53 protein-coding genes and 1 riboswitch are annotated in these 55013 nt (G+C 72.9%); of the genes, 23 read left to right on the forward strand and 30 right to left on the reverse strand.

The genetic code is table 11. The features are described from left to right. Nucleotides 1–120 precede the first annotated feature (120 nt). Together fabI and fabG are read right to left on the reverse strand one after the other, a co-directional pair. Nucleotides 121–891, reverse strand: a complete 771-nt coding sequence (fabI, locus tag ACZ6Y1_RS32305; RefSeq protein WP_469638202.1) for an enoyl-ACP reductase FabI — start codon at nucleotides 889–891, stop codon at nucleotides 121–123. Nucleotides 892–896: 5 nt separating this feature from the next. Then, nucleotides 897–1616 (reverse strand): 3-oxoacyl-[acyl-carrier-protein] reductase, encoded by a 720-nt coding sequence (gene fabG / locus ACZ6Y1_RS32310; RefSeq protein WP_469638205.1) that lies wholly within the window; start codon nucleotides 1614–1616, stop codon nucleotides 897–899. Between the two features lie 145 nt (nucleotides 1617–1761). Between fabG and ACZ6Y1_RS32315 the strand changes: the two genes are divergently transcribed. The 3 genes from ACZ6Y1_RS32315 (at nucleotide 1762) to tyrS (ending at nucleotide 6059) form a co-directional block, all read left to right on the forward strand. Continuing rightward, nucleotides 1762–3324: a TldD/PmbA family protein gene (locus tag ACZ6Y1_RS32315; RefSeq protein WP_469638208.1), complete on the forward strand. Its 1563-nt coding sequence runs from the start codon at nucleotides 1762–1764 to the stop codon at nucleotides 3322–3324. Then, a complete protein-coding gene (locus ACZ6Y1_RS32320) occupies nucleotides 3321–4724 on the forward strand; it encodes a metallopeptidase TldD-related protein (RefSeq protein ID WP_469638211.1) in 1404 nt (467 codons plus the stop codon). The genes ACZ6Y1_RS32315 and ACZ6Y1_RS32320 overlap by 4 nt, the downstream gene beginning before the upstream one ends. A gap of 66 nt (nucleotides 4725–4790) precedes the next feature. Then, nucleotides 4791–6059, forward strand: a complete 1269-nt coding sequence (gene tyrS / locus ACZ6Y1_RS32325) for a tyrosine--tRNA ligase (RefSeq protein WP_469638215.1) — start codon at nucleotides 4791–4793, stop codon at nucleotides 6057–6059. An 89-nt stretch (nucleotides 6060–6148) separates the two neighbouring features. Here the strand turns inward: tyrS and ACZ6Y1_RS32330 are convergent, their stop codons facing one another. Further along, entirely contained in the window at nucleotides 6149–6427 is a 279-nt protein-coding gene (locus ACZ6Y1_RS32330; protein WP_469638218.1) for a GlsB/YeaQ/YmgE family stress response membrane protein, read from the reverse strand. Between the two features lie 251 nt (nucleotides 6428–6678). Between ACZ6Y1_RS32330 and ACZ6Y1_RS32335 the strand changes: the two genes are divergently transcribed. Together ACZ6Y1_RS32335 and ACZ6Y1_RS32340 are read left to right on the forward strand one after the other, a co-directional pair. Next, nucleotides 6679–6957 (forward strand): DUF3099 domain-containing protein, encoded by a 279-nt coding sequence (locus tag ACZ6Y1_RS32335; RefSeq protein ID WP_469638491.1) that lies wholly within the window; start codon nucleotides 6679–6681, stop codon nucleotides 6955–6957. A 136-nt stretch (nucleotides 6958–7093) separates the two neighbouring features. Next, nucleotides 7094–7342, forward strand: a complete 249-nt coding sequence (locus ACZ6Y1_RS32340; RefSeq protein ID WP_469638221.1) for a hypothetical protein — start codon at nucleotides 7094–7096, stop codon at nucleotides 7340–7342. Nucleotides 7343–7377: 35 nt separating this feature from the next. Here ACZ6Y1_RS32340 and moaA read toward each other — a convergent pair whose 3' ends face one another. The 3 genes from moaA to ACZ6Y1_RS32355 form a co-directional block, all read right to left on the reverse strand. Next, a complete protein-coding gene (gene moaA, locus ACZ6Y1_RS32345; protein WP_469638224.1) occupies nucleotides 7378–8367 on the reverse strand; it encodes a GTP 3',8-cyclase MoaA in 990 nt (329 codons plus the stop codon). A 178-nt stretch (nucleotides 8368–8545) separates the two neighbouring features. Further along, a complete protein-coding gene (locus ACZ6Y1_RS32350) occupies nucleotides 8546–10174 on the reverse strand; it encodes a solute symporter family protein (RefSeq protein WP_469638227.1) in 1629 nt (542 codons plus the stop codon). Next, nucleotides 10171–10536, reverse strand: a complete 366-nt coding sequence (locus tag ACZ6Y1_RS32355; protein ID WP_469638230.1) for a DUF485 domain-containing protein — start codon at nucleotides 10534–10536, stop codon at nucleotides 10171–10173. Before ACZ6Y1_RS32355 ends, ACZ6Y1_RS32350 begins: the two co-directional genes overlap by 4 nt. 257 nt (nucleotides 10537–10793) lie before the next feature. On the opposite strand from ACZ6Y1_RS32355, the gene ACZ6Y1_RS32360 reads away from it, so the two are divergent. Next, nucleotides 10794–12338 carry a S8 family serine peptidase gene (locus ACZ6Y1_RS32360; RefSeq protein WP_469638234.1) on the forward strand — a complete coding sequence of 515 codons (1545 nt, stop codon included), beginning with the start codon at nucleotides 10794–10796 and terminating at the stop codon, nucleotides 12336–12338. A 78-nt stretch (nucleotides 12339–12416) separates the two neighbouring features. Here the strand turns inward: ACZ6Y1_RS32360 and ACZ6Y1_RS32365 are convergent, their stop codons facing one another. The 7 genes from ACZ6Y1_RS32365 to ACZ6Y1_RS32395 form a co-directional block, all read right to left on the reverse strand. Continuing rightward, complete coding sequence (locus tag ACZ6Y1_RS32365; RefSeq protein WP_469638237.1) at nucleotides 12417–13460, reverse strand: zinc-dependent alcohol dehydrogenase family protein; 1044 nt, start codon at nucleotides 13458–13460, stop codon at nucleotides 12417–12419. 52 nt (nucleotides 13461–13512) lie between these two features. Further along, on the reverse strand, nucleotides 13513–14199 hold the full coding sequence (locus tag ACZ6Y1_RS32370; protein WP_469638240.1) for a lysoplasmalogenase: 687 nt from the start codon (nucleotides 14197–14199) through the stop codon (nucleotides 13513–13515). Further along, nucleotides 14196–15134, reverse strand: coding sequence for a sterol desaturase family protein (locus ACZ6Y1_RS32375; protein ID WP_469638243.1), 939 nt, complete (start codon nucleotides 15132–15134; stop codon nucleotides 14196–14198). The genes ACZ6Y1_RS32370 and ACZ6Y1_RS32375 overlap by 4 nt, the downstream gene beginning before the upstream one ends. Before the next feature lie 195 nt (nucleotides 15135–15329). Continuing rightward, complete coding sequence (locus ACZ6Y1_RS32380; protein ID WP_469638246.1) at nucleotides 15330–16553, reverse strand: amidohydrolase family protein; 1224 nt, start codon at nucleotides 16551–16553, stop codon at nucleotides 15330–15332. Next, nucleotides 16550–17842, reverse strand: coding sequence for an amidohydrolase family protein (locus tag ACZ6Y1_RS32385; RefSeq protein WP_469638249.1), 1293 nt, complete (start codon nucleotides 17840–17842; stop codon nucleotides 16550–16552). Before ACZ6Y1_RS32385 ends, ACZ6Y1_RS32380 begins: the two co-directional genes overlap by 4 nt. A 12-nt stretch (nucleotides 17843–17854) precedes the next feature. Continuing rightward, nucleotides 17855–18739 carry an SDR family NAD(P)-dependent oxidoreductase gene (locus ACZ6Y1_RS32390; protein ID WP_469638253.1) on the reverse strand — a complete coding sequence of 295 codons (885 nt, stop codon included), beginning with the start codon at nucleotides 18737–18739 and terminating at the stop codon, nucleotides 17855–17857. Nucleotide 18740: 1 nt separating this feature from the next. Next, a complete protein-coding gene (locus ACZ6Y1_RS32395; RefSeq protein ID WP_469638256.1) occupies nucleotides 18741–19550 on the reverse strand; it encodes an acetoacetate decarboxylase family protein in 810 nt (269 codons plus the stop codon). A 143-nt stretch (nucleotides 19551–19693) separates the two neighbouring features. Between ACZ6Y1_RS32395 and ACZ6Y1_RS32400 the strand changes: the two genes are divergently transcribed. The 6 genes from ACZ6Y1_RS32400 (at nucleotide 19694) to ACZ6Y1_RS32425 (ending at nucleotide 26132) form a co-directional block, all read left to right on the forward strand. Next, on the forward strand, nucleotides 19694–20317 hold the full coding sequence (locus ACZ6Y1_RS32400) for a TetR/AcrR family transcriptional regulator (RefSeq protein WP_469638258.1): 624 nt from the start codon (nucleotides 19694–19696) through the stop codon (nucleotides 20315–20317). A gap of 142 nt (nucleotides 20318–20459) precedes the next feature. Next, nucleotides 20460–23138 carry an MXAN_6230/SCO0854 family RING domain-containing protein gene (locus tag ACZ6Y1_RS32405; protein WP_469638261.1) on the forward strand — a complete coding sequence of 893 codons (2679 nt, stop codon included), beginning with the start codon at nucleotides 20460–20462 and terminating at the stop codon, nucleotides 23136–23138. Beyond that, nucleotides 23135–24124 carry a DEDDh family exonuclease gene (locus tag ACZ6Y1_RS32410; protein WP_469638264.1) on the forward strand — a complete coding sequence of 330 codons (990 nt, stop codon included), beginning with the start codon at nucleotides 23135–23137 and terminating at the stop codon, nucleotides 24122–24124. The genes ACZ6Y1_RS32405 and ACZ6Y1_RS32410 overlap by 4 nt, the downstream gene beginning before the upstream one ends. Before the next feature lie 124 nt (nucleotides 24125–24248). Further along, nucleotides 24249–24482 carry a hypothetical protein gene (locus tag ACZ6Y1_RS32415; RefSeq protein WP_215139859.1) on the forward strand — a complete coding sequence of 78 codons (234 nt, stop codon included), beginning with the start codon at nucleotides 24249–24251 and terminating at the stop codon, nucleotides 24480–24482. A gap of 93 nt (nucleotides 24483–24575) precedes the next feature. Further along, nucleotides 24576–25367, forward strand: a complete 792-nt coding sequence (locus ACZ6Y1_RS32420) for an SURF1 family cytochrome oxidase biogenesis protein (RefSeq protein ID WP_469638267.1) — start codon at nucleotides 24576–24578, stop codon at nucleotides 25365–25367. A 9-nt stretch (nucleotides 25368–25376) separates the two neighbouring features. Then, nucleotides 25377–26132 (forward strand): SDR family oxidoreductase, encoded by a 756-nt coding sequence (locus ACZ6Y1_RS32425; RefSeq protein ID WP_469638270.1) that lies wholly within the window; start codon nucleotides 25377–25379, stop codon nucleotides 26130–26132. 31 nt (nucleotides 26133–26163) lie between these two features. Here ACZ6Y1_RS32425 and amaP read toward each other — a convergent pair whose 3' ends face one another. From amaP to ACZ6Y1_RS32465, 8 genes are all read right to left on the reverse strand, one after another. Continuing rightward, nucleotides 26164–26721, reverse strand: a complete 558-nt coding sequence (gene amaP, locus ACZ6Y1_RS32430) for an alkaline shock response membrane anchor protein AmaP (RefSeq protein ID WP_469638273.1) — start codon at nucleotides 26719–26721, stop codon at nucleotides 26164–26166. Nucleotides 26722–26728: 7 nt separating this feature from the next. Further along, nucleotides 26729–27271, reverse strand: coding sequence for a DUF6286 domain-containing protein (locus ACZ6Y1_RS32435; RefSeq protein WP_469638276.1), 543 nt, complete (start codon nucleotides 27269–27271; stop codon nucleotides 26729–26731). After that, on the reverse strand, nucleotides 27268–27669 hold the full coding sequence (locus ACZ6Y1_RS32440) for a hypothetical protein (protein ID WP_469638279.1): 402 nt from the start codon (nucleotides 27667–27669) through the stop codon (nucleotides 27268–27270). Before ACZ6Y1_RS32440 ends, ACZ6Y1_RS32435 begins: the two co-directional genes overlap by 4 nt. 7 nt (nucleotides 27670–27676) lie before the next feature. Continuing rightward, nucleotides 27677–27862 (reverse strand): hypothetical protein, encoded by a 186-nt coding sequence (locus ACZ6Y1_RS32445; protein WP_469638282.1) that lies wholly within the window; start codon nucleotides 27860–27862, stop codon nucleotides 27677–27679. A 15-nt stretch (nucleotides 27863–27877) separates the two neighbouring features. Next, the gene (locus ACZ6Y1_RS32450) at nucleotides 27878–28309 is read right to left on the reverse strand and encodes an Asp23/Gls24 family envelope stress response protein (protein ID WP_469638285.1); all 432 of its coding nucleotides are present in this window, start codon (nucleotides 28307–28309) and stop codon (nucleotides 27878–27880) included. 154 nt (nucleotides 28310–28463) lie between these two features. Beyond that, the gene (locus tag ACZ6Y1_RS32455; protein WP_469638288.1) at nucleotides 28464–29243 is read right to left on the reverse strand and encodes an enoyl-CoA hydratase/isomerase family protein; all 780 of its coding nucleotides are present in this window, start codon (nucleotides 29241–29243) and stop codon (nucleotides 28464–28466) included. Nucleotides 29244–29417: 174 nt separating this feature from the next. Beyond that, nucleotides 29418–29639, reverse strand: a complete 222-nt coding sequence (locus ACZ6Y1_RS32460; RefSeq protein WP_030010789.1) for a helix-turn-helix domain-containing protein — start codon at nucleotides 29637–29639, stop codon at nucleotides 29418–29420. 371 nt (nucleotides 29640–30010) lie between these two features. After that, nucleotides 30011–31609, reverse strand: a complete 1599-nt coding sequence (locus ACZ6Y1_RS32465; RefSeq protein WP_469638291.1) for an ABC-F family ATP-binding cassette domain-containing protein — start codon at nucleotides 31607–31609, stop codon at nucleotides 30011–30013. A 251-nt stretch (nucleotides 31610–31860) separates the two neighbouring features. Between ACZ6Y1_RS32465 and ypfJ the strand changes: the two genes are divergently transcribed. Further along, on the forward strand, nucleotides 31861–32751 hold the full coding sequence (ypfJ, locus tag ACZ6Y1_RS32470) for a KPN_02809 family neutral zinc metallopeptidase (protein WP_469638296.1): 891 nt from the start codon (nucleotides 31861–31863) through the stop codon (nucleotides 32749–32751). 63 nt (nucleotides 32752–32814) lie between these two features. Next, nucleotides 32815–33210, forward strand: coding sequence for a VOC family protein (locus tag ACZ6Y1_RS32475; RefSeq protein ID WP_469638299.1), 396 nt, complete (start codon nucleotides 32815–32817; stop codon nucleotides 33208–33210). Nucleotides 33211–33242: 32 nt separating this feature from the next. Here the strand turns inward: ACZ6Y1_RS32475 and ACZ6Y1_RS32480 are convergent, their stop codons facing one another. After that, nucleotides 33243–34646, reverse strand: a complete 1404-nt coding sequence (locus tag ACZ6Y1_RS32480; protein WP_469638302.1) for a hypothetical protein — start codon at nucleotides 34644–34646, stop codon at nucleotides 33243–33245. A gap of 117 nt (nucleotides 34647–34763) precedes the next feature. Continuing rightward, on the reverse strand, nucleotides 34764–35894 hold the full coding sequence (locus ACZ6Y1_RS32485) for an alpha/beta hydrolase (protein ID WP_469638305.1): 1131 nt from the start codon (nucleotides 35892–35894) through the stop codon (nucleotides 34764–34766). A 323-nt stretch (nucleotides 35895–36217) separates the two neighbouring features. On the opposite strand from ACZ6Y1_RS32485, the gene ACZ6Y1_RS32490 reads away from it, so the two are divergent. From ACZ6Y1_RS32490 to ACZ6Y1_RS32520, 7 genes are all read left to right on the forward strand, one after another. Beyond that, nucleotides 36218–37486: an inorganic phosphate transporter gene (locus tag ACZ6Y1_RS32490; protein WP_469638308.1), complete on the forward strand. Its 1269-nt coding sequence runs from the start codon at nucleotides 36218–36220 to the stop codon at nucleotides 37484–37486. A gap of 28 nt (nucleotides 37487–37514) precedes the next feature. After that, nucleotides 37515–37736, forward strand: coding sequence for a hypothetical protein (locus ACZ6Y1_RS32495; RefSeq protein WP_469638311.1), 222 nt, complete (start codon nucleotides 37515–37517; stop codon nucleotides 37734–37736). 139 nt (nucleotides 37737–37875) lie between these two features. After that, nucleotides 37876–37958, forward strand: a riboswitch (cobalamin riboswitch). A 58-nt stretch (nucleotides 37959–38016) separates the two neighbouring features. Further along, nucleotides 38017–39003 carry a cobalamin biosynthesis protein gene (locus tag ACZ6Y1_RS32500; RefSeq protein WP_469638314.1) on the forward strand — a complete coding sequence of 329 codons (987 nt, stop codon included), beginning with the start codon at nucleotides 38017–38019 and terminating at the stop codon, nucleotides 39001–39003. Beyond that, complete coding sequence (locus ACZ6Y1_RS32505; protein WP_469638317.1) at nucleotides 39000–40520, forward strand: cobyric acid synthase; 1521 nt, start codon at nucleotides 39000–39002, stop codon at nucleotides 40518–40520. The genes ACZ6Y1_RS32500 and ACZ6Y1_RS32505 overlap by 4 nt, the downstream gene beginning before the upstream one ends. Before the next feature lie 277 nt (nucleotides 40521–40797). Beyond that, complete coding sequence (locus tag ACZ6Y1_RS32510; protein ID WP_469638320.1) at nucleotides 40798–42918, forward strand: putative cobaltochelatase; 2121 nt, start codon at nucleotides 40798–40800, stop codon at nucleotides 42916–42918. Next, on the forward strand, nucleotides 42918–43517 hold the full coding sequence (cobO, locus tag ACZ6Y1_RS32515; RefSeq protein ID WP_469638323.1) for a cob(I)yrinic acid a,c-diamide adenosyltransferase: 600 nt from the start codon (nucleotides 42918–42920) through the stop codon (nucleotides 43515–43517). Before ACZ6Y1_RS32510 ends, cobO begins: the two co-directional genes overlap by 1 nt. Beyond that, nucleotides 43511–44923 (forward strand): cobyrinate a,c-diamide synthase, encoded by a 1413-nt coding sequence (locus tag ACZ6Y1_RS32520; RefSeq protein ID WP_469638326.1) that lies wholly within the window; start codon nucleotides 43511–43513, stop codon nucleotides 44921–44923. The genes cobO and ACZ6Y1_RS32520 overlap by 7 nt, the downstream gene beginning before the upstream one ends. 2 nt (nucleotides 44924–44925) lie before the next feature. Here the strand turns inward: ACZ6Y1_RS32520 and ACZ6Y1_RS32525 are convergent, their stop codons facing one another. Next, nucleotides 44926–45657: a ZIP family metal transporter gene (locus ACZ6Y1_RS32525; protein WP_469638329.1), complete on the reverse strand. Its 732-nt coding sequence runs from the start codon at nucleotides 45655–45657 to the stop codon at nucleotides 44926–44928. Nucleotides 45658–45719: 62 nt separating this feature from the next. Here ACZ6Y1_RS32525 and cobC point away from each other — a divergent pair, with 62 nt between their 5' ends. Continuing rightward, entirely contained in the window at nucleotides 45720–47171 is a 1452-nt protein-coding gene (gene cobC / locus ACZ6Y1_RS32530) for an Rv2231c family pyridoxal phosphate-dependent protein CobC (protein ID WP_469638332.1), read from the forward strand. A gap of 527 nt (nucleotides 47172–47698) precedes the next feature. On the opposite strand, the gene ACZ6Y1_RS32535 is transcribed toward cobC, so the two are convergent. Both ACZ6Y1_RS32535 and ACZ6Y1_RS32540 read right to left on the reverse strand, forming a co-directional pair. After that, nucleotides 47699–48586, reverse strand: a complete 888-nt coding sequence (locus ACZ6Y1_RS32535; RefSeq protein WP_469638335.1) for an SCO1860 family LAETG-anchored protein — start codon at nucleotides 48584–48586, stop codon at nucleotides 47699–47701. Between the two features lie 263 nt (nucleotides 48587–48849). After that, nucleotides 48850–49935, reverse strand: a complete 1086-nt coding sequence (locus ACZ6Y1_RS32540; RefSeq protein ID WP_469638338.1) for an amidohydrolase family protein — start codon at nucleotides 49933–49935, stop codon at nucleotides 48850–48852. Between the two features lie 86 nt (nucleotides 49936–50021). On the opposite strand from ACZ6Y1_RS32540, the gene ACZ6Y1_RS32545 reads away from it, so the two are divergent. Next, nucleotides 50022–51107 carry a pyridoxal-phosphate-dependent aminotransferase family protein gene (locus ACZ6Y1_RS32545; RefSeq protein ID WP_469638341.1) on the forward strand — a complete coding sequence of 362 codons (1086 nt, stop codon included), beginning with the start codon at nucleotides 50022–50024 and terminating at the stop codon, nucleotides 51105–51107. Between the two features lie 3 nt (nucleotides 51108–51110). Here ACZ6Y1_RS32545 and ACZ6Y1_RS32550 read toward each other — a convergent pair whose 3' ends face one another. From ACZ6Y1_RS32550 to ACZ6Y1_RS32565, 4 genes are all read right to left on the reverse strand, one after another. Then, a complete protein-coding gene (locus ACZ6Y1_RS32550; protein WP_469638344.1) occupies nucleotides 51111–52166 on the reverse strand; it encodes an aminotransferase class V-fold PLP-dependent enzyme in 1056 nt (351 codons plus the stop codon). 70 nt (nucleotides 52167–52236) lie between these two features. Continuing rightward, nucleotides 52237–52944, reverse strand: a complete 708-nt coding sequence (locus ACZ6Y1_RS32555) for a DsbA family oxidoreductase (protein WP_469638346.1) — start codon at nucleotides 52942–52944, stop codon at nucleotides 52237–52239. Between the two features lie 57 nt (nucleotides 52945–53001). Further along, the gene (locus tag ACZ6Y1_RS32560; RefSeq protein ID WP_469638350.1) at nucleotides 53002–53490 is read right to left on the reverse strand and encodes a GNAT family N-acetyltransferase; all 489 of its coding nucleotides are present in this window, start codon (nucleotides 53488–53490) and stop codon (nucleotides 53002–53004) included. Nucleotides 53491–53560: 70 nt separating this feature from the next. After that, complete coding sequence (locus tag ACZ6Y1_RS32565; protein ID WP_469638353.1) at nucleotides 53561–55009, reverse strand: peptidoglycan D,D-transpeptidase FtsI family protein; 1449 nt, start codon at nucleotides 55007–55009, stop codon at nucleotides 53561–53563. Nucleotides 55010–55013 lie beyond the last annotated feature (4 nt).

A 55013-nucleotide genomic window follows, 5' to 3' on the forward strand; every position in this document is an offset into this window, starting at 1 on the left:
CCCCCCCCCCCCCCCCCCCCCCCCCCCCCCCCCCCCCCCCCCCCCCCCCCCCCCCCCCCCCCCCCCCCCCCCCCCCCCCCCCCCCCCCCCCCCCCGCCGCCGTACGTGCGCGGGAGCCGGTCAGGCACCCATGGCGTGCAGACCGCCGTCCACGTGGACGATCTCGCCGGTGGTCTTCGGGAACCAGTCCGACAGCAGGGCCACGACGCCGCGGCCGGTGGGCTCCGGGTCGGTCATGTCCCACTCCAGCATGGAGCGGTGGTTCCAGGTGTCCGCCAGCTCGCCGAAGCCGGGGATCGACTTGGCGGCCATCGAGCCGAGGGGGCCGGCCGAGATCAGGTTGCAGCGGATGTTCTCCTTGCCCAGGTCGCGGGCGAGGTAGCGGCTGGTGGCCTCCAGCGCGGCCTTGGCCGGGCCCATCCAGTCGTACTGCGGCCAGGCGAACTGCGCGTCGAAGGTGAGGCCGACGACGGCCGCGCCCTCCGCCGGGAACAGCGGCTTGCAGGCCATGGTCAGCGACTTCAGCGAGAACGCCGAGACGTGCATGGCGGTCGCGACCGACTCGAACGGGGTGTTGAGGAAGTTGCCGCCGAGGGCGTCCTGCGGGGCGAAGCCGATCGAGTGGACGACGCCGTCGAGGCCGCCGAGCTCCTCGCGGACCAGGCCTTCGAGGCGGGCCAGGTGCTCCTCGTTGGTGACGTCGAGCTCGATCACCTTGACGGGCTTGGGCAGCTTCTTGGCGATGCGCTCGGTCAGCGACGGGCGCGGCCAGGCGGTGAGGATGACCTCGGCGCCCTGCTCCTGGGCCAGCTTGGCGGCGTGGAAGGCGATGGACGACTCCATCAGCACCCCGGTGATGAGGATGCGCTTGCCGTCGAGAATTCCGCTCATGGTGATCAGTGACCCATGCCCAATCCGCCGTCAACGGGAATGACGGCTCCGGTGATGTACGAGGCGGCGTCGGACGCCAGGAAGCTCACGGCCGCGGCGATCTCCTCGGGCTGCGCGTAGCGGCCGAGCGGCACCTGGCCCACGATGCCCGCGCGCTGCTCGTCGGTGAGCACCTTCGTCATGTCGGTGTCCACGAAACCGGGGGCGACCACGTTGAAGGTGATGTTGCGCGAGCCCAGCTCACGGGCGAGCGAGCGGGCGAATCCGACGAGGGCGGCCTTGGAGGCCGCGTAGTTGGCCTGGCCGGCCGAGCCGAGGAGCCCGACGACCGAGGAGATCAGGACGACGCGGCCCTTCTTGGCCCGCAGCATGCCCCGGTTCGCGCGCTTGACCACCCGGAAGGTACCGGTGAGGTTGGTGTCGACGACCGCCGTGAAGTCCTCCTCGGACATGCGCATCAGCAGCGTGTCCTTGGTGATCCCGGCGTTGGCCACGAGCACCTCGACCGCGCCGTGCGCGTCCTCGATCTGCTTGTAGGCCTGCTCCACCTGCTCGGAGTCGGTGATGTCGCAGCGGACCGCCAGGACGCCGAGCGCGGTGAGCGCCTCCGGCGGCTCACCCGACCGGTACGTGATCGCGACCTTGTCTCCGGCCTCCGCGAAGGCTCGGGCGATGGCGAGGCCAATGCCCCGGTTACCTCCGGTGACGAGAACCGAGCGGCTCAACGGATCACCCTTTCGATAGCGGTCTGAATACCGAAAACCTATAGGTCCCATCCCCGGTACGGAGAATCGACCTCCGACAGGGCCTTGCGACGGGCTCTGTCGAGTCCCTACAGAAAGATGTAGGCACACGCGCCTCGATCGCGACATGATCGGGGCGACCGGCCCCGACCCCGGGAGGACTTCCGTGCCCCATTCCATCGACGCGGCCTTCACCGCGCTGCCCCTGCGGGCGCTCGCCGACGCGGCGCTCGCGCGGGCCCGTGCGCTGGGCTCCGAGCACGCCGACTTCCGGCTGGAGCGGATCCGCAGCGCCTCCTGGCGCCTGCGGGACGCCAAACCCTCCGGCGGGTCCGACACCACGGACCTCGGGTACGCGGTCCGTGTGGTGCACGGGGGCAGCTGGGGGTTCGCCTCCGGCGTGGACCTGACGATGGACGGCGCCGCCAAGGTGGCCTCGCAGGCCGTGGCCATGGCGAAGCTGTCGGCGCAGGTGATCAAGGCCGCCGGTTCCGACGAACGGGTGGAGCTCGCCGAGGAGCCCGTGCACGCGGAGCGGACCTGGATCTCCGCCTACGACGTGAACCCCTTCGAGGTGCCGGACGCGGAGAAGGCGGCGCTGCTCGCCGACTGGAGCTCGCGGCTGCTGGCGGCCGAGGGCGTCGCGCACGTGGACGCCTCGCTGCTCGCCGTGCACGAGAACAAGTTCTACGCCGACACCGCGGGCACCGTGACCACGCAGCAGCGCGTGCGGATCCACCCGCAGCTCACGGCGGTCGCCGTCAACGGCTCCACCGGCGAGTTCGACTCGATGCGCACCATCGCCCCGCCCGCCGGCCGCGGCTGGGAGTACCTGACGGGGACCGGCTGGGACTGGAACGCCGAGCTGGAGGAGATCCCCGGCCTGCTCGCCGAGAAGATGCGGGCGCCGAGCGTGCAGGCCGGGCGCTACGACCTGGTCGTGGACCCGTCCAACCTGTGGCTCACCATCCACGAGTCCATCGGCCACGCCACCGAGCTCGACCGGGCGCTGGGCTACGAGGCCGCGTACGCCGGGACCTCGTTCGCCACCTTCGACCAGCTGGGCAAGCTCAAGTACGGCTCCCCGATCATGAACGTGACCGGCGACCGCACCGCCGAGCACGGTCTGGCCACCATCGGCTTCGACGACGAGGGCGTCGAGGCGCAGAGCTGGGACCTGGTCAAGGACGGCACCCTGGTCGGCTACCAGCTGGACCGCCGCATCGCGAAGCTGACCGGGCTCGGCCGCTCCAACGGCTGCGCCTACGCCGACTCGCCCGGGCACGTGCCGGTGCAGCGGATGGCGAACGTGTCGCTGCAGCCGGATCCGGGCGGGCTGTCCACCGAGGACCTGATCGGCGGGGTGGAGCGCGGGATCTACGTGGTCGGCGACCGCTCCTGGTCGATCGACATGCAGCGCTACAACTTCCAGTTCACCGGCCAGCGGTTCTTCCGCATCGAGAACGGCCGCCTGGCCGGGCAGCTGCGCGATGTCGCGTACCAGGCCACGACCACCGACTTCTGGGGCTCGATGGAGAAGGTCGGCGGCCCGCAGACCTACGTCCTGGGCGGCGCCTTCAACTGCGGCAAGGCCCAGCCGGGGCAGGTCGCGGCGGTCTCGCACGGCTGCCCGTCCGCGCTGTTCCGCGACGTGAACATCTTGAACACCACGCAGGAGGCCGGCCGATGAGCACCCTTTCGAACGGACGCAGCAAGCCCCACGAGATCGTCGAGCGGGCCCTGGAGCTGTCCACCGCCGACGGCTGCGTCGTGATCGCCGACGAGGAGTCGACCGCGAACCTGCGCTGGGCGGGCAACGCGCTGACCACGAACGGCGTCACCCGCGGCCGGACGCTGACCGTCATCGCCACGGTCGACGGCAAGGAGGGCACGGCCTCGGGGGTCGTCTCGCGCTCCGCCGTCACGGCCGCGGACCTGGAGCCGCTGGTGCGGGCCGCCGAGGCCGCGGCCCGCGGGGCCGGGGCCGCCGAGGACGCGCAGCCGCTGGTGACCGGGACCCCGGCCTCGCCGGACTTCACCGACGCCCCGGCCGAGACCTCCTCCGCGGTGTTCGCCGACTTCGCCCCGGCCCTCGGCGAGGCCTTCGCCCGGGCCCGTGCGGGCGGCCGGGAGCTGTACGGCTTCGCCAACCACGAGTTGGTCTCCACGTACGTCGGCACCTCGACGGGCCTGCGGCTGCGCCACGACCAGCCCAAGGGGACCCTGGAGCTCAACGCGAAGTCTCCGGACCGGCAGCGTTCCGCCTGGGCCGGACGCGCCACCCGGGACTTCAAGGACGTGGACCCGACCGCGCTCGACGCGGAGCTCGCCGTCCGGCTGGGCTGGGCGGAGCGGAGGATCGACCTGCCGGCCGGGCGGTACGAGACGCTGCTGCCGCCCACGGCCGTGGCCGACCTGCTGATCTACCAGATGTGGTCGGCGGCGGCCCGGGACGCGGCCGAGGGGCGTACGGTCTTCTCCAAGCCCGGCGGCGGCACCCGGGTCGGCGAAAGGCTGTCCGAGCTGCCGCTGACCCTGCGCAGCGACCCGAACGCGCCCGGACTGGAGTCCGCGCCGTTCGTGATCGCGCACAGCTCCGGGGACGACGCGTCGGTCTTCGACAACGGCCTGCCGGTCCCGGCGACCGAGTGGATCCGCGACGGCGAGCTGACCCGGCTGACCACGACCCGGCACACCGCCGCACTGACCGGTCTGCCGCTCTCCCCCGCGTTCGGGAACCTCATCCTGGACGGGGGCGGGGAGAAGTCCCTGGACGAGATGGTGGCCTCCACCGAGCGGGGTCTGCTGCTGACCTGCCTCTGGTACATCCGCGAGGTCGACCCGGCCACCCTGCTGCTCACGGGGCTGACCCGGGACGGCGTCTACCTGGTGGAGAACGGGCAGGTCGTCGGTGAGGTCAACAACTTCCGGTTCAACGAGTCCCCGGTCGACCTGCTGTCGCGGGCGACGGAGGCCGGGCGGACCGAGAAGACCCTTCCGCGCGAGTGGGGCGACTGGTTCACGAGGGCCTCGATGCCGCCCGTCCGCATCCCGGACTTCAACATGAGTTCGGTGAGCAAGGGCGTCTGACCGGCCTAGACTGATCTCTTGCAACTAAGTGTTGCAACATCCATCCTCCGAAGGAGTCGAGAGATCGTGACGGACATCGTCGACGAACTGAAGTGGCGCGGGCTGTTCGCCCAGTCCACCGACGAAGAAGCGCTGCGCAAGGCGTTCGCGGACGGTCCCGTCACCTTCTATTGCGGCTACGACCCGACCGCGGCCTCGCTGCACGTGGGACACCTGGTCCAGGTGCTCACGATGCGCCGGCTCCAGCTGGCCGGCAACCGGCCGCTGGCGCTGGTCGGCGGGGCCACCGGGCAGATCGGTGACCCGCGTCCGACGGCGGAGCGAACCCTGAACGACCCCACGGTCATCGCGGAGTGGGTCAACCGGCTGCGTTCGCAGATCGAGCCGTTCCTGTCCTTCGAGGGCGAGAACGCCGCGGTCATGGTGAACAACCTGGACTGGACGGCGGGCATGTCCGCCATCGAGTTCCTGCGGGACATCGGCAAGCACTTCCGCGTCAACAAGATGCTGACCAAGGACTCGGTCGCCAAGCGGCTGGAGTCCGACCAGGGCATCAGCTACACGGAGTTCAGCTACCAGCTGCTCCAGGGCATGGACTTCCTGGAGCTGTACCGGCGCCACGGCTGCACCCTCCAGCAGGGCGGCTCCGACCAGTGGGGCAACCTGACGGCCGGCCTCGACCTGATCCACCGGGTCGAGCCGGAGGCGCACGTGCACGCGCTGGCGACCCCGCTCATGGTCAAGGCGGACGGCACCAAGTTCGGCAAGACCGAGGGCGGCGCCGTCTGGCTCGACCCGGAGCTGACCACGCCGTACGCGTTCTACCAGTTCTGGCTGAACGTGGACGACCGGGACATCTCCACCTACATGCGGATCCTGTCCTTCCAGAGCCGTGAGGAGTTGGAGGCGCTGGAGGCGCAGACCGCCGAGCGGCCGCAGGCGCGTGCCGCGCAGCGGGCGCTGGCCGAGGAGCTGACGACGCTGGTGCACGGCGCCGACCAGTGCGCCGCGGTGATCGCCGCGTCGAAGGCGCTGTTCGGTCAGGGCGAGCTGGCGGAGCTGGACGAGGCCACGCTGGCTGCGGCCCTGTCCGAGCTGCCGCGCGCCACGGTGGCGGAGCCGGGCCTGGTCGTCGACCTGCTCGCGGAGACGGGTCTGGTCGCGAGCAAGTCGGCTGGCCGCCGGACCGTGAAGGAGGGCGGCGCCTACGTGAACAACGTGAAGGTCACCGCCGAGGACGCGGTCCCCGCCGAGGAGGACCTGCTCCACGGGCGCTGGCTGGTGCTGCGCCGCGGCAAGAAGAACCTGGCCGCGGTCGAGGTCACCGGCGCCTGAGGGCTGCCGCGGGCCTGCGCGCGGGACACGGCGGAGGGCCGGTGCGGACGAACAGTCCGCACCGGCCCTCCGCCGCGTTCGGGACGCGCTCAGGTCGTCTGCCGCCTGCCGCCCCGGATCGACTTGTAGCCCATCTCACCCAACCCGACGATGAGGACGGCTCCCGCGAGCTGCAGCAGGTGGCGGGTCCAGTCGATGCCCTTGGTGTCGGCCACGCCGATCCAGGTGGCGACGGCGTTGCCCAGGACCGAGCCGATGATGCCGAAGAGGGTGGTGAGCCAGAGGGGCTGGTGCTGCTTGCCCGGCAGGATGGCCTTGGCAATCAGGCCCAGCACGAAACCGACGATGATCGCCCACAACCAAGACATGTCCAGCCTCCTCCTGGCGCAGTGTGCGCACGTGGGCCCAGTCTCGACCCGTACGGCTCAGCTCGCATTTCGGGCGGACCCGTTCGGGCGAGCCCGTGGGGCACCCCCTCTCCTCGCTCCCGCGGGCGCGGCGTACCGTGGGATGCGTCCGGACCGGGGACGTCCGGCGGCTGAACGGGTGGTGGAGCGTGACACGCACGAAGCGGCAGAAGCGGAACGGGACCGAGGTCTTCCGGATCACCGGGGCGCGGATGGCCCTCGCGGAGGACGTACGCGGCCGCCAGCGCAGATACGTCATCTCGATGGCGATCAGGACGCTGTCGGTCATCGCGACCGTGCTCTTGTGGAACGTGCAGCGCCCCGTGGCGATCGTGACGCTCGTCGCGGGTGCCCTGCTCCCCTACGTCGCGGTGGTCATCGCCAACGCGGGGCGCGAGTCGACGCCCTCGCTGCCGTCGAACTTCATCCCGAGTCCGGTGCGGCCCGCGCTGGACGCGGGGAACCTCAGGAAAAGCTCAGATCAATCATGAAGTTCCGGTGCACCGCACCGGGTCCTGCGTGACATACTGCTCACGCGCTCCGCATCCCCCGTCGGAGCGACGGACCGACGCCGGGCAGCTCCCCCCGTGGCTGCTCGGCGTCGCCTTTCCGTTCTAGGGTTGGGCCGTGACTTCCTCTGACTTCTCCGGCCCCGAAGAGACCCCCACCTGCTCCGCCAAGGGCTGCCGCGACGCCGCCGTATGGGTCCTGGCGTGGAACAACCCGAAGCTGCACACGCCGGAGCGGCGCAAGACCTGGCTCGCGTGCGAGGAGCACCGTGAACACCTCTCCCAGTTCCTGGGGGTCCGCGGTTTCCTCAAGGACGTCGTGAAGCTCGACGAGTGGGTGCAGCCGGAGGGCTCGGAGCGCCTCTAGGGGGTGCCCTTCGGATCGGGCCCCGGCGGGGCGGGTCAGCCGCCGATCGCCGACATCGGGCGCTCGGGCTGCGAGAAGGTCGGGAGGTCGAGGCCGGACCCGGCCTTCTTCCCCCACATCGCGACCTTCCAGAGCCGGGCGATCTCCTCGTCCGGGGCGCCCGAGCGCAGGGCCGCGCGCAGGTCCGACTCCTCGGTGGCGAAGAGGCACGTACGGACCTGGCCGTCGGCCGTGAGCCGGGTACGGTCGCAGGCTCCGCAGAACGGGCGCGTGACCGAGGCGATCACACCGACGGTGGCCGGGCCGCCGTCGACCACCCAGCGCTCGGCGGGGGCGGAGCCGCGCTCGTCGGCGCCTTCCTCGGTGAGCGTGAAGCGGGTGCGCAGCGACTGCAGGATGTCCCCGGCGGTGATCATGCCGTCGCGCTTCCAGCCGTGCTGGGCGTCGAGGGGCATCTGCTCGATGAAGCGGAGCTCGTACTCGTTCTCGACAGCCCAGGCGAGCAGGTCCGGGGCCTCGTCGTCGTTGAGGCCGGGCATCAGCACGGCGTTGACCTTGACGGGGGTCAGGCCGGCCTCGCGGGCCGCGGCCATGCCGTCGATGACGTCCTGGTGCCGGTCGCGGCGGGTGAGGGTCTTGAAGACCTCGGGCCGCAGGGTGTCCAGGGAAACGTTCACGCGGTCCAGGCCGGCGGCCTTCAGGGCCACCGCGGTGCGCTTGAGGCCGATGCCGTTGGTGGTCAGGGACATCTTGGGGCGGGGTTCCAGGGCCGCGCACTGCTCGACGATCCCGACCAGGCCGGGGCGGAGCAGCGGCTCGCCGCCGGTGAAGCGGACCTCGGTGATCCCGAGCCGGGTGACCGCGATGCGGATCAGCCGGACGATCTCGTCGTCGGTGAGGAGGTCGGACTTCCCGAGCCACTGCAGGCCCTCTTCGGGCATGCAGTAGGTACAGCGCAGGTTGCACCGGTCGGTGAGCGAGACCCGCAGGTCAGTGGCCACGCGGCCGTACGTGTCGAGAAGCACTGTTGGCCCCCTCCCCTGTCCGGAAGTCGAGGTACGCGCGGCAGTGGATCCACCTCGCGCGTTCTATGTCCGAGACTACGGGACGTGTGTGTCGTGCAGAGGTGCCCGAATGAACGAGACGTAACGTGGCCGCGTCGTCAAAAGGTACGACGCGGCCACGCTGGGTGTTCGGACGATTTCAGTGGGCCCCTGTTCCGGTGAGGGAGCGCACTTCCAGCTCGGCGAACTTCCGCGGGTCGGCCTTCTCCTTGGACAGGACGGTTCCCAGCCAGCCCAGCAGGAAGCCGAGCGGGATGGAGATGATGCCGGGGTTCTCCAGGGGGAACCAGTAGAAGTCGGCGTCCTTGAACATCGAGGTGGGCTTGCCGGAGACGACCGGCGAGAACAGCACCAGGCCGACCGCCGAGACCAGGCCGCCGTAGATCGACCAGAGGGCGCCCCGGGTGGTGAAGCGCTTCCAGAAGAGGCTGTAGAGGATCGTCGGCAGGTTGGCGGAGGCTGCGACCGCGAAGGCGAGGGCGACCAGGCCGGCGACGTTCATGTCGCGGGCGAGGGCCCCCAGGAAGATCGCGACGGCCCCGATGACCACGGTGGACCAGCGGGCGGCGCGCACCTCCTCCTTCTCGGAGGCCTGGCCCTTGCGGATGACGTTGACGTAGATGTCGTGCGCGAAGGACGAGGACGAGGCCAGGGTGAGGCCCGCGACCACGGCGAGGATGGTGGCGAAGGCGACCGCGGAGATCACGGCGAGCAGGATGGCGCCGCCGGTGGAGTCGGCGCCGCCGCCGATCTCCTGGGCGAGCAGCGGGGCCGCCGTGTTGCCCGCCTTGTTCGAGGCGAGGATGTCGGCGCGCTTGAGGAGGGCCGCGGCGCCGAAGCCGAGGGCGATGGTCATCAGGTAGAAGGCGCCGATGATGCCGATGGCCCAGTTCACGGACTTGCGGGCGGCCTTGGCGGTGGGCACGGTGTAGAAGCGGATCAGGATGTGCGGCAGGCCGGCGGTGCCCAGGACCAGGGCGAGGCCGAGCGAGATGAAGTCCAGCTTGGTGAGCGAGTCCTTGCCGTACTTGAGTCCGGGCTCCAGGAACTTCGTGCCCTGGCCGCTGTTCTCGGCCGCCTGGCCCAGCAGGGCGGAGATGTTGAAGTTGAACTTCACCAGCACCAGGAAGGTGATCAGCAGGGCGCCCGCGATCAGCAGGACCGCCTTGATCATCTGCACCCAGGTGGTGCCCTTCATGCCTCCGATGGTCACGTAGACGATCATCAGGACGCCGACCAGCGCGACGACAGCCACCTTGCCGCCGTCGTTGGTGATGCCCAGCAGCAGCGAGACGAGCACGCCCGCGCCCGCCATCTGGGCCAGCAGGTAGAAGATCGAGACCACGATGGTGGAGGTGCCCGCGGCGGTGCGCACGGGCCGCTGGCGCATCCGGAACGCGAGGACGTCGCCCATCGTGTAGCGGCCGGAGTTGCGCAGCGGCTCGGCGACGAGCAGCAGGGCGACCAGCCAGGCGACGAGGAAGCCGATGGAGTAGAGGAAGCCGTCGTAGCCGAAGAGGGCGATGGCTCCTGCGATGCCGAGGAAGGACGCGGCGGACATGTAGTCGCCGGAGATGGCCAGGCCGTTCTGGAAGCCGGTGAACTGGCGCCCGCCCGCGTAGAAGTCGGCGGCGTCCTTGGTCTGCCGGCCGGCCCAGACCGTGATGACGAGGGTGGCGACGACGAACAGGCCGAACAGGGTGATGATCAGCGGGCGGTGTTCACTGGCGCCCGCCGCGAGCGTGGTGGCGTGGAGCGTCGCGCTCATTCCCCGGCCTCCATCCGCGTCTTGATGGCCGAGGCCTTCGGGTCGAGCTCGGAGGCCGCGTGGCGCGAGTACAGCCAGGCGATGAGGAAGGTCGTCGCGAACTGGGCGAGGCCGAGGACGAGGGCGACGTTGACGTTGCCGAAGAGCTTGGTCCCCATGAAGCCGCCCGCGTAGTTGGACAGCAGCACGTAGAGCAGGTACCAGGCGATGAAGGCCACGGTGAGCGGGAAGGCGAAGGAGCGGTAGGAGCCGCGCAGTTCGGCGAACTCGGCACTCTGCTGGACGCGTTCGAAGTCATCGGCCGTGGGGCCCGGCAGTGGCGTTCCCGCGCCGCCCGGGGGCGGCGCTGCTTCGGTGGTCACGGGGGGCTCTCCTTGTGACGCGGGTGCAGGGGGGAAGACGGACAAAACAACCTCCGTGTGGGGGGACGGTGGTGCTGATCCCCCCTGTCAACGGCACGGACGGCGTGTCGCGACGGTTCAACACTCACTGATTCTTCGGGAACTGATTTCTCGAACTGATGGCGCAGAGGGGAACGAGAACGCTAGGTTCGCCTGTCATGAACCCGTCCGTCGCGACCGCGCACGGACGGCTTTCTCAAGGATGATCTGGAGAACCCATGGCTCATCTGGGATCCGGCCGCCGGCGTGCCCTCGCCGTACCGGTCGGCCTGGCGCTCACCGCCTCGCTCGCCTTCCTGCCCTCGGTCGCGGCCTCGGCCGCCCCGCTGGGCAACACGGCGGACACGGCCGCGGCATCGAAGGCCGGGACGACCGGCCCCAAGCTGTCGTACGTGGCGAACCTGAACTCGTACGCCACGGTGCAGGCCGCGAAGAAGGCCGTCGAGCGGGCCGGCGGAACGGTGGTGACGTCCTATGAGCAGATCGGCGTCATCGTCGCGCACTCGCAGAACCCGGACTTCGCCAAGACGCTGCGCGCCAACCGCGGCCTCTTCGTCTCGGTCGGCGCCACCCGCACGGCCCCCCTCCAGACGGTGCAGACCACCGAGGAGGGCACCACGCAGAAGCTGAGCGCGGCGGACGCCGCGAAGGCGACCGCGGCGGCGCAGGAGGGGCAGGAGCCGCTGGAGGCCAACCAGTGGGACCTGCGGGCGATCAAGGCCGATCAGGCACACAAGATCAACGATGGCAGCCGTGACGTCACGGTGGGCGTCATCGACACGGGTGTCGACGACACCCACCCCGATCTGGCCCCCAACTTCTCCAAGGAGCAGTCGGCCAACTGCGTCGGCGGTGTCGCGGACACCACCGAGGGCGCCTGGCGTCCGTACCCGGACGGCAGCGACCACGGCACCCACGTGGCGGGCACCATCGCCGCCGCGCGCAACGGTGTCGGCGTCAGCGGCATCGCGCCCGGCGTGAAGGTGGCCGGCATCAAGGTCAGCGAGCCCGGCACCAGCCTCTTCTACACCGAGGCCGTCGTCTGCGGCTTCATGTTCGCCGCCGAGAAGGGGATCGAGGTGACCAACAACAGCTACTACGTCGACCCCTGGTACTTCAACTGCAAGACGGACGACGACCAGAAGGCGCTGGTGGAGGCCCTCACCCGGGCGAGCAAGTACGCCGAGCGCAAGGGCGTGCTCAACGTGGCCGCGGCCGGCAACGAGAACTGGGACCTGGCCGCCGACTCGATCGTCGACGACACCAGCCCGGACGACGGCCCCGTGGTGCCCCGCACCATCGACCCGAAGGTCTGCCTGGACCTGCCCACCCAGCTCCCGGGCGTGGTCACGGTGTCGGCGACGGGCGACAAGGGCCTGCGCTCGTACTACTCCAGCTACGGCCTCGGGGTCGTGGACGTGGCCGCCCCCGGCGGCGACAAGTGGCAGGTCCCGGCCACCCCGGACGCCAACGGCCGTGTGCTGTCCACCCTCCCGGGCGGCGGCTTCGGCTACAAGCAGGGCACCTCGATGGCCACCCCGCACGTGGCGGGCGTCGCGGCGCTCCTGAAGAGCGCGCACCCGTCGGCCACTCCGTCGCAGCTCCAGGCGATGCTGAAGGCCCAGGCCACCAAGACGGACTGCCCGGCGCAGATATACGACGCCACGGGCACGCTGATCAACGCCACCACCTGCCAGAGCAAGTGGGGCCAGACGGGCTACTACGGCTACGGCGTGGTCGACGCGCTGAAGGCCGTCAAGTAACCGGCTGACACGGGAAGGGCCGGGCGGGGATCACCCGCCCGGCCCTTCTCCGCGTCCGGCCGCTCCCGCTACGGGGCGTCAGGGCTTGATCAGCACCTTGAGCGCGCTGCGGTCGTCCATCGCGCGGTAGCCGTCCGGGACCTCGTCCAGGGACACGGCGCGGTCGAAGACCGGCGACGGGTCGATCGCGCCGGACAGGACGTCCTCCAGCAGCTCCGGGATGTACGCGCGGACCGGGGCGACGCCGCCGCGCAGGGTGATGTTGCGGTCGAACATCACGCCGAGGTCGAGGCCGGTGCCGCTGCCGTGCGGGACGCCGACGTAGCCGATGGCCCCGCCGTCGCGGGTGATGTTCACGGCGGTGCGCATGGACTGCTCGGTGCCGACGGCCTCGATGACCGCGTGCGCGCCCTGGCCGCCGGTGAGTTCGCGGACGGCCGCCTCGGCCGCCTCGCCTCGCTCGGCGACGACGTCGGTGGCCCCGAAGAGCTTGGCGATGTCCGTACGGGCCTCGTGGCGGCCCAGTGCGATGATCCGGTCGGCGCCGAGGCGCTTGGCCGCCAGGACGCCGCACAGGCCGACCGCGCCGTCACCGACGACGGCGACCGTGGAGCCCTTGCGCACACCCGCGCCGAGGGCCGCGTGGTGGCCGGTTCCCATGACGTCGGAGAGCGCGAGCAGACCGGTCAGCAGGTGGTCGTCGGAGACCGCGTCCGCGGGCAGCTTCACCAGCGTGCCGTCGGCGTGCGGGACGCGGACGGCCTCGCCCTGGCCGCCGTCGAAGCCGACGGAGCCCCAGAAGCCGCCGTGCACGCAGGAGGTGTACAGACCCTCGGAGCAGTAGTCGCAGGTGCCGTCGGACCACATGAAGGGGGCGACGACGAGGTCCCCGGTCTTCAGCCCGCTCACGGCGGAGCCGGTCTCCTCGACGACTCCGAGGAACTCGTGGCCGATGCGCTGGCCGGGCCGGCGCGCGGCCTCGCCGCGGTAGGCCCAAAGGTCGCTGCCGCAGATGCAGGCGCGCACGACGCGGACGACGGCGTCCTCGGGGCGCTGGATCGCGGCGTCGGGCACCTCCTCCACGCGGATGTCGTGCGGGGCGTGGATGACGGTGGCGCGCATGGTGGTGCAGTCCTCCGGATCGGGGAAATGGTTGAGTCTTGTAAGACTCCCCCTACCGTACGCCTGCTTCCGGGCTGGTCGAGCCGGTGGCCAGGAGGTACTGGGCCGCGACGTACGTGGCCATGATCCAGAAGTCCGGCCTCGGCAGCTGGGGCCATGCGGCGACGCCGGTGGCGATGAGGGTGTCGGAGAGCAGGAACAGCGCCCCGCCGATCCCGGCGCGGACGCCCAGCGCGCTGGAGCGGTAGGCCATGGCGGTGAGCAGCAGGCTGTATCCGGCGACCGGGATGCGCAGGTCCGGCGGGAGGTCGGCCCAGAGCATCGCGACCGTCCCGACGAGCGCGAGGACGTACGCGCCCCCCAGCAGCGGGTTCGCGGCCCGCTTGCCGAAGAGCACGAGGTAGCAGACGTGCCCGGCGGCGAAGGAGCCCATGCCGACGAGGAAGGCGGGCTCGGCGTCGAAGAGCAGGGCGAGGTCCCCGCCCCAGCCGAACAGCAGGGCGGCGACCAGCAGTCGGGGCGCGCCGCGCGCGATCACGTACGCCACGAGCAGCGGCATCAGCAGCGGCTTGGTGACGACGTGGCCGAGGTGCCAGCCGGCGAGCAGCGAGCCGAGGTCGACGGCGGTGGCCGCGGCGAAGCCGGTGAGTGCGATGCGGGCCAGGCGGTCGCGGCCGGCGGCCGGCCCCTGGGCGGCCCAGGAAGGGGCGGGACGGTCCGTGGACTCGGCGGTGCTCACGCGGCACGCTCCGGGCTGCCCTGAGCGGACCCGGCACCGGCCGGAGCTCCGCCCGCGGCACTGGCCGGCACAGCCGCCGCACCCGCGCCCCCGCCCGCCCCGGCGGGCGCCGGCTGCCAGCCGGGGCCCCGGAAGACCCGCCCGGCGCGCTCGCGCCAGCTGTCGGCGGCCCGTACGTCGCGGGCGATGGCGGCGTACTCGTGGGTGGCGACGCGCAGCGGGTTGTAGGTGTTGATGTTCTTGGTCAGCCCGAAGACGGGCTTGTCGGTCTCGGCCACCCAGGAGCCGAACATCCTGTCCCAGATGATCAGGATCCCGCCGAAGTTGCGGTCCAGGTAGCCGCCCTGGGAGGCGTGGTGGACGCGGTGGTGGGAGGGGGTGTTGAAGACGTACTCGACGGGCCGGGGCAGCTTGTCTATCCGCTCGGTGTGGATCCAGAACTGGTAGACGAGGTTGACGGAGTAGCAGAAGGCGATCGCGGCCGGGTGCACGCCGAGGGCGATCATCGGAAGGTAGAACGGCCAGGAGGTGCCGCTGGTCCACGGCTGGCGCAGGGCGGTGGTGAGGTTGAACTTGCGGCTGCTGTGGTGGACGACGTGGCAGGCCCACAGGATGCGGATGACGTGGTGGCCGCGGTGCTGCCAGTAGTAGCAGAAGTCCTGGGCGAGGAGCATGAGCGGGAAGGTCCACCACAGGAACGGCACGCGCAGCGGCGTCAGCTCGTACACGGCTGTGTAGATCGCGACGACGGGGATCTTCCAGAGCAGGTCGAACCCGATGCTGCCGAGCCCCATGCCGACGCTGGTGACGGCGTCCTTGGTCTCGTACCCGGCGGCGTCCTCGTCGGGATGGATGCGGTAGCTCACCAGCTCGACGACGGTGAGCAGTACGAAGGCGGGTATGGACCACAGCACGACATCGGGCAGGTTCGGCATGTCCGCACCATAGAGGCGGCTTCAGGGGTGCCGCTAGAGGTTGTTACCGATCGGTATCCATCGGGGTTACCGAGGGTTCGCGATCGCTGCCGCCCTGACCCGGCTCGTGGTGCCCGACGACCCGCTCGGCACCGAGCTGTTCCCGCCGGAGCGGCTCGGCTGCAGCACCGAGCCGCTCCGGCGGGAGCCGCGTGGCTACCAGACCCGGACCGAGCCCCCTCGGGCGAACGCCGGGCTGGTGGCGCCCTCCGGGACCGTCGTCAGCGGCTCGGCGATCTCCGAGACCAGCGGGCCGTGCTTCGCCGCGACCGCGTCCAGCAGGGACAGGTCGAAGCCGTACACGCGGGCGGCGTTGCCGCCGGCCATCGCGGCGACCTCCTCCCGCGGGAGGCCCGCGTAGGCGATGCGGAGGCCTTCGCGGGAGAAGGGGGTGGTGCCCTCGTCGTGGGGGTAGTCGCTGCCCCACATGATCTTGTCGAGGCCGATCCGTTCCCGCAGCGGAACCTCGTGCGGCCGCATGAAGCTGGCGCCGACGAAGCAGTTGTCCCGCCAGACCTCGCTCGGGCCCTTGCCCATCGCGTCCGCCAGGCCCGCCCCGAACTTGGACTCGGCCGTCCCGGAGGCCGCGACCAGGCGGCCGTGGTAGTAGTCCAGCATCTCGATCACGCCCGGGATCCAGCCGGAGCCCTGCTCCGTGAGGACCAGCTTGAGGCCGGGGTGCCGGCGGAACGCGCCGCCGAAGATCAGGTGCCACAGGGCGCGGTGCGAGAACCAGGTTGTCTCGACCATGAAGACGGCGCGGGCCGCGGGTTCGTCGCCCAGCGGCGGGGACGCCGAGCCGCCGTGGTGGTTGACCGGCACGTCCAGCTCGTCGCAGACCGCCCAGATCGGGTCGTACGCCTCCGAGTAGAGCTCGGGGACGGTGGAGCCCGGCGGGACCCCGGGCAGCAGGATCCCGCCCGTGAGCCCGGCCTCGCGGGTGCGGCGGATCTCCGCGACCGCCGCGTCCACGTCGTTGAGCAGGATCTGCACCACGCCGGCCCGCCGCCCCGGCGCCTCGGCGCAGAAGTCGGCCAGCCAGCGGTTGTGGGCCTGGAGTCCCGCCCAGCGCATCGCGTACTCCGCGGCCGTCGGCGGCTGGGCCATCAGGGAGGCCTTGGGGAAGAACGGCGGGATCGTGTTCGGGAAGAGGACTTCCGCGACGATGCCGTCCGCCTCCAGTTCGGCGAGGCGGCGCGCCGAGTTCCAGTTGCGGTCCGCGGTGTCCGCGAGGAGGTCCTCGTACGGGTTGACGTACGTGGCGGCCCAGGCGTCGAACTCGTCGTGGTAGCGCTTCTCCAGGTACGGCTTGTAGTCCAGCAGGTCGGCGCCCGCGTGGCAGTCGGCCGAGATGACCGTGTAGCGGTCCTCCGAGGTCACGACTCCACCCCCAGCACGGGGAAGTCGTTCTCCGTCAGCCAGTGCCGGCCCACCTCGCGGGAGCGGGCCCAGGAGGCCTCCACCGACGCCTGGTCGGGCGACTGGCCCAGCTCGGCCGGCGTGGGGCCGATCCGGCGGGCGATCGGGGCGAGCCTGCCGGTGTCGAAGCCGAAGACCTCGGCCGCCGCCAGGCCGAGCATCCGGCGGGTCTCGGCCACCGGGATGTCGTGGAAGGTCTTCCTCAGCCAGTTCCGGGTGTCCGGCCAGGTGCCCTCGGGGTGCGGGAAGTCCGAGCCCCACAGGATGTTGTCGACGCCGATCTCGTAGCGCTGGGCGAGTTCGCGGCGCTTGGTGTTCGTCGCGCAGATGAAGACCTGGCGGTCGAGGTACTCGCTCGGCGGCCGCTTCAGCTCCGCGAAGGGGGAGAGCTTCTTGCCGCCGTGGGCCCCGAGGTAGAGGCGGTCCATGAACCAGAGCTGGTTGGGCAGCCACCAGCACCCCGACTCGGCCACGCCGAACTTCAGGCCCGGGTGCCGCTCGAAGACCCCTGACCACAGCAGGAACCACAGCGGGCGCGACGGCCACCAGGTGACCTCGGAGACGTAGATGCCCAGGTGGTCGCCGTACTCGTGGCGGGGCGCGGCCCCCGAGTGGGTCACGATCGGCATCGCCGTCTCGGCAGCGGCCGCCCAGACCGGGTCGTAGCGGCGGTCGTGGTAGGGCGCCTTGTCCACCCACATGGAGGGGATCATCAGCGCGCCGAGCCCGGACTCCTTGGCCCGGTGGATCTCGGCGACGACCTTGTCCGGCTCGCCGGTGATGGGGAGCAGGGCGACCCCGCAGTGGCGTTCGGGGGTCTGCGAGACGAACTCGGCGAGCCAGCGGTTGTGCGCCTGCGCGCCCGCCATGCCCAGTTCGGGGTCCTGGTCTCCGGAGAGGCCGAGGCCCACACCGAAGGGGGCCGCGGTCTGGCTGTCGACGGCGTCCGCGTCGGGGAAGACGACCTCGGCGGCCACGCCGTCGCCGTCGAGTTCCTTCAGCCGCTGCGCCGTGTCCCAGCCGCCCTTGAGTCCCTCCTCGTGGTCATGGAACCACTTCTCGGCGAAGGCCTCGTTGCGCACGCCGAGGCGGGTGGCCTCCTCGCGGCGGGCGTCGCGCTGGCTCAGGAACTCGTCGAACTGCGGGTGGAACCGGGAGTCGAGGTAGGGGCGGTACTGCTCGGTCGGCAGTCCGGCGTGGCAGTCGGAGGAGATGATCAGGTACGGGTCTTCGTACGGTGTGTCACTCACGCGAAACGCCCCTCAGTCGAGGATGAAGCTTTCCAGGTAGGCGGGGTTGGCGCGGTCGAGCATCGACTGCGACCGGGCGCGGATCTGCCGGTCGCTGTGCTCGCTGGCCGGGAGCATCCAGAAGCGGTCGGCGCGGATGCCGTCGACGACGTGCTCAGCGACCTCCTCGACGGGGGTGAAGTGCACCTCGTGCCCGGCCTGCCGCATGGCTGCCTCGTACTGGTCGAGGCTGCGGTACGGGGACTTGCGCGGCCGCTCTTTCGCGTAGCGCTCGGGCCGGTTGCGGTGCGACTCCCACAGTCCCGTGCGCAGCATGTGCGGTCCGGGGAAGAGGACGGAGGCGCCGACGGCCGCGCCCTCGGCCTTGAGGTGGGCGTAGAGGGACTCGGTCATCGTCACCACGGCCGCCTTGGTGACCGCGTACACGGAGGCGGTGGGCAGCGGGGCGATGCCGCCGTCGCCGGAGGAGGTGTTGACGACGTGGCCGGGGGCGCCGCCCTCGATCATGCGGGGGACGAAGGCCTGGATGCCGTGGAAGACGCCCCAGACGTTGACGGAGAAGGCCCACTTCCAGTCGTTGGGCTCGTGCTGCCACATCCGGCCCTCGGCGCCGGAGCCGACGCCCGCGTTGTTGCACAGCACGTGCACGGCGCCGAAGGCGTCGTACACGGCGTCGGCGAGGGAGACGACGGAGTCGCGGTCGCTGACGTCCACGGTCCGCGCGAGGACGTCCGCCCCGCCGGCCGTCAGCTCCGCGGCGGCCTTGTTCAGGGCGCCCTCCTCCACGTCGGCGAGGACCACCTTCAGGCCCTCGGCGGCGAAGCGGCGGGCCATCGCGAGGCCGATGCCGCTCGCGGCGCCGGTGACCACGGCCACCTGTCCTGGTTCGAGTCGCATCTCAGGCACCGCCTTCCGTGCTTCCCGACGGGGGTGCGTCCAGGATCTGCATCGGGTCGTCGTAGCGCTGGTGGATGTAGGGGAGCAGGGCCTGGGCGCTGACCCGTTCGACGACCCTGCCCTGCTGGTCGGTGGTCTTCTCGCCGATGGTGATCTCGACGACGCGGCGCACCGGGAGGTCGGCGACCGGGTCGTACATCGACTCGCGGAGCACCACGTCACCGGTGATGTGCTCCAGCTTGCGGACCTTCTCGTTGCGGGTGCAGTGCACGAGCACCGGGTCGACGTCGAATCCGGAGCCGTCCACCGCGGGCAGGAACTTGAAGTAGAAGTCGACCTTCTGCGTGGGCTCGGGCAGTGGCAGCTCGCGGTCGACGGCGCCGCGTACTTCCACGAAGGCGATGCCGTGCCGGGCGAGGGAGGCCCGTACGACGAGGCCGTCGCGGTCGACGGTGATCTCGCCCAGCTTCTTGGGTTCGCCGAAGACCTCGCGGCCGCCGGTCAGGGCGCGCTCCATGCTCATGGGCATGACGAGCGGGTACCAGCCCTCGACCCCGCCGTGCTGGGCGGCGACGGCCACCGAGCCGGCGCCTAGGGGGTAGCCGGGCAGGTCGACCTTGCTGATGTTGGCCCGTACGAGGGGCCGTTCGGCGGGCTTGAGCGGGGGCGGGAGGACCGCCGCCACCACGTCCGGGTCGGTCTCCCAGACGGCCACCACTCCGGTGGACCAGATGTCGGGGAGCTTGGAACTCTTCTCGCGCGACGCCGCGATCTCTGCCTCGGTTCGCGCTCCGTACCGTACGCGTGCCATGTTCACGCACCACCCTCGTCTTGAGCGGGAGTCGGTTCTGTAACACAGTTACACCGGCGCCGATGAAGGGTAAAGACCCCTGCACGCAGAGAACTGACGCTGTGCCAGTTCTTGACGATGCGACAGATTGGCGGACCGGATCCATGGCCAGAAGCGCGCTGACCCGAGACGAGGTACTGGACGCCGCCGCGTCCCTGGTCAAGCAGCACGGTCCGGCCGCCCTCACCATGCGCAAGCTGGCCGCCGAGCTGGACACCGCGGTGACCTCCATCTACTGGCACGTCGGCAACCGGGAGCAGCTGCTGGACGCCCTCGTGGAGCGCACCGTGCAGGAGATGGGCGCGATCAGGCCGACCGGCCCGGGCCCGGCCGAGCGGATCCTGTCGGTGGCCCGGATCCTGCGCCGCGAACTGCGCGCGCGACCGCACCTGATCGCGATGGTCCACGAACGCGGCCTGACGGAGCGGATGTTCCTGCCGGCGCAGCAGGCGCTGGTCCACGAGGTGCACGTCGCGGGGCTGCGCGGGGCGCGGGCGGCCGACGTGGTGCGCGCGATCCAGTTCCAGATCGTCGGTTTCCTTCTCGTGGAGCGCAATCGCGAGCGCTCCCCCGCCCAGTCCCCCGCCGAGAGCGAGCTGTGGGATCCGGCCACGGCTCCGCACGACCCCGCGCTCGCCCGCGCCCTGGCCCGCCCGGCGGATCCGGAGCGGCTGTTCCTGCTCTCCGTACAGGCCCTGACCTCGACCCTGCTGCCACCGCGCGGCTAATCGGTTTGCCGCGGCGCGCGCAACCGTGGTGGGATCGGACGCGCGGGGGCGGCTCCCCGGCGTGCATCCTTCTCACCTCTACTGAAGATCCCGCGCGCCCACTCTCCGCCCCCGCTTCGCCATGTCCGAGGGGGATCCACCAGTGTCTGCCATCGAGTCCGTCCTGCTGCGCCGGCTCGGCACCGTGTACGTCGGCCGGCCGCCGGCCGCCGCTCCGCTGCCCGGCCGCGACGGGGTCCGGCCCCTGGAGGGCGAACTCCTGGAGCGCGGCCACGCGCTGACCGCGGAGCTGCACGCGGCCCTGTCGGCACTCGCGCCGCCCGATCTCGCCGAGGAGCGGCTGCGGCTGCTCGCGCTGGTGGACGCCCGGATGGGCGCCGACCGGGTGCACAGGCCGCTCTTCCGCCGCTTCCCCTTCTCCGTGCCGCACGACACCGAGCGCTGGTACGTCGGCCGGGTCCTCGCCCTGCTGCTCCAGGATCCGGGGCAGCCGTGCGTGCTCTGCGGCGAGCACGAATCGGTCCACCCCGTCGCGCCCTGCGCCCACCTCGTGTGCCGCACCTGCTGGGACGGCGCCGACTACACCGGCTGCCCCGTCTGCAACCGCCGCGTCGACCCCGCCGACCCCTTCCTGCGCCCGGACCGGGACGTGCGTGCCACGCGGCCGCGCCGCAAGGCCGCGAACCCGCCGGCGGGCCCGCTGCGGCTGCTGCGCCTCGGCACCGATCCGGCGGGCGACTGCGGCCGCGTGGTCGCCTCGCTGCTCGCCCGGCAGACCCCGCTCTCCCCCGAGGAGCGAGGCGACCTGGCCCTGCTGATCCCCTCCGCCCCGGCCGGCCTCGGCTGGCTCCCCGAGGAGATCCCCGTACGGGAGACGAAGGCGCTGGTCCTCGGCGGGCTGCTGGGCGGGAGCCGGACCGAGGACGCGGCGCGGGCGCTGCTCGCCGCCCGGCTCACCACCGCCACCGACGTGCTGCGGCTGCTCGCGGTGGTCTCGGGCGGGGATGCGGGCCTGCTGCCGCTGCCCCGGTTCGCGAACATCGGGCGGCCGCTGCGCCGGGAACTGCTCGCGGTGCTCGACGGGTTGAACACCCAGTACCTGGTCGAGGACCTGCTGCGGCACCCCGTCGCCTGGAAGCGGGCCGCGGAGCGTCTGCACCCCTTCGAGCGGCACGCCCGGCACCCGCGGGCCGCGCTGGCCTTCGCCGTGCTGCGGGGCACCACCGTGTCGGCCGCCACCCCGTTCGGTACGGCGCTGCTGGAGACGGCCGCCGCGCACCCGGAGGCCGTCCGCGTGGACGGGGACCGGATCCGCCCCGCCACCTGGGCCGGCCGGATGGAGGAGGCCCTCGCCGACGGGGACGCGGGGACGGCCGCCGCTCTGGCCGGGGAGCGCCCGGGGGAACTCGTACGCCGCCTCGACCATCTGCTGCGCCTGCACCCGGGCGAGAAGCTCGTCCCCGAGCTGGAGAAGGCACTGGAACGCGCCCTGCCCGCCGTCGGCGCGGGCCCGCTGCTGTCCGCGCTCGGCGCGCTGCGGTCCCGAACCGAGGACCGCAGGGGCGGGCGCCGGGTGTTCTTCCCCGGCGGCCAGGTCGCCCGCGCCCAGGTGGCCCGCGAGGAGCGGGCCCCGCTGCCCGCGCCGCTCGCCGGGGAGGTCGTGGCCCGGCTGGAGGGCGAGGTGCTGCGCCGGTTCGCGGCGGCCGAGGGGGAACCGTACGAACTGGCCGTCCTCGACTCGGGGCTCGCGGACCTGACCGTGCCGTTCGGCGAGCGCACCGCCGCGAGGGCGCTGGTGGCCGTGCCCCGGGGAAGTACGCAGCTCCTGCCCGCGGGCGAGGTGCTGCGGCTGTTCCTGCACTGGACGGAGCCCGCGGGCGACATCACCGACCTGGACCTGTCCGTCGCCTTCTTCGACGCCGAGTGGCGGTTCACGGGTGTGTGCGACTACACCACCCTGCGGCACGGGCCGCGCGGGGCCGCCATCCATTCGGGCGACCTGACCTCGGCGCCCGCTCCGGACGGCGCCACGGAGTACGTGGACCTGGACCTGGCCGCGCTCGCGTCGAGCGGGGACGCGTTCGCCGTCCCGATGGTCTTCAGCTACAACAACGTGCCCTTCGACGAGCTGCCGGACGCCTTCGCCGGTTTCATGGCCCTGCCGGCGGACCGCCCGCGCGACTCCTCGTACGACCCGCGCACCGTCCGCCGGCGCTTCGACCTGGCCGGGCAGTCGCGGGTCTGCATGCCGATGGTGGTGGACCTGTCCTCGCGCCGGGCGCTGTGGGCGGACGTCCACCTGCCCCCGTCGGGCGGGTTCCAGAGCGTGGCCTCGCACGGGGACCGGCTGGGCCGCGTGGCCCGCGACGTGTGGGAGCACTTCGGCTCCGGTGTGCGTACGAGCATGTGGGACCTGGCGGTGTGGCGGGCCGCGGCACGCTCCCGCGAGGTGGCCGTCGTACGCCGGGCCGCCGATCCGGCACTGCCCGGCGAGCTGTGGCTGTACCGGGCCGGGGACGGCGAGCCGGCGGCCGCCTTCGCCGCCCGGGTCTCGGCCCTGGAGCCTCCGCAGGAGCGGCGCGCGTCGGCGGACGCCGACGCGGAGGCCGCCGAAGTGGCGGCGGGCAGGCGGGTGTTCCTGGCGACGGTGCACGCGGGTGCGGCCCCGGCGGGGGCTTCGGGGACGGCGTACCGGCTGTTCCCCGGACCTGCCGACGTCTCAGGCGAGTTCGCCCGGGCGGGCGCCGACGACCTGTTGGCGGAGCTGGGCCGGGCGGACAGCGCGGCCACGGCTGTCAGTCGGGGCCGATATCCTCTGTGACCATGCTCGCCGACCGTACGACCGCAGAGACGACGTGGCCGACCGCGTACCCCAAGGGGTACGCGGTCGTCGACGTGGAGACCACCGGGCTCGCTCGCGACGACCGGATAGTCTCCGCCGCCGTCTACCGGCTCGACGCGCAGGGCAACGTCGAGGACCACTGGTACACCCTGGTCAACCCGCAGCGCGATCCCGGGCCGGTGTGGATCCACGGTCTGACGAGCGCGATGCTCGCCGACGCCCCGCTCTTCAAGGACGTCTCCGGGGAGTTCGCGGAGCGGCTCGCGGACCGGGTGCTGGTGGCCCACAACGCCATCTTCGACTGGCAGATGATCGCCCGGGAGTACGCCCGTGCCGAGGTGACCGCCCCGGTGCGCCAGCGGCTGTGCACGATCGCCCTGTCGAAGGAGCTGAACCTCCCCCTGCCCAACCACAAGCTGGAGTCGCTGGCGGCGCACTTCGGCGTGGTCCAGCAGCGTGCCCACCACGCGCTCGACGACGCCCGGGTGCTCGCCGAGGCGTTCCGCCCTTCCCTGCACGCGGCCGCGCGCACCGGCGTACGGCTTCCGCTGCTGGAGTGCCGGCCGCTGACGGAGTGGTCGGACTCGGCCGCCACCCCGCGGGTGGGCTACCAGTCCTCGTACGGCAACAGCAGCTGGCGGCCCTCGCGCAAGCGGCCGCCGTGCCCGTACCCCAACCCGGGGCGCTACGAGGACGGCAAGCCGCTGAAACAGGGGATGCGGATCGCCTTCTCCGGCGACACGTCGGTGGAGCGGGAACTGCTGGAGGACCGGGCGGTCGAGGCGGGCCTGCACGTCGCCACGAGTGTGTCGCGGCTCACGAGCCTGCTGGTGACGAACGACCCCGACTCGGCGACCTCGAAGACGGTGAAGGCGAAGGCCTTCGGGACCCCCGTCGTCGACGAGGCGGCCTTCACCCAGCTGCTGCGGGACGTGGCGGAGGCGGAGTCCCCGGCGGACTCCTGAGCGGAGTCCGAGCGGAGTCCCGAGCGGAGTCCCGAGCGGGGGCGTTGCGCCGGGTGGGTGCAGGCGCGGCGACTCACCCCGCTGGATCTTGTTCCGGTCCTCCGCCGTGCGCAGCATTCGGCGCATGGCACGTTGTGAGGTCTGCGGAAACGATTACGGCATGTCCTTCGAAGTGCACGCGCAGGGCGCGGTGCACGTCTTCGACTGCTTCTCCTGCGCCATCCACCGCATGGCGCCCGTCTGCGAGCACTGCCGGGTCCAGATCATCGGACAGGGCGTCGAGGTCGAGGGCCAGTGGTTCTGCGGGGCGCACTGCGCCCGCGCGGAGGGGAAGGTGGGCATCGTCGACCGCGTCTGACACACCCGCACCCCCATCCCCCCGTTCTTCCTCCCGACCCCGGACGGCCACCCGGCCGCCGGGGTCTTCCGCGCTGGGGGTAACGTCGTCGGCGTGTACCGCTTTGTGCTGACCCGGCAGTGGGTGTGCCTCACCCTCGTCGCCCTCGTCCTCATCCCCGTGATGATCAAGCTCGGGTTCTGGCAGTACCACCGCCATGTGCACCGGGTCGCGCAGAACGAGCTGATCTCCGCGAACCTGGCGGCGAAGCCGGTCCCCGTGGCGGAGGTCACCTCCCCCGGGCACGAGGTCCCCCGCCCGGACGTCTGGCGGGCCGTCACAGCGACCGGCACGTACGACACCGCGCACGAGGTGGCCGTACGCATGCGGACCTCCAACGACGACAAGGTCGGCTTCCACGTCGTGACCCCGCTCGTCCTCGGCGACGGCCGGGTGGTCCTGGTCGACCGCGGCTGGGTGCCCGGCGGCGACGACCCCCGCGCCTATCCGCCGGTGCCGGCCGCCCCCTCGGGCGAGGTCACCGTCACCGGCCGGCTGAAGGCCGACGAGACGAGCGGCGGCAGCGGCATCAAGGACCGCAAGGGCCTGCCGGACCGCCAGGTGATGCTGATCAACAGCGCGCAGCAGGCGGAGTACCTGGGCCGGCCCGTGCTCGGCGGCTACATGGAGCTCACCGCTCCGGCCCCCCGGGGGGACGGCCCCGAGATCATCGCCGAACCCGACCACGACTCGATCGGGGCGCACATGGCGTACGCGGTGCAGTGGTGGCTGTTCGCCTCCGCGGTGCCGGTGGGCTGGCTGGTGCTCGTACGGCGGGAGAAGCGCGACCGCGAGGAGGAGGCGGCCAAGGCGGCGGCCGTGGAGGCCGAGCCCGCGACCGCGTAGCGTGTCGGCATGGATCTTGGACTGAAAGACCGTGTCTACGTAGTCACCGGCGCGACCCGCGGCCTCGGTTTCGCCTCCGCCCGCGAACTGGTCGCCGACGGCGCGAAGGTCGTCCTGACGGGCCGGGACGCGAAGCGGGCGGCCGACGCCGCGGCCGAACTGGGCCCCGACGCGGTCGGCGTGGCCGCCGACAACGCCGACCCCGGGGCGCCCGGCCGGCTCATCGCCGCAGCCCGCGAGCACTTCGGCCGCTTCGACGGGATCCTCGTCAGCGTCGGCGGCCCGCCGCCCGGCCTCGCCGCCGACAACACCGACGAGCAGTGGTCGGCCGCCTTCGACGCGGTCTTCCTGGGGGCGGTCCGCCTCGCCCGCGCGGCCGCCGCCGAGCTCGGAGAGGGCGGGGTCATCGGCTTCGTCCTGTCCGGTTCGGTGCACGAGCCGATCCCCGGGCTGACCATCTCCAACGGCCTGCGGCCGGGCCTGGCGGGCTTCGCCAAGTCCCTGTCAGCGGATCTGGGCCCGCGCGGGATCCGCGTCGTCGGCCTGCTCCCGGCCCGGATCGACACCGACCGGGTGCGCGAGCTCGACGCGCTGTCCGGCGACGCGCAGGCGGCCCGCGCCGGGAACGAGGCCCGGATCCCGCTGCGCCGGTACGGGACCGCTGAGGAGTTCGGCCGCACGGCCGCGTTCCTGCTCTCCCCCGCCGCCTCGTACCTGACGGGTGTGATGCTCCCGGTGGACGGCGGCGCCCGGCACGGCTTCTGACCCGTCGGCCCCCGGGCCGGTTCCCCGGGGGCTACACCACCCGCTGCGCCCGGTGGGAGGTCACCTTGAGGCGGGCCTCCGCCGGGAGTCCGGGGAGGGCCGCCGAGGTACGGGCGTGGGTGAGGACCGGGCCCGCGAGGGCCGACAGCGTGTCCGCGGGCACGGCGTGGGGTTCCAGTTCGATGGCGACCCGCAGGGCGGGCGACCCGCGCCGGCCCCGCAGCGAGGCCTTGCAGCGGGCCACGCCGTCGAGGGCGCCGGCCTCCGCGGCGACGGCCTCCTCCAGGGCGCGCCCCCGCAGCACGGCGAAGGCCCCGTCCCCGGTGTCGACCTCGACGGCCGCCAGCCGTGCCCGCCGCAGCTGGGACAGCAGCCACCACAGCGCCAGCAGGACGCACACCGCGAGACCGGCGGCCACCGCCCACCACCACCAGCCCTCGGCGTGTCCGTACCGGGCCCGGTCCTGCGCGGTGAGCAGCGGGGCGTGCCGGCCGTGCAGCGGCCGTACGCCGGTGAGCAGGACGGCCCCCGCGGCCAGCAGGACCGCTCCGGCCACCGCCAGCAGGATCCGGTTCACCTTCCCGAGCATCTCCCGCTCACCTCCTGACCCGTACGCGCGGGCTCGGCGGGTGCGCGAGGCCCAGTTCGCCGATGGCGACGGCGAGCACCTCGTCCAGGTCGGCCCGTACGTCGTCCAGCTCGCGGAAGTGCGAGGTGGCCCGCACCACGGCGTGGGAGCGGCCGACCTTGACCCGTACCGACCGCACCCCGGGGACCTCCATGGCCCGGTCGCGCAGCACCTGCGCGGCGTCCCTGCGGCCGAGCCCGGCCCGCACCCCGGCGGTCTCGCCGGGGGTGTGCATCGGCAGGATCCGCCGCAGGCCGGGGGTGCACGCGAGGAACAGGAGCAGCGCCCCGGCCACGGCGAGGGCCGCGCCGGTCAGCTGGACGGCCAGGTCCGCGGGGGTGAGCCGGCCGAGGCGGACGGCGAGCTCGTGGCGCCAGCGCATGCCGGGGCGGTGGGTCCGTACGGCGGCCAGGTCGTAGAGGAAGAGGGCCGCGACCCCGAGCACGACGAGCGCGGTGAGGGCGGCCGGGATGCGCCGGGCGGACCGGAACCGGGGGGCCGGGGCGGTCACCGCAGCCGCCGGTCGCGCCCGGCGGCGAGCCGGGTCTGCGTGGAGTGCAGGTGCTCGATGTCGATGTCGACCTCGGGGACGGACATCTCCGCGCACTCCTCGACGCGCCGGGTGACCCGGCGCCGTACGGCCGCGCACTGGGCCGCGAGGTCGCCGGGGTAGTCGAGCTCCAGGCTGACCCGGACCCGGGCGATGTCGTGGTGCACGGTGACGGTGGCGTGCGGAGGTGCGCCCGAGGGGGCCGGGAGCGCCTCCCGGGCGGCCTGCGCGGCGATCTTGGCGACGACCCCGTCCGCGATCCGGAGGGATCCCCGGTCGGCGGGGGCCACCCGGGACGGGGTGGCCCGGGCCTGAGCGCCCGGCGGCCTGGCGGCCGTACCGCTCGGCGGCTCACTCATGGGCGCCTCACCCGCGCCGGTCGTCGCGGCGGCGGAACAGGTCCCCGGGCTCCAGGTCCCCGTCGAGGAAGCGCCCGGCGACGAAACCGACCGCGCCGAGGGCCGCCACCAGCAGGAAGGCTCCGAAACCGCCGAAGTATCCGGCGAACCCCAGGGCCATGCCGGCGAACAGGCCGGCGACCGCCATCGTCATTACGGCTCCTCTCGGCTACTGGAGACGGCTCTCGGGCTCCTCGTCGGGCTCGTCGGGCAGTTTGACGTCGCTGACGGCGATGTTGACCTCGACCACCTCCAGCCCGGTCATCCGCTCGACCGCCGAGATGACGTTCTCACGGACCTCCCGGGCGACCTGGCGGATCGCCACGCCGTAGTCGACGACGATCTCCAGGTCGAGGGCGGTCTGGACCTCGCCGACCTCCGCCTTGACCCCGCGGCTGACGGCGGCCTTGGCCCCGCCGGGGACGCGTTCGCGGACCGCGCCGAACGTGCGGGACAGGCCGCTGCCGCTGCCGAGGGCGTGCACGCCGGGCACCTCGCGGGCGGCCAGCCCGGCGATCTTCTCGACCACTCCGTCGGCGATGGTCGTACGGCCCCGCTCGCCGGGTTCCTTGCCGGAGCTGCCTGATGCGGATTCGGTCATCGCATCTCCCTGGGAATGAGGTGCCTCGAAGGAACGACTCCCGACCACCGTAAGCGCGCGGCCCGGACGGCGCCCCCAGGGCCGCGCACCCGGATGAATCCCGTCCGGGTGCGCGCGGACGGCACGGGGGCCGGGGCGACTCCGGGCGGCGGCGTCAGTCCGAGAGGCCCGCCAGGTCGCGCAGGCGGCGGGCCTGGGCGGCGCGCTCGGCGGTGCGCTGGTCGTCGTACGGGCGTGACTGTGCGTCCCGCAGCAGGGCCTTGGTCTCGATGACGGCGTCCCGCGGCGGGGCGAGCAGGGCCGTGGCGAGGTCCTGGACGGCGGCGTCGAGCTCGTCCGCGGGGACCACGAGGTTGGCGAGGCCGACCCGCTCCGCCTCCTCGGCGTGGACGAAGCGGCCCGTGGCGCAGATTTCGAGCGCACGGGCGTAGCCGACCAGCGAGGTCAGCGGCTGGGTGCCGGCGAGGTCGGGGACCAGGCCCAGGCTGGTCTCGCGCATGGCGAACTGCACGTCGTCCGCGACCACGCGCAGGTCGCACGCGAGCGCGAGCTGGAAGCCGGCGCCGATCGCATGCCCCTGTACGGCGGCGACGGAGACGATGTCATTGCGGCGCCACCAGGTGAACGCCTCCTGGTACTCGGCGATGGTGGAGTCGAGCAGTTCGTCCGAACCACGTGCCAGATCGATGAAGGACGGCTCGCCCTCGAAACCTTCGGGGGTGAAGGCCTGACGGTCGAGTCCGGCGGAGAAGGACTTGCCCTCGCCGCGCAGCACGACGACCCGGACAGTGCCCGGCAACAACCGTCCGGCCTCCGCCAAAGCCCGCCAGAGCGCGGGGGATTGGGCATTTCGCTTGGCCGGATTGGTCAGTGTCACCGTGGCGAGGGTGTCGTCGACGGTGAGTCGTACGCCGTCCTTGTCGAGCAGAGCCATCCGAATGCCTCCGATGTGCGGTCGGCCGCGTTCCCGGCCTAAGTGACTGCACAGTAACCACCCAGTCGGTCACAAGGCCGACCGGGGGTCACCGAAGGTACATCCGGACCGTTGGAACCATTGGAACTGCCGGAGCTACCGGAACTGCTTCGAACCGATGGGACCGGGGTCAGGTCAGGCCGTAGCCGCCTTCTTGCCGCGCGTCGCGCCACCGCGGCCGCGCAGCGATACCCCGGACTCGCTGAGCATCCGGTGGACGAATCCGTAGGACCGGCCGGTCTCTTCGGCCAGCGCCCGGATACTCGCACCGGAGTCGTACTTCTTCTTCAGGTCTGCCGCGAGCTTGTCGCGCGCGGCGCCGGTCACCCGGCTGCCCTTCTTCAGAGTCTCGGCCACCCGTGCCTCCTCATGGGAAGTGCGCTCTGGACTTCTCATGATCACCCCTCCCCGGCTTCCTGGCCACCCATTCCGCAAGGTCGGTACGACGGCATTCCCCGAGGGGTGGACACCCGAGCAGAACGGAATCTCCCCCTCCGGCGCATGACTTCCGTCACACTTCTTCGCCCTCACCGGGAATCTCCAGGTCAGGGGCGCGGCGCCGGAAGACCGACGGCCCCGGTCACACACCTTGCCGGGTGCGACCGGGGCCGTCGTACGTCGTAGGCCGGTACCAGACCGTCTCACTCAGATGATGGATCACCTCTGAGCCGAATGATCCATAAGGAACTGGATCAGACCGCGTGGACGGGGTGGGAGCCCGCCCGAGGTCAGGCCAGGGCCACCAGGTCCCGGTAGTCCGGGCCCCACAGGTCCTCGACGCCGTCCGGGAGCAGGATGATCCGCTCCGGCTCCAGCGCCTCGACGGCGCCCTCGTCGTGCGTGACGAGGATGACCGCGCCCTTGTAGGTGCGCAGCGCGCCCAGGATCTCCTCGCGGCTGGCCGGGTCGAGGTTGTTGGTGGGCTCGTCGAGCAGCAGCACGTTCGCCGAGGAGACGACCAGGGTGGCCAGGGCCAGACGGGTCTTCTCGCCGCCGGAGAGCACGCCCGCGGGCTTGTCCACGTCGTCGCCGGAGAAGAGGAAGGAGCCGAGAGTCTTGCGGACGTCGACCAGGTCCAGGTCGGGCGCCGCGGAGCGCATGTTCTCCAGGACCGTGCGCTCCGGGTCGAGGGTCTCGTGCTCCTGGGCGTAGTAGCCGAGCTTGAGGCCGTGTCCCGGGGTGACCTCGCCGGTGTCGGGCTTCTCGGCGCCCGCGAGGAGCCGCAGCAGCGTGGTCTTGCCGGCGCCGTTGAGGCCCAGGATCACGACGCGGGAACCCTTGTCGATGGCCAGGTCGACGTCGGTGAAGATCTCCAGGGAGCCGTACGACTTCGACAGGCCCTCGGCCGTCAGCGGGGTCTTCCCGCAGGGTGCCGGGTCCGGGAAGCGCAGCTTGGCGACCTTGTCGGAGACGCGCACGGCCTCCAGGCCGGACAGCAGGCGCTCGGCGCGCTTGGCCATGTTCTGCGCGGCCACGGTCTTGGTCGCCTTGGCGCGCATCTTGTCGGCCTGCGAGTTCAGGGCCGCGGCCTTCTTCTCCGCGTTCTGGCGCTCGCGCTTGCGGCGCTTCTCGTCGGCCTCGCGCTGCTGCTGGTAGAGCTTCCAGCCCATGTTGTAGATGTCGATGACCGAGCGGTTGGCGTCGAGGTAGAAGACCTTGTTGACGACGGTCTCGACGAGGTCGACGTCGTGGGAGATCACGACGAAGCCGCCGCGGTAGTTCTTGAGGTAGTCGCGCAGCCAGACGATGGAGTCGGCGTCGAGGTGGTTCGTGGGCTCGTCCAGGAGCAGGGTGTCGGCGTCCGAGAAGAGGATCCGGGCGAGCTCGACGCGGCGGCGCTGGCCTCCGGAGAGGGTGTGCAGCGGCTGGCCGAGGACCCGGTCCGGGAGGCTGAGGGCGGCCGAGATGGTCGCGGCCTCGGACTCGGCGGCGTACCCGCCCTTGGTGAGGAACTCGGTCTCCTGGCGCTCGTACTGCTTGAGCGCCTTCTCGCGGGTGGCGCCGGAGCCGGTGGCGATGCGCTCCTCGTTCATGCGCATCTTCTTGATCAGTACGTCGAGACCGCGCGCGGACAGGATCCGGTCGCGGGCCAGGACGTCGAGGTCACCGGTGCGGGGGTCCTGCGGGAGGTAGCCGACCTCACCCGACCGGGTGATGGAGCCGCCGGCGGGCTGCCCCTCGCCCGCGAGGCACTTGGTGAGGGTGGTCTTACCCGCTCCGTTGCGGCCGACCAGGCCGATGCGGTCGCCCTTGGCGATGCGGAAGGAAGCGGACTCGATGAGGACGCGGGCGCCGGCGCGCAGCTCGATGCCGGTGGCGGTGATCACGGAAATACTCCAGGGCGGGTCGGGACGGCGGAAGGGGGGCAGGACGCGATGCTTCGACGCCGCTAATCCGCGAGGAGATTTGCCATGGGAGTCATTCTACCGGGGGTGTGCAACTGGTTTCCGGGCCGCCGGCCCGGCCGCCGCGTCCCCCGTTCGGCCCAGCGATCGCACCGGCGGGCGGGGGCACGTACGAGGATGAACGGGTCGGTGCTCGCCGCAGGGCGGCACGTGGATCGCGAGGGCGGTGCGGGATGCAGTTCGACGACAACGCCGATCTGGACACCTCCGAGGTCAAGGATGTGCGCGGCAGCCGCATCCCCGGCGGGCGGGCCACGGTCGGCGGCGGCATCGTCGGCTTGATCGCGCTGGTCCTCGGGCTGCTCTTCGGAGTGGGCCCGGAACAGCTGGGGCTGTCCTCGGGGGACCAGGAGCCGGCGCCGGCCGTGTCCTCGCTCGGTCAGGTGCAGCAGACGTGCAGGACGGGGCGTGACGCCAACGCGCGCGAGGACTGCCGGCTGGTCGCGGTGGTCAACAGCACCCAGGACTTCTGGAAGCAGGAGTTCACCAGGCGCGGCGGCCGGTACGCCCCGGCGTCGACGGTGTTCTTCACCGGCCGGGTGAACACCGCCTGCGGGGCGGCCACCTCGGCGGTCGGCCCCTTCTACTGCCCCGCGGACCGCCAGGTCTATCTGGACCTGGGCTTCTTCGACGAGCTGCGGACGAAGTTCGGCGCGAGCGGCGGCCCCTTCGCCCAGGCCTACGTCGTGGCCCACGAGTACGGGCACCACATCCAGAACCTGATGGGCACGCTCCAGCGGGCGCAGGACGGGCAGCAGGGCGCCAACAGCAACGCGGTCAAGGTGGAGCTCCAGGCCGACTGCTACGCCGGGGTGTGGTCGCACAACGCGACGAGGACCCCGGACGAGTCCACCGGCCGGCCGCTGATCACCAGCCTGACCGACCAGGACATCAGGGACGGGCTCGACGCGGCGGCGGCGGTCGGCGACGACCGGATCCAGGAGAGGTTCCAGGGCCGGGTGACCCCGGAGTCCTGGACGCACGGCTCGGCCGAGCAGCGTCAGCAGTGGTTCTACCAGGGCTACCGCACGGGCGACATGGCCCAGTGCAACACCTTCCGCTGACTGTCGGTCCCTCCTGCCATGCTGGTGTGACGCGCGTCACCGTCACGAGAGGGAGTGATCGTCATGGCAGGCGTTCCGTCCATCTGTCCCACGCTGGTCTACCGGGACGCCAAGGCGGCCATCAGGCTGCTGACCGAAGCCTTCGGGTTCAGCCAGGTCGCGGTGTACGAGGGTGAGGACGGCTCCGTGCTGCACGCGGAGCTGGCGTACGGCAACGGTGTCGTGATGCTGGGCAGCAAGGGCAGGGGCGGGGTGTTCGACAAGGCCATGGAGGGCGCCGGCCCCACGGGGGTCTACGTCCTCGTCGACGACGTGGACGGCCATCACCGGCGGGCCGCCGAGCACGGGGCGGAGATCCTGATGGAGCCCACCGACCAGGACTACGGCTCCCGCGACTACATGGCCCGGGACGCCGAGGGGAACATCTGGAGCTTCGGGACGTACGCGCCGCAGGTCTGAGGCCCGCGGCGCGTACGCGCACGGCGCGGCCGTCAGCCGCCGCCCGTGTGGACCTGGAAGGCGGCACGGCGGACCGCCTTGGCGAGGGCCGGGTCGGGGTGGGCCGCGGCCAGCGCGACCAGTACCTGCACGGTGCGCGGGTGGCCGACCGCGCGGACCTCGTCGAGCAGCCGGGGCACGGTGGTGCGCACGGCCGAGTCCAGGTGGCGGGCCAGCAGCTCGGCCTCGCCGTGGTCGGCGATGGCGGCCGCGGTGTCCACCCAGAGCCAGGTCGACTCCTCGGCGGTGAGGACGTCCTGCGCCTCGTCGGGGTCGACGCCGTCGTGCTCGGCGAGCCAGAGCAGGGCGTAGGGGCGCAGGGCCGGTTCGCGTACCGCCGCCCGCACCTCGGGCTCGGCGGGGGCGCCGACCACGCGCAGCGCCTCGAAGGCGAGGCCGCGCAGCAGGGCGTCCTCGCCGCGGGCGGCGTGCAGCAGCTCGCTGACGGCGTGGCCGACCGGCCGGGCGGCGAGCCAGGCCCGGTACTCGGCGCGGGCGGGTCCGGGGGTGAGCCGGGCGCAGCCGTGCAGCATGGCGGCGGCGGACTGCTCGATGTTGCCGGCCGGGCTCTGCGCGGCGACGCAGATCTGCTCCAGCTTGACCCAGACCGCCCAGCTGCCGAGGGGGGTGAGCGCGGCCCGAGCGGGGCCGAGGGTGACGGCGTCCACGGCGGCGAGTCCGCCGAGCGCCCAGCGCAGCAGCCGGGCGAGCGGGACGGCGGCGCCGGTCCCGGCGGCCTGCGGCGGGTCCTCGTACGGGACCTCGCAGCGCTCGTCGCGCAGTTCGGCGACGCGCTGCCCGAGCAGGTCGAGCAGGTCGGGGACGGTCACGGGGCCGGCCGACAGCTGGAGCAGCGAGAGGAGTTGGGGCATGGCCTCGACGACCTCGGCGACGGCCTCGGGGGCGATGTCGGCCGGGGCGGGGTGGACCAGCGACCAGGCGTCGAAGAGGGCGACCCAGCCGCGCAGGACGGCGGAGTCGTCGCGGTCCCAGGCGCGCAGCCGCCAGCCGGGCCGGGCGTGGCCGCCGTGCACCTCGACGAGGCCGGCGAGCCGGGCGCGGTCCCAGCCGACGCGGATCTGGCCGTGCGTCAGGTTCAGTTCCCCGGCGGCGCGTTCGACGTCGACGGCCGGCAGGGCGCCGGTGGGTGCGGGCCTGCCCCCGTCGCCGGAACCGAGGTTGAGTTCGGCCCACCGGCTCAGGCGCACCGCGTCGGCGAGCGAGGCGCGGGCCCGGTTCGCGAGGTCGGCCGTGGCGGGCGTGCCGGCCGGGGGCCGCTGGGCGGGCCGGGTGCGTCGGTCGGTCACCGCCTTGCGGGCCGCGGCGACCGAACGCGGGGAGACGAGTCGGAGTCTGGAGTCGCGAGCCAACTGCTCATCAGGCTTTCGGGACGTCACGGAAGCAGTCTCGCCCGTCACCGGCCGAAAGCCCAAACGGAATCGGCCGTTACCACTGCTCGCCCGGGTGACAGACCCGGACAACATCCCCTCAGACGCTCCTTCGTCTCACGGTCTTCACATCAATGGGGTGAGGAAGCGGCGCAGGGCTTCCTCGTAGGCCGCGGGGTCCGCGTTCCACATCGCGCCGTGTTCGGCCCCGTCGACGGTGTGCAGCTGGACGAGGTCGGGGCGGGCGGCGGCCAGCCGGCGGGAGGGCCCCCAGGGGGCGAGCGTGTCGTCGGGGCCGTGGAAGACCAGGACGGGGACGCGCAGCGCGCCCGGGTCGGAGCCGGGCGGACGGCGGTCCGCGCGCAGCCCCGCGCGGCCCTCGGCGGCCCAGACGGCGAGCGGCACCACGGGGGCCGGGGTGCGGCGGGCCACGGCCAGCCTGCGCAGGGTTTCGTGCCAGTCGAGCACGGGCGAGTCGAGGACCAGACCGGAGATCCGGTCGGCCAGCGCGGAACGCTCGACGGCGTGCAGGGCCATGGTGGCGCCGGTGGACCAGCCGTGCAGGATCACCCGCCGGGCTCCGTAGCGCAGGGCGTAGCGGATGGCGGCGTCCACGTCGCGCCACTCCGATTCACCGAGGTGGCCGATGCCGTCCGGGGACGCGGGGGCACCGAGGTCGCCCCGGTAGGCGAGGTCGAGGACGGGGAAGCGGCTGCGGTGCAGGAACGGCATGACCACCATCGGGTGCTCCCGGGTGCCGCCGAGGCCGTGCACGGTGATCACCCAGGTGTCGCGGTCCTCGGGCACGAACCAGGCGGGCAGCGCGCCGAGCTCCCCGGGGACGTCCACGTCGGCGTGGTCGAGCCCGAGGGCGGTGCGCGGGTTGCCGATGTGGACCTGGGGGGTGATCCGGACCCGGGTGCCGGGGTCGAGGCTGCCGTGGGTGACGGCGACGAGCCGTCGCACGACGGCGTCGGGGTCGTGCTCCGCGCCGGTGACCACGGGCCCGACGACGGCGTGCACCCCGGGTGCGGTCAGGCCGTAGGTGCCCGGGCGCAGGGAGGCGAGGGTGCGGGTCAGCGTGACCCGGCCGACGGCGGTGGAGTGGACGCTGAGCCGGGCGCCGCCGGGCAGCGGGCGGCCGGGCTCGGGCCGCAGGGCCGCGTCGGCGGCGTACCGGCCGGCCGCGACGGCGGCCGCGCCGGCTCCCAGGAGCGTCGTGGTGACGGCCGCTGCCGTCGCTGTGGCGGTACGCACCGTTCCAGTGTCGGTGCGTGAGCGTCGGCGGGCCACCGGAGGAGATCGTTCCGCGGTCCGCGCGGAAGCTGCGCCGGGGGGGCGTGATCTAGGTCTCTTTCGATGCCCGCGACACGGGGCCGTATACGCCACGGAGCCGGGGCGGAGGGGTTCGTTCACCCCGCTTTGACGTGCATTTATCGAGTTATCTACGGGAGAATCCGGACGAATGCTCCGATCGGGCCACTGGCCGGTACACCGCTCCGCCCATGCCAGTTCATCTTCCGTTCACCCAGGTTGCCTACGGTCGGCGAGCCACTGACGCCAAACAGAAGCCTGGGTAAATGGAGCACATAACGCTTCTCCTCGGGATCGTGATCATCACCGCTCTCGTGTTCGACTTCACGAACGGTTTCCACGACACAGCCAACGCGATGGCGACCACCATCTCGACCGGCGCCCTCAAGCCCAAGACGGCGGTGGCAATGTCCGCCGTGCTCAACCTCGTCGGCGCGTTCATGTCCGTGGAGGTCGCCAAGACGATCTCCAAGGGCCTCGTCAACGAAGAGGGCATCCAGCCGGAAGTGATCTTCGCCGCCCTGGTCGGCGCGATCCTGTGGAACCTCGTCACCTGGCTGATCGGCCTGCCGTCCAGCTCCTCGCACGCCCTCATGGGCGGTCTGATCGGCGCCGCGGTCGCGTCCGCCGGCATGGGAGCGGTCAACGGCGACGTCGTCGTCACCAAGGTCCTGATCCCCGCCGTCGCCGCCCCGATCGTGGCCGGTGTGGCCTCGATGCTGGCTGCCCGGGTCACGTACAAGATCGGCGGCCAGGTCGGCGAGAAGACCTCCGCCAAGGGTTACCGCGCCGGTCAGATCGCCTCGGCCGGTCTCGTCTCCCTCGCGCACGGCACCAACGACGCGCAGAAGACGATGGGCATCATCACGCTGGCGCTCGTCGCCGGCGGCGCCATCGCCCCCGGCTCCAACCCGCCGGTCTGGGTCATCGTCTCGGCCGGTATGGCCATCGCGATGGGCACCTACCTCGGCGGCTGGCGCATCATCCGCACCATGGGTTCCGGCCTGACCGACCTGCAGCCGCAGCAGGGCTTCGCCGCCCAGACCTCGGCCGCCAGCGTCATCCTGGCCTCCTCCTCCCTCGGCTTCTCCCTCTCCACCACCCACGCGTGCTCCGGCGCCGTCATGGGTGCGGGCCTGGGACGCAGGGGCGGCGTGGTCCGCTGGTCCACCGCGACCCGCATGTTCATCGCCTGGGGCCTGACCCTGCCGGCCGCCGCCCTGGTCTCCGCCGGCGCCGAGCTGATCATGCGTACCGGTGACGTGGGCGTCGCCGCCGTGGCGGTCTTCCTGGTCGCCTCCTGCGCCGCCATCTGGTTCATCTCGCGCCGCCAGGTCGTCGACCACAACAACGTCAACGACGTGGCCCCGGCGGCCGCCGAGGAGCCGGGTGTGGTCACCACGGCCATGGCCGCCGTCACCGTGCCGCCGACCGTCGCCGCCGCCGGTACCGGCACCGCGGTGACCGATGGCGACCTCAAGGCCACCATCCCGGCCGCGACGACGACCCCCGCGGCCCCGGCCGCGGCGGTCTGACCCCGAGAACGACAGAGGAATCAGCGGTATGAAGATCGACTGGGCAGCCCTCGGCTCCGTCTTCGGAGTCAGCCTCTCCGCCACCGTCGCCCTCGTGGCCCTGTTCACCCTGGGCCTGGTGGGCCTGTCCAAGCACGAGGCCGCGACCGAGCAGGGCGGCAGCGCCGCCCTCGCCCGCAGCGGCGCGTACGCCTGCTTCGCGCTCGTCGCGGTGGCCGTGGGCTACGGGATCTACCTGATCGTCTCGTAGGACGCGGGACACCACGTGTGAACGCTCCCTCCGGGTTTCTCCCGGGGGGAGTTTTCGCGTACCCCGTCGCAGGTCAACGGCGAGTTGACGGGCGTTCGCGGTGCGTGGTGGACTGCCCGAGCCAATACGGCGGCATGGAGAGGAAGTCCGGTGCGAATCCGGCGCGGTCCCGCCACTGTCACCGGGGCACTCCGCCGAGTGCGCCCCGGGAGCCAGGAACTCTCGCCGCCGGACACGTCGAACCAGGGCGCGGACCCTGAGTGAGGACATACCTGCCACCATGCGTGCCGATCGCGTCTTCGCGTACGGCGCCGCGGCGGGCCTGATCGGCGACCGGATCCTCGGTGATCCGCGCCGCGGGCACCCCGTGGCCGCCTTCGGACGAACCGCCGCCGCCGTCGAGCGCGCCCTGTGGCGCGACGACCGCGCCCGGGGCCTCCTGCACACCCTGGTGTGCGCCGGGGGCGCCGCCGCCGTCGGCGCGCTCGGCGCCCGCGCCGTGCGCTCCCGGCCCGCGGCCGCCCGCATCGCCCTGACCGCCGCCGCCACCTGGGCCGTCGTCGGCGGCACCTCGCTGGGCCGGGAGGCCCGCGCCATCGGTGGCGCGCTCGCCGCCGGGGACGCCGACGTCGCCCGGGAACGGCTGCCCCACCTGTGCGGGCGCGACCCGCAGTCCCTGGACGAGCAGCAGATGGCCCGCGCCGTCGTGGAGTCGGTCGCGGAGAACACCTCCGACGCGGTGGTCGGCGCCCTGGTGTGGGGGGCCGTGGCCGGCGTTCCCGGGCTGCTGTTCTTCCGCGCCGTGAACACCCTGGACGCGATGGTCGGCCACAAGTCCCCCCGCTACCGGCGCTACGGCTGGGCCTCCGCCCGCCTGGACGACCTGGCGGGCTGGCCGGGAGCCCGGCTCACGGCCCTCGCCGCGGTGGCGGCGGGCCCGGACCGTCGGGGGGCGGTCCGGGCCTGGCGCGCGGACGCGGCCGAGCACCCCAGCCCGAACGCCGGACCTGTGGAGGCCTCCTTCGCGGGGGCGCTCGGCGTACGGCTCGGCGGAACCCTCTCGTACGGCGGCCGGGTCGAGCACCGGGCCGTGCTCAACGGCGGGACGGGGCGGCCCGTCGAGGTCGCCGACATCGAACGGGCGGTACGGCTGTCGCGGCGGGTGACCTGGCTGGCGCTGGGCGCCTGCGTCGCGGCGCGGACGCTGGTATCGCGGACATCCCAGACATCTCGTACATCGCGGACATCACTGAGGGGGCGCGCATGAACGGCGCGAGGCGCGGCGGCGGACTGCTGGTCGCGGGCACCACGTCCGACGCGGGCAAGAGCGTCGTCACCGCGGGCATCTGCCGCTGGCTGGTCCGCCAGGGCGTCAAGGTCGCGCCCTTCAAGGCGCAGAACATGTCGCTGAACTCCTTCGTGACCCTGGAGGGCGCCGAGATCGGGCGTGCCCAGGCCATGCAGGCCCAGGCCGCCCGCGTGGAGCCGACCGCGCTGATGAACCCGGTCCTGCTCAAGCCCGGCAGCGACCGCAGCAGCCAGGTGGTGCTGCTGGGCAAGCCGGTCGGCGAGATGAGCGCCCGCGGCTACCACGGGGGGCGGCAGGAACAGCTCCTCGGCATCGTCACGGACTGCCTGGAGCAGCTGCGGGGCACGTATGACGCCGTGATCTGCGAGGGGGCGGGCAGTCCGGCCGAGATCAACCTGCGCCGGACCGACATCGTGAACATGGGGATCGCGCGGGCCGCGCGGTTCCCGGTGGTGGTGGTCGGGGACATCGACCGGGGCGGGGTCTTCGCCTCCTTCTTCGGCACGACGGCGCTGCTGTCGCCCGAGGACCAGTCGCTGATCGCCGGCTACATGGTGAACAAGTTCCGCGGCGACGTCTCGCTGCTGGAGCCCGGCATGGAGATGCTGCGCTCCCTCACCGGGCGCGCGACGTACGGCGTCCTCCCCTTCCGGCACGGGCTGGGGATCGACGAGGAGGACGGGCTGCGGGTCTCCCTGCGGGGCGCGGTGCGCGAGTCGGTCGTCGCCCCGCCGGTCGGCGAGGACGTGCTGCGGGTCGCGGTGTGCGCGGTGCCGCTGATGTCGAACTTCACGGACGTCGACGCGCTCGCGGCGGAGCCGGGGGTCGTGGTGCGGTTCGTGGACCGGGCCGAGGAGCTGGCGGACGCGGACCTGGTCGTCGTACCGGGTACCCGCGGCACGGTGAAGGCCCTGGAGTGGCTGCGCGAGCGCGGTCTCGCGGACGCGCTCGCGCGGCGGGCCGCGCAGGGGCGGCCGGTGCTGGGCATCTGCGGCGGGTTCCAGGTGCTGGGCGAGCGGATCTCGGACGACGTCGAGTCCCGGGCGGGCGAGGTGGAGGGCCTCGGGCTGCTGCCGGTCCGCGTGCGCTTCGCCGTGGAGAAGACCCTGGCCCGGCCGTCGGGTTCCGCCCTGGGTGAGCCCGTGGACGGGTACGAGATCCACCACGGGGTGGCCGAGGTCCTGGGTGGGGAGCCGTTCCTGGACGGGTGCCGGGTCGGGTCGGTGTGGGGTACCCACTGGCACGGCTCGCTGGAGTCGGACGGCTTCCGCCGGGCCTTCCTGCGGGAGGTGGCCACGGCCGCGGGCCGCCGCTTCGTGCCGGCCCCGGACACCTCGTTCTCCGCGCTGCGGGAGGAACAGCTGGACCTGCTCGGGGATCTGATCGAGGAACACTCGGATACGGATGCCCTGCTGCGGCTGATCGAGGGCGGCGCCCCTGCCGGCCTCCCGTTCCTCCCGCCGGGCGCGCCGTGAGTGCGGCCGGCGCCCTGCGGGCGGCTCTCCCCCGCCCCGCCCCTTCCGGACACTGTGGGCACCGCCCCCAGACCCTCCAGCCCCGCCGGCGTTTGAGGCGCGGGGTCCGGGGCGGAGTCCCGGGAAACGGTGAAAGGGCGGGGCGGGGAGCAGCTCCGCGCAGCGGCCCCCGCGCCCCCGCCCGCCCCGCACGGACCGCAAGCACCGGCACCGGCACCGGCACCCGCATCAACACCCGCCCGCGCACGCGTACCCGTACAGAAGGAGTGAGCACCGCATGAGCACGCCCTACCCGTTCACCGCAGTGGTCGGCCAGACCGACCTGCGGCTGGCGCTCCTGCTCAACGCCGTGAGCCCCGCCGTCGGTGGGGTGCTCGTGCGCGGCGAGAAGGGCACCGCCAAGTCCACCGCCGTGCGCGCCCTGTCGGCCCTGCTGCCGCAGGTGGACGTCGTCCCGGGATGCCGGTTCAGCTGCGCTCCCGCCGCACCGGACCCCGCCTGCCCCGACGGCCCGCACGAGCCCGGTGCCGGCGACGCCCGCCCCGCCCGGATGGTGGAGCTGCCCGTCGGCGCCTCCGAGGACCGCCTCGTCGGCGCCCTCGACATCGAACGGGCCCTGTCCGAAGGCGTGAAGGCCTTCGAGCCGGGGCTGCTCGCCGACGCGCACCGCGGCATCCTCTACGTCGACGAGGTCAACCTCCTCCACGACCACCTGATCGACCTGCTCCTCGACGCAGCCGCGATGGGCGCCTCGTACGTGGAGCGCGAGGGCGTCTCCGTCCGTCACGCCGCTCGCTTCCTCCTCGTCGGCACGATGAACCCCGAGGAGGGCGAGCTGCGCCCGCAGCTCCTCGACCGCTTCGGGCTGACCGTCGAGGTCGCGGCCTCCCGCGAGCCCGCCCAGCGGGTGGAGGTGGTGCGCCGCCGGCTCGCGTACGAGGACGATCCGGCGGGCTTCGCGACCCGCTGGGCGGGCGACGAACACGAGGTCCGCGCCCGCGTCGTGGCCGCCCGGGCGCTGCTCCCGAAGGTCGCTCTCGGCGACACCGCGCTGCTCCAGATCGCCGCGACCTGCGCCGGCTTCGAGGTCGACGGCATGCGGGCCGACATCGTGATGGCCCGGACGGCGACCGCGCTGGCGGCCTGGGCCGGGCGGACCGAGGTGCGCAAGGAGGACGTACGGCAGGCGGCCCTGCTGGCGCTCCCCCATCGGCGGCGCCGCAACCCCTTCGACGCGCCGGGCCTGGACGAGGACAAGCTGGACCGGATCCTCGACGAATTCCCCGACGAGGAGCCGGACCCCGAGCCGGAGCCGGACGGGCCGCGGCCCGAGCCGGAGGGGCCGGACGACGACGGCGGCGGCCCCGACGGGGGCGGCGGTGCACCCCCGCAGGGCGCCGGTCCCGAGGGCGGCGGCCCGGCCGGGGCCGGCGAGGCGCCCGAGGCACCCGAGCAGGCCCCGGAGCAGCGGCCCGACACCCCGCAGCCCTCCGCCCAGCAGGGCGGCGCGGCTCCCGAGCAGGCCGCCGTACGGGCCGCCGAGCCGTTCCGGACCAAGGTGCTGAGCGTGCCGGGGCTCGGCGAGGGCGCGGCCGGACGGCGTTCGCGCGCCCGTACCGCCCACGGCCGGACCACCGGCTCGCAGCGCCCCCGCGGCCAGCTGACGAAGCTGCACCTGGCGGCGACCGTGCACGCGGCCGCCCCGCACCAGAAGGCGCGCGGCCGGGCCGGACGCGGGCTGGTCATCCGCAAGGACGACCTGCGGCAGGCAACGCGGGAGGGCCGCGAGGGCAACCTCGTGCTGTTCTGCGTCGACGCCTCGGGTTCGATGGCCGCCCGGCAGCGCATGGGCGCCGTCAAGGGGGCGGTGCTCTCGCTGCTGCTCGACGCCTACCAGCGCCGGGACAAGGTCGGCCTGATCACCTTCCGCGGCTCCGGCGCGGACCTCGCGCTGCCGCCCACGTCCTCGGTGGACGCGGCGGCGGCCCGGCTGGAGCAGCTGCCGACCGGAGGCCGCACCCCGCTCGCCGCGGGGCTGCTCAAGGCCCACGAGGTACTGCGGATCGAGCGGCTGCGCGACCCGAGCCGCCGGCCGCTGCTGGTGGTGGTCACCGACGGCCGGGCCACGTCGGCCGGGGCCGTCGGCGGCGATCCGCGCGAGCTCTCGGGGCGCAGTGCCCGGCTGCTGGCCGCGGAGGGCGTCGCGTCGGTGGTCGTGGACTGCGAGTCCGGGCCGGTCCGGCTGGGGCTGGCCGGGGTACTGGCCGCCGACCTCGGCGCGCCCGCCGTCACCCTCGACGGGCTGCGGGCCGACTCGCTCGCCGGGCTCGTGAAGAACGTACGTACCGCAGTGACCCACACTGCGTCACTCAACAGCGTCTCCAGGAGGGCCGCGTAATGCCGCAGGGACAGCCGACCGTCGTTCCGGACGACGGGCTCACGACGCGCCAGCGCCGTAACCGTCCGCTCGTCTTCGTCCACACCGGCCCCGGCAAGGGCAAGTCCACGGCGGCCTTCGGGCTGGCGCTGCGCGCCTGGAACCAGGGCTGGCCGATCGGGGTGTTCCAGTTCGTCAAGTCGGCGAAGTGGAAGGTCGGCGAGGAGAACGCGCTCAAGGTGCTCGGCGCCTCCGGCGAGGGCGGCTCCGTCGTCTGGCACAAGATGGGCGAGGGCTGGTCCTGGGTCCAGCGGGACGCCCAGCTCGACAACGAGCAGGCCGCCAAGGAGGGATGGGAGCAGGTCAAGCGCGACCTGGCCGCCGAGACGCACAAGCTGTACGTGCTCGACGAGTTCGCGTACCCGATGCACTGGGGCTGGATCGACGTCGACGAGGTCATCGAGGTGCTGCGGAACCGTCCCGGCACGCAGCACGTGGTGATCACCGGCCGCAACACGCCGGAGAAGCTGCTGGAGTTCGCGGATCTCGTCACCGAGATGACCAAGGTCAAGCACCCGATGGACGCCGGCCAGAAGGGCCAGAAGGGCATCGAGTGGTGACCTCGTCCAACGTTCCCCGGCTGGTCGTCGCCGCGCCGTCCTCCGGCAGCGGCAAGACCACCGTCGCCACGGGCCTGATGGCGGCCTTCTCGGAGCGCGGCCTCGCCGTGTCCCCGCACAAGGCCGGGCCCGACTACATCGACCCCGGTTACCACGCGCTCGCCACCGGCCGTCCGGGGCGCAACCTGGACGCCTTCATGTGCGGGCCGGAGCTGGTGGCCCCGCTGTTCGCGCACGGGGCCGCCGGGTGCGACCTCGCCGTGGTCGAGGGCGTGATGGGGCTGTACGACGGCGCGGCGGGCCGGGGTGAGCTGGCGTCGACGGCGCAGGTGGCGAAGGTGCTGCGGGCGCCGGTGGTGCTGGTGGTCGACGCGTCGTCGCAGTCGCGGTCGGTGGCGGCGCTGGTGCACGGCTTCGCGTCCTTCGACCCGCAGGTGCGGCTGGGGGGCGTGATCCTGAACAAGGTCGGCTCCGACCGGCACGAGGCGATGCTGCGGGAGGCCCTGGAGGAGGCGGGGATGCCGGTCCTCGGCGTGCTGCGGCGTGCTCCGCAGGTGGCCGCGCCGTCCCGGCACCTGGGGCTGGTACCGGTCGCCGAGCGGCGGGCGGACGCGGTGGCCGCCGTTTCGGCGCTGGCCGAGCAGGTCCGGGCCGGGTGCGACCTGGACGCGCTCATGGCGCTGGCCCGGACGGCCCCTCCGCTGGCCTGCGAGCCGTGGTCGCCCGCGTCTGCGATCCCAGCCTCGCCGGCGTTCGAGGCGCGGGGGTCCGGGGGCGGAGTCCCCGGCAACGGCGCCGCGCCGGTCATCGCGGTCGCGGGCGGCCCGGCGTTCACGTTCTCGTACGCCGAGCACGCTGAGCTGCTCACGGCCGCGGGGGCGGAGGTCGTCACCTTCGACCCGCTCCACGACGAGGCACTTCCCGAAGGAACCACCGGCCTGGTGATCGGCGGCGGCTTCCCTGAGGTCTACGCCCCGGAGCTCTCGGCGAACGAGCGGCTCCGCGAGGCCGTGGCCGCGTACGCGGCAGCCGGCGGCCCCGTCGCGGCCGAGTGCGCCGGGCTGCTCTACCTCGCCCGGTCCCTCGACGGGAAGCCCATGTGCGGGGTGCTCGACGCCGACGCGCGGATGTCGGAGCGCCTCACGCTGGGCTACCGCGAGGCCGTCGCGGTGTCCGACAGCGCGCTCGCGCCCGCCGGGACCCGGCTGCGCGGGCACGAGTTCCACCGCACGGTGATCGAGCCGGGTGCGGGTGCGGCCCCCGCGTGGGGGTTCACGCACCCGGAGCGGCGCGTCGAGGGCTTCGTACAGGGGGGTGTGCACGCCAGCTACCTGCACACGCACTGGGCGGCGGAGCCTTCCGTCGCGCGCCGGTTCGTGGAAGCAGCGGCGGCGGGCCGGCCGTGAGATCAGTCCGCCAGGCCCACCACGAGCCAGATCCCGGCCACCCCGCCCACGGTGCACAGCAGCGTGGACAGGGCGGGGTGCTTGTGGTGGGCCTCGGGCAGGATCTCGGCGGCGGCCAGGTACAGCAGGACCCCTCCGAAGAACCCGAGGTACGCGCCGAGGGGTTCCTCCGGAAGGGTGAACAGCAGAGTGGACGCCGCGCCCACGACGGGGGCGACGGCGTCCGCGAGGAGCATCAGCAGGGCCTTGCGGCGGTCGTTGCCGTAGAGGCTCGTCAGCGTGTACGTGTTGAACCCGTCGGCGAAGTCGTGGGTGATGACGGCCAGCGCCACGGCCACCCCCATCCCCCCGCCGACCTGGAAGGCCGCACCCAGGGCGATGCCGTCGGCGAGGCTGTGGCCGACCATGGCCGCCACCGCGGTGAGGCCGACCTGCGGGACCCGGTGTCCGTGGCCGTTCTCGGCGCCGTGCGCGGCCTGCCGTACGGCCAGGAGCCGTTCGGCGACGTGCGCGACGAGGAACCCGGCCACGAAGAGCAGCAGGGCGAGCGGGACGCCGAGGAACTCGCCGCCAGCCGCGTGCAGGGCCTCCGGGAGCAGGTCGAGGCCGACCACGCCGAGCATCAGCCCGCCGGCCAGGCCCAGCACGAGGTGGCGGCGGTCGGTGACGCGCTGCGCCGCCCATCCGCCCGCCAGCGTCATCAGGAACGCGCCCAACGCCACGATCACGGCCATGTGGCCCTGAATACCGACTCCCCGGCCCGCGCGCACGTCCGCGCGCGGGTGGCGGGCGGCGGATGGTTGACGAAACGGAGGGAGGATCCCCGGTGGGCGAGTACGTGACGCAGCTGGTGGTCGGTGTCGGCGGACGGGCGGGGGTCTCCGTGGCGGAGGTCTGCGCCCTGGTGGAGGAGACGCTGCGCGGGGCCGGGCTGGCCTCGCAGGCGGTGACGGCGCTCGCCACGGTGGAGTCGAAGGCCGCCGAGGCGGGGATAGCGGGTGCGGCGGAACGTTTCGGCGTGCCGCTGGTCGGCTATCCCGCGGAGCAGTTGGCCGCGATCAGGGTGCCGCACCCGTCGGAAGCGGTGCGCGAGGCGACCGGCACGCCCTCGGTGGCGGAGGCAGCGGCGCTGGCGGCCGGCGGCGAACTCCTGGTACCGAAGCGGCGGTCGGTGGCGGCGACCTGCGCGGTCGCGACGGCGCAGGCGCACGACCTGCGGCACCACGGGGACGCGGAGGTGATCGACGCCGGCCCGGGGCTGGTGGACCTCGCGGTCAACGTACGGTCGGACACGCCCCCGGAGTGGCTCAAGCAGCGGATCGCCGCCTCGCTCGGGGACCTCGCCGCCTACCCGGACGGCCGGTCGGCGCGCGCGGCGGTGGCGGCGCGGCACGGGCTTCCGGTCGAGCGGGTGCTGCTGACGGCCGGGGCGGCGGAGGCGTTCGTACTGATCGCGCGGGCGCTGGGGGCCGTACGGCCGGTGGTGGTGCACCCGCAGTTCACCGAGCCGGAGGCGGCCCTGCGGGATGCGGGGCACCGGGTGGAGCGGGTGCTGCTGAGGGCGGAGGACGGGTTCCGGCTGGACCCGGCGGCGGTGCCGGAGGAGGCGGACCTGGTGGTGGTGGGCAACCCCACCAACCCGACGTCGGTCCTGCACCCGGCGGCGACGCTGGCCGCGCTGGCCCGGCCGGGGCGGATCCTGGTCGTCGACGAGGCGTTCATGGACGCCGTCCCGGGCGAACGGGAGGCCCTGGCGGGGCGGACCGACGTACCGGGGCTGGTGGTGCTCCGGAGCCTGACGAAGACCTGGGGGCTGGCGGGGCTGCGGATCGGCTACGTACTGGCCGAGCCGGAGGTGATCGCGAAGCTGGCCGCGGCGCAGCCGCTGTGGCCGGTGTCGACGCCGGCGCTGGTGGCGGCGGAGGCGTGCGTGTCGCCGGCGGCGCTGGCCGAGGCGGAGGAGGCGGCGCGGCGGATCGCGGTGGACCGGGCGCATCTGCTGGCCGGCCTGGCGGAGTTCGACGAGGTGTCGGTCGCGGGGGTGGCGGAGGGCCCGTTCGTCCTGATCCGGGTGGCGGGCGCGGCGGAGGTCCGGACGCGGCTGCGCGGCCTCGGCTTCGCGGTGCGGCGGGGGGACACGTTTCCCGGCCTGGACCGGTCCTGGCTGCGGCTGGCGGTCCGCGACCGGGCCACGACGGGACGACTGCTCCAGGCCCTGGACCACGCCCTCACGCTGGCCGCGTACTGACGAACCCCCGCCCGCAGCACCCCTGCCCAGCGCTCCGCCCGGGGTTGTCGGTTCGGCTCCAGCGCCGCTGCCCTGGGTTCCGCCCCGGGGTTGTCGGTTCGGCTGCAGCGCCGCTGCCGGGGCTCCGCCCCGGACCCCGCGCCTCAAACGCCGGCGAGGCTGGATGGTTCCGGCCCGTCCGCACCCTCCAGCCGTCCGGCGTTTGAGGACCGGGGTCCGGGGCGGAGCCCCGGGTCTTTCAGCCCCGCCGGCGTTTGAGGCGCGGGTCCGGGCGCAGCCCCCGGCCGTCCAGCCCGTCCGGCGCTTGAGGACCGGGGTCCGGGGCGGAGCCCCGGGTCTTTCAGCCCCGCCGGCGTTTGAGGCGCGGGGCCGGGCGGAGCCCCCGGCATGACAGCCCGTCCGGCGGTTGAGGACCGGGGGCGGCGGAGGCCCGGGAACGGGGAAGGGCGGCGTGGGGAGCGGCACCGGCCACCGGCCCGCGCAGGGGGACCGCTGAGCACCCCCCTCCAGGTGCTCAGCGGCGCCCGCTACGACGGCCGGCGGCTCATGACCAGCGCCCCCGCCCCGATACCGAGCAGGATCAGCGCGCCCCCCGCGACGTACGGCGTCGGTGAACCGCCGCCCGTTTCGGCGAGGTTGGCGTGGGTCGAGCTCGTGGTCGTGGTCGTGGTCGTCGTCGTGGCCGTCTGCGGCTTCACGTCCGGCTTCGGCGCCGCCGGCGCCTCGCAGTGCGCCTCGGCCAGTACGATCTCCCCCTCCACCTCCGCCACGTTGAGCTTCAGCGGGTTCACGGACACCTTCAGCCGGAGCGCCGTCGCGGCGGCGGTCGTGGAGGTGGTCTGCGTACCGGACAGCTCCAGGGTGACCAGGCCCACCCCGGGGACCTCGACCTTGGTCGGGGGCCCGCCCGCGGTCACGGTGGTCTTCTTGCCGAGCGCGGTCACCGACCCCAGGACGTTCGAGGTGGCGACCGGCTGCTTGCCGGCCTCGCACACCGCCTTGGAGGTGACCTTCTCCACCTCGATGAGGGAGAGCGCGGGCAGGCCCGGCACGTGCACCCTGGCCTTCGCGAGGTTGGCCTCGGCTTCGGCCCGGTTCTTGTCGACGGTCGCCTTGGAGGTGGCCACGTCGGCGCGCAGGACGCTGACCGGCGCGCCGCCCTCGACCCCGTCGAGGGTGACGGCCAGCGCCGTCTTCTCCGCCGTGGCGGGGGCGTTGACCTCGTTGAGGGTCGCCTTCAGCGGGACGTGCACGGTCTTGTTGAGCAGGCCCACGTCCAGTCCGGCACTCAGGACGACGGCGCCCGCCTTGCCCTCACCGCCTCCCGTGGCGAAGGCGGGCGGAGCGGCGAGCAGGGCGACCGCCCCCGTGGCGAGCAGGACGGCCGCGGGCATGCGGAAGGTGTTGCGGTTCAAGGTCGTGGAACCCCCGAGGAGATGGGTGCCGTCACGCCGCCGATGGGGGACACCGCGCGCGCCGACGGCCTCTACCCTCGGAATCCTTACGCACTGTGGGTGAATGGGCGGGCACCTGGCGTCACTTCACCCCAAAGGGTGGTTTCCGCGTGCCCATTCGATTCTTCACGTCCCGTGCGGAACAGGGGTTCCCTCTCGTACCGGGCGGGGACCATTCCAACGACGGGGCCGGACGGACGTCACGCCCGGCGTCAACGGGGCGCTCAGGAGCGGACCTTGCCGTTCAGTACCACCCGCAGCGGCTCGGCGAGCACACGGACGTCGGCCCTCGGATCGCTGCCGTAGACCACGAGATCGGCCGGTGCGCCCTCGGTGAGGCCCGGCCTGCCGAGCCACGCGCGTGCCGCCCAGGCCGTGGCCGACAGGGCGTCCAGGGCGGGGATCCCGGCCTTGACCAGCTCCGCGACCTCGGCCGCGACCAGGCCGTGCGGCAGGGAGCCGCCCGCGTCGGTGCCCACGTACACCTGGATGCCGGCGTCGTAGGCCGCGCGGACCGTGTCGTAGCGCCGCTCGTGGAGCCGCCGCATGTGCGCCGACCAGTCGGGGAACTTCGCCTCGCCGCCGGCGGCCAGCTTCGGGAAGGTGGCGATGTTGACGAGGGTGGGGACGATGGCGACGCCGCGCTCCGCGAAGAGGGGGATGGTCTCCTCGGTGAGGCCCGTGGCGTGTTCGATGCAGTCGATGCCCGCCTCGACCAGGTCGCGCAGCGAGTCCTCGGCGAAGCAGTGGGCCGTGACCCGGGCGCCCAGCCGGTGCGCCTCGGCGATGGCGGCCTCGACCTCGGCGCGCGGCCAGCAGGCCGTGAGGTCCCCGGCGTCCCGGTCGATCCAGTCGCCGACGAGCTTGACCCAGCCGTCGCCGCGCAGCGCCTCGCGTCCGACGTACTCGACCAGGTCGGCCGGCTCGATCTCGTGCGCGTAGTTGCGGATGTAGCGGCGGGTGCGGGCGATGTGCCGGCCGGCCCGGATGATCTTCGGGAGGTCCTCGCGGTCGTCGACCCAGCGGGTGTCGGAGGGCGATCCGGCGTCGCGGATGAGGAGCGTGCCGGCGTCCCGGTCGGTGAGCGCCTGGCGTTCGGCGGTCGCGGCGTCGACCGCACCGTGGGCGTCGAGTCCCACGTGGCAGTGCGCGTCGACCAGTCCGGGCAGGGCCCAGCCGGTCACGGTGGTGACCTCGCGGGCCGTGCGCGGGCGCTCGTAGGAGACCTTCCCGCCGACCACCCAGAGCTCGTCGCGGACCTCGTCGGGACCGACGAGGACCCGCCCCTTCACATGCAGCACATCGCTCATGTCGGCACTGTAACGGCGTGCTCGGTAGGCTCTGGAGGAATGGCCGGACGTATCCGGACAGCCCGGACGAAGAGAGAAGCGCCCACGTGTCCCACCCCCTCCTGGACCTCCCGCCGCTGACCGCCGAGCGTTTCGCGTCGATCGAACGGGGGGTCGCGGAGCTGCTCTCCACCCGGCACGACGTGGTGATCACGCAGGGCGAGGCGCTGCTGCCGCTGGAGGGGTGCATCCGCTCGGGCGCCCGGCCCGGTTCGACCGCGCTGAACGTGGTCACCGGGCCGTACGGGGCCACGTTCGGCAACTGGCTGCGTGACTGCGGGGCGGACGTGGTGGACCTGGAGGTCCCCTTCGACACCGCCGTGACGGCCGGGGCGGTCGCGCGGGCGCTGGCCGGGCGCCCGGAGATCGACTTCGTCTCGCTGGTCCACGCCGAGGCCGCGACGGGTAACACCAACCCGGTCGCGGAGATCGGCGAGGCCGTACGGGAGCACGGGGCGCTGTTCATGGTGGACGCGGTGGCTTCGGTCGGCGCGGAGCCGCTGCTGGTGGACGCGTGGGGCGTGGACCTGTGCGTGATCGGTGCGCAGAAGGCGATGGGCGGCCCGGCCGGGGTGTCGGCGGTCTCGGTGTCGGACCGGGCGTGGGCCCGGTTCGCCGGGAACCCCGCGGCTCCGCGCCGCTCCTACCTCTCGCTCCTCGACTGGAAGGAGCGCTGGATCGACACCGGGCGCAAGGCGCTGCCGCACGCCCCCGCGCAGCTGGAGATGCTGGCGCTGGAGGCCTGCCTGGACCGGATCGCGGAGGAGGGGCTGTCCTCGGTGACGGCCCGGCACGCGGCCGCCGCGGCGGCGACCCGCGCCGGTGCGGCCCTGCTGGGGCTCGCTCCGTACGTGGGCCGGGCGGCGGAGGCCGCGCCGGTGGCCACCACCCTGCGGGCCGAGGAGGCCTCGCTGGTGGTGGCCAAGGCGCTGGTGGCGGACCCGGCCGCGCCGCTCGCCGCGGGCGGCGGGGCGCTGGCGCGGGAGATGATCCGGGTCAACCACTACGGTGCGGCGGCTTCGCTCCCGGCCGTCCGCGCCTCCCTGACGGCGCTCGCGGCGGCCGTGGGGGCCGAGCCGGGGCGGGCGCTGGCCGCTGCGGAGTCGGCCTGGGAGGCCGTACGGGCGCGGTAGCCGTCAGCAGAGGGCGTCGAGGAGCCGGTCCACGTCCGCCTCGGTGTTGTAGAGGTGGAACGAGGCGCGCAGGGAGCCCGCGCGGACGGAGGCGGCGACGCCGGCCGCCAGCAGTGCGGGCTGCCGGTCGGCGAGGCCCGGCACCGAGACGATGGCCGCTTCGCCGGGCACGGGCTCGTGGCCGAGGCGGGCCAGGCCGGCCCGGTAGCGGGCGGCCAGGGCGGTGTCGTGGGCGTGGACGGCCTCGATGCCGATCCGCTCCAGCAGCGCCAGCGAGGGCTCGGCAGCGTGGTAGGCGAGGAAGGCCGGGGTCTCGTCGAATCGGCGGGCTCCTTCGGCCAGTTGCGGCATGGGACCGTAGATGGCGTCCCACATGGACTGCGCCGCCACCCACCCGGCGTTGATCGGGGTCAGGGTGTGCTGGGCCTCCTCCGACACGGTCAGGTACGAGGCTCCGCGGCCGCCGAGCAGCCATTTGTAGCCGCCGGTGACCGTGTAGTCGTACGGCGAGGCGTCGAAGGGGAGCCAGCCGACCGCCTGGGTCGCGTCAACGAGCATCCGGGCCCCGTGCGCCGCCGTCGCCGCGCGCACGGCGGCCAGGTCGGCCGTCCGCCCGTCCGCGGACTGCACGGCGCTGACCGCGACGAGGGCGGTGGCGGGACCGACGGCCTCGGCGAGGGATTCGAGGGGCGCGAACCGCACCTTGAGGTCGCCGCGGACCACGAACGGGTTGATGACGGAGGCGAAGTCGCCCTCCGCGCAGAGGACTTCGGCTCCCGAGGGGAGCGATGTCGCGACGAGGCCGCCGTGGGTGGAGACGGCCGAGCCCAGGGCGACCCGCCGGACGTCCACGCCGACCAGCCGGGCGAAGGCGGCCCGGACCCGGCCGACGCGGTCGAAGTCGCCGAATCCGGCGGGGATTCCGGCCCCCGCGGCCTCTGCGAGCTCCCGTACGGCCGCGACGGCGGCCCGCGGGAGCACACCGCAGCTGGCGGTGTTGAGATAGGTGGTGGAGTGGGCGAACTCGGCACGGGCCGCTGCGAAGATCGGAAGGTCCATGGCTTCCACTCTGCGCCAGGACCAACCCAAAGTCCATTGGCGAGTTTTACGCGCCCTCTCCAAGCAACGCTTATGCCTGCGGGACCGGGCAGGCTCCGTCCGGCTCGCACGCCTGGGCGGCGGTGGCCGGCTCCTCGACCTCTCGTCCGGCCCACGCCTGCTCCAGGGCCCGGGTGAACACCTCGGCCGGCTGCCCGCCGGAGATCCCGTAGCGGCGGTCGAGGACGAAGAACGGCACGGCGTTCGCGCCCAGTTCGGCGGCTTCGCGCTCATCGGCACGGACCTCGTCCGCGTAGGCGGACCCGTCGGCGAGGACGGCGCGGGCCTCGGCCTCGTCCAGCCCGGCCTCCACCGCGAGAGCGACCAGCACCTCGGGGTCGAAGACGGAGCGGACCTCGGCGAAGTTCGCACGGAAGGCGAGGTCGAGCAGCTCCTCCTGGCGGCCGCGGGCGGCGGCCAGGTGCAGCAGGCGGTGGATGTCGAAGGTGTTGCCGTGGTCGCGGCCGTCGGTGCGGTAGTCGAGGCCTTCGGCGCGGGCGGTGGCCGCGACGTGCTCCTCCATGGCGCGCGCCTCGTCCAGGGTGCGGCCGTACTTCTTGGCGAGCATCTCCAGGACGGGGGAGGTGACGCCCTTGGCGCCGCCCGGGTCCAGCTCGAACGACCGGAAGACGACCTCGACCCGGTCGCGGTGGGCGAATCCGGCCAGCCCCTGGTGGAAGCGGGCCTTGCCGATGTAGCACCACGGGCAGGCGATGTCGCTCCAGATCTCGACGCGCATGTTCCTTCTTCTCTCCGGTTGTGAACGGTTTCCGCTTCAACCACTCGCCGGGGCGTCTCATTCCCCGGACGGCGACACCGTGAGCCAGAGGGTGCGGTGGGAGCCGGTGCGGCCTGCGGCCGGGGCGGGGAGCCAGCCGTGGCGGGCGTAGAAGGCCTGGGCGCGGAGGTTGTGTTCGTAGACCTCGAGGCGGACCCGGCTGACTCCGGCGCGTCTCCAGACATCGAGGCAGGCCGCGTGCAGGGCGGCCCCGGTGCCGCGGCGCCAGTGGACCGGGTCGACGTGGAGCTGGGTCAGGGTCGTCTCGCCGTCCGCGGTGAGGAACGCGGCGACCCCGGTGACCTCGCCGTCCTCCTCCGCGCAGAGCACTCGGCCCTCGGTGGCGGGCCGGGCGACGGCCCGTGACCAGGCCTCCCTGGTCCGCGTGAGCTCGGCGTCGCCCGCGTAGGCCTGCTCCGGGATGTGGCCCTGGTAGTAGGTGGCCCTGGCCCTGGTGTGGAGGGCTGCGATGGCGTCGAGGTCGGCGGGTTGCGCGGTCCTGATCATGGGAAGGGGAACGCGCCGGGACCCGTGTCGGTTCCCGGCGCGTCGGCCCTGCCCTCTTCTTCGGCCACGGCTACTTCCCCAGCCACGCCGCCATCATCTTCTGGGCGATGGGCGCGGCCAGCTTGCCGCCGCCGATCTCGGAGCGGTCGGTGTCCGAGTTCTCGATCACGACGGCCACGGCGATCTGCTTGCCGCTCTTCTTGCCGTACGAGGTGAACCAGGCCAGCGGGGAGAGGCTGTTGTTGACGCCGCGCTGGGCGGTACCGGTCTTGCCTCCCACCTCGGCGCCCGACACCTGGGCCGGCTTGCCGCCGCCCTCGGTGGCGACCGTCCTCATGGCGTCCCGGATCATCGAGGCGGTCCTCTCGCTCATGACCTGCTGGGACTTCGGGTCCTTGAAGCTCTGCAGCACGTTGCCGCTCGCGTCGGTGACCTCGGAGACCATGTGCGGGGCGACGAGCTTGCCGCCGTTCTCGATCGCGGCCGTCACCATCGCCATCTGGAGCGGGGTGGCCTGCACGTCGAACTGGCCGATACCCGTCTGCGCGACCTGGTCGACGGACATCTTCTTCGACGGGTACTTGCTCGGCGGGTTGGTGCGGACCGGGGTGTCGATCTGCGTGTTGAAGCCGAGCTTCTCGGCCATGGCCCGCATCTTGTCCTGGCCGAGCTTGTGCGCGAGCTCCGCGAAGACGTTGTTGCAGGACAGCCGCAGCGCGGTGCGGGGCGACGCGTTGTTGCAGGCCGCGGAGCCCGCCTCGCTGGGCAGCAGGGTGCGGGTACCGGGGATGGTGTACGGGTCGGGGGTACCGGTCGGCTGGTCCAGGTTCGTGACGAGGCCGTTCTCGATGGCCGCCGCGAGCGTGACCAGCTTGAAGGTGGAGCCGGGTGCCTGGGGCTTGCGCAGCGCCACGTTCTCCATGGCCTTGCCCTTGTCCGCGGAGAGCTCCGCCCAGGCCTCCTTGTCGTTGGCGCCGGTGATGCGACCCGGGTCGTAGGAGGGGTTGTTGACGACCGCGAGGATCTCGCCCGTCGCGGGGTCGATGGCCACGGCGGCGCCCTGCTTGCCCTGGAGCGCGTCGAAGGCGGCCTTCTGCACCTCCTTGTCGATGGTGGTCAGGACGTTGCCCGGGGAGGCCCGCTTGTTGGTGAGCGTGTCCATCACGGTCTTCAGCCGGCTGTCGGAACCGTTGAGGATGTTCTTGTAGATGCCCTCCAGCATGCTCGCGCCGTAGGCCGGGGAGTTGTAGCCGGTGATCGGTGCGTAGAGGGGGCCGTCGGTGTAGGTCCGCTTGTACGCGAAGTCCTTGCCGCCCGTCTGCACCGAGCCCGTGATCGCCTCCCCGCCCACGATGATGTTGCCCAGCGGGTTCTCGTACTTGCCGATGACATTTCGCCGGTTGTGCTCGTCGTCTGCGAGGGCCTGGCCTTGGTATGCCTGCACCCAGGTGACGCGGACCAGCAGGGCCAGCACCAGGAGCAGACAGAAGACCGACGCACGCCTGATCGTCTTGTTCATCCCC

Source organism: Streptomyces sp. NPDC053432 (assembly GCF_055585365.1).

What these genes read in the sequence shown, in the direction of transcription:
- ACZ6Y1_RS32390 (WP_469638253.1), bottom strand. Translation starts at nt 18,739, where the DNA reads ATGCGACTCGAACCAGGACAGGTGGCCGTGGTCACCGGCGCCGCGAGC.
- ACZ6Y1_RS32400 (WP_469638258.1), top strand. Translation starts at nt 19,694, where the DNA reads ATGGCCAGAAGCGCGCTGACCCGAGACGAGGTACTGGACGCCGCCGCG.
- cobC (WP_469638332.1), top strand. Translation starts at nt 45,720, where the DNA reads ATGGTTGACGAAACGGAGGGAGGATCCCCGGTGGGCGAGTACGTGACG.
- ACZ6Y1_RS32500 (WP_469638314.1), top strand. Translation starts at nt 38,017, where the DNA reads ATGCGTGCCGATCGCGTCTTCGCGTACGGCGCCGCGGCGGGCCTGATC.
- ACZ6Y1_RS32540 (WP_469638338.1), bottom strand. Translation starts at nt 49,935, where the DNA reads ATGAGCGATGTGCTGCATGTGAAGGGGCGGGTCCTCGTCGGTCCCGAC.
- ACZ6Y1_RS32360 (WP_469638234.1), top strand. Translation starts at nt 10,794, where the DNA reads ATGGCTCATCTGGGATCCGGCCGCCGGCGTGCCCTCGCCGTACCGGTC.
- ACZ6Y1_RS32415 (WP_215139859.1), top strand. Translation starts at nt 24,249, where the DNA reads ATGGCACGTTGTGAGGTCTGCGGAAACGATTACGGCATGTCCTTCGAA.
- ACZ6Y1_RS32425 (WP_469638270.1), top strand. Translation starts at nt 25,377, where the DNA reads ATGGATCTTGGACTGAAAGACCGTGTCTACGTAGTCACCGGCGCGACC.
- ACZ6Y1_RS32320 (WP_469638211.1), top strand. Translation starts at nt 3,321, where the DNA reads ATGAGCACCCTTTCGAACGGACGCAGCAAGCCCCACGAGATCGTCGAG.
- ACZ6Y1_RS32445 (WP_469638282.1), bottom strand. Translation starts at nt 27,862, where the DNA reads ATGACGATGGCGGTCGCCGGCCTGTTCGCCGGCATGGCCCTGGGGTTC.
- ACZ6Y1_RS32490 (WP_469638308.1), top strand. Translation starts at nt 36,218, where the DNA reads ATGGAGCACATAACGCTTCTCCTCGGGATCGTGATCATCACCGCTCTC.
- ACZ6Y1_RS32375 (WP_469638243.1), bottom strand. Translation starts at nt 15,134, where the DNA reads ATGCCGAACCTGCCCGATGTCGTGCTGTGGTCCATACCCGCCTTCGTA.
- ACZ6Y1_RS32315 (WP_469638208.1), top strand. Translation starts at nt 1,762, where the DNA reads ATGATCGGGGCGACCGGCCCCGACCCCGGGAGGACTTCCGTGCCCCAT.
- ACZ6Y1_RS32495 (WP_469638311.1), top strand. Translation starts at nt 37,515, where the DNA reads ATGAAGATCGACTGGGCAGCCCTCGGCTCCGTCTTCGGAGTCAGCCTC.
- ACZ6Y1_RS32525 (WP_469638329.1), bottom strand. Translation starts at nt 45,657, where the DNA reads ATGGCCGTGATCGTGGCGTTGGGCGCGTTCCTGATGACGCTGGCGGGC.
- ACZ6Y1_RS32550 (WP_469638344.1), bottom strand. Translation starts at nt 52,166, where the DNA reads ATGGACCTTCCGATCTTCGCAGCGGCCCGTGCCGAGTTCGCCCACTCC.
- ACZ6Y1_RS32510 (WP_469638320.1), top strand. Translation starts at nt 40,798, where the DNA reads ATGAGCACGCCCTACCCGTTCACCGCAGTGGTCGGCCAGACCGACCTG.
- ACZ6Y1_RS32330 (WP_469638218.1), bottom strand. Translation starts at nt 6,427, where the DNA reads ATGTCTTGGTTGTGGGCGATCATCGTCGGTTTCGTGCTGGGCCTGATT.
- ypfJ (WP_469638296.1), top strand. Translation starts at nt 31,861, where the DNA reads ATGCAGTTCGACGACAACGCCGATCTGGACACCTCCGAGGTCAAGGAT.
- ACZ6Y1_RS32395 (WP_469638256.1), bottom strand. Translation starts at nt 19,550, where the DNA reads ATGGCACGCGTACGGTACGGAGCGCGAACCGAGGCAGAGATCGCGGCG.
- amaP (WP_469638273.1), bottom strand. Translation starts at nt 26,721, where the DNA reads ATGCTCGGGAAGGTGAACCGGATCCTGCTGGCGGTGGCCGGAGCGGTC.
- ACZ6Y1_RS32455 (WP_469638288.1), bottom strand. Translation starts at nt 29,243, where the DNA reads ATGGCTCTGCTCGACAAGGACGGCGTACGACTCACCGTCGACGACACC.
- ACZ6Y1_RS32440 (WP_469638279.1), bottom strand. Translation starts at nt 27,669, where the DNA reads ATGAGTGAGCCGCCGAGCGGTACGGCCGCCAGGCCGCCGGGCGCTCAG.
- ACZ6Y1_RS32335 (WP_469638491.1), top strand. Translation starts at nt 6,679, where the DNA reads ATGGCCCTCGCGGAGGACGTACGCGGCCGCCAGCGCAGATACGTCATC.
- ACZ6Y1_RS32565 (WP_469638353.1), bottom strand. Translation starts at nt 55,009, where the DNA reads ATGAACAAGACGATCAGGCGTGCGTCGGTCTTCTGTCTGCTCCTGGTG.
- cobO (WP_469638323.1), top strand. Translation starts at nt 42,918, where the DNA reads ATGCCGCAGGGACAGCCGACCGTCGTTCCGGACGACGGGCTCACGACG.
- fabI (WP_469638202.1), bottom strand. Translation starts at nt 891, where the DNA reads ATGAGCGGAATTCTCGACGGCAAGCGCATCCTCATCACCGGGGTGCTG.
- ACZ6Y1_RS32560 (WP_469638350.1), bottom strand. Translation starts at nt 53,490, where the DNA reads ATGATCAGGACCGCGCAACCCGCCGACCTCGACGCCATCGCAGCCCTC.
- ACZ6Y1_RS32505 (WP_469638317.1), top strand. Translation starts at nt 39,000, where the DNA reads ATGAACGGCGCGAGGCGCGGCGGCGGACTGCTGGTCGCGGGCACCACG.
- ACZ6Y1_RS32555 (WP_469638346.1), bottom strand. Translation starts at nt 52,944, where the DNA reads ATGCGCGTCGAGATCTGGAGCGACATCGCCTGCCCGTGGTGCTACATC.
- ACZ6Y1_RS32365 (WP_469638237.1), bottom strand. Translation starts at nt 13,460, where the DNA reads ATGCGCGCCACCGTCATCCACGCCCCGCACGACATCCGCGTGGAGGAG.
- ACZ6Y1_RS32350 (WP_469638227.1), bottom strand. Translation starts at nt 10,174, where the DNA reads ATGAGCGCGACGCTCCACGCCACCACGCTCGCGGCGGGCGCCAGTGAA.
- ACZ6Y1_RS32475 (WP_469638299.1), top strand. Translation starts at nt 32,815, where the DNA reads ATGGCAGGCGTTCCGTCCATCTGTCCCACGCTGGTCTACCGGGACGCC.
- ACZ6Y1_RS32450 (WP_469638285.1), bottom strand. Translation starts at nt 28,309, where the DNA reads ATGACCGAATCCGCATCAGGCAGCTCCGGCAAGGAACCCGGCGAGCGG.